At 70.9% G+C, this 56,588-nt stretch carries 52 protein-coding genes and 1 pseudogene (1 of these 53 running past the window's edge); 31 read left to right on the top strand and 22 right to left on the bottom strand.

Annotated elements, in window-relative coordinates; translation table 11 throughout:
- Together NGF19_RS25745 and hutI are read left to right on the top strand one after the other, a co-directional pair.
- Positions 1-341 carry the final stretch of a formimidoylglutamate deiminase gene (locus NGF19_RS25745; protein WP_252427802.1) on the top strand. It extends 1,018 nt beyond the left edge of the window, so 341 of the gene's 1,359 nt are visible here — the last part of the coding sequence; its start codon lies off the left edge, out of view; the stop codon is at positions 339-341.
- Between the two features lie 32 nt (positions 342-373).
- Positions 374-1,546: an imidazolonepropionase gene (gene hutI, locus NGF19_RS25740; RefSeq protein ID WP_252427801.1), complete on the top strand. Its 1,173-nt coding sequence runs from the start codon at positions 374-376 to the stop codon at positions 1,544-1,546.
- Between the two features lie 79 nt (positions 1,547-1,625).
- On the opposite strand, the gene NGF19_RS25735 is transcribed toward hutI, so the two are convergent.
- Positions 1,626-2,543, bottom strand: coding sequence for an RNA polymerase sigma factor SigF (locus NGF19_RS25735; RefSeq protein ID WP_252427800.1), 918 nt, complete (start codon positions 2,541-2,543; stop codon positions 1,626-1,628).
- Between the two features lie 239 nt (positions 2,544-2,782).
- Between NGF19_RS25735 and NGF19_RS25730 the strand changes: the two genes are divergently transcribed.
- Positions 2,783-3,151, top strand: a complete 369-nt coding sequence (locus tag NGF19_RS25730; protein ID WP_252427823.1) for an STAS domain-containing protein — start codon at positions 2,783-2,785, stop codon at positions 3,149-3,151.
- A 255-nt stretch (positions 3,152-3,406) separates the two neighbouring features.
- Positions 3,407-3,946, top strand: coding sequence for an ATP-binding protein (locus NGF19_RS25725; RefSeq protein ID WP_252427799.1), 540 nt, complete (start codon positions 3,407-3,409; stop codon positions 3,944-3,946).
- Positions 3,947-4,061: 115 nt separating this feature from the next.
- Here NGF19_RS25725 and NGF19_RS25720 read toward each other — a convergent pair whose 3' ends face one another.
- On the bottom strand, positions 4,062-5,567 hold the full coding sequence (locus tag NGF19_RS25720) for a peptide MFS transporter (protein ID WP_252427797.1): 1,506 nt from the start codon (positions 5,565-5,567) through the stop codon (positions 4,062-4,064).
- Positions 5,568-6,119: 552 nt separating this feature from the next.
- Here NGF19_RS25720 and NGF19_RS25715 point away from each other — a divergent pair.
- Together NGF19_RS25715 and NGF19_RS25710 are read left to right on the top strand one after the other, a co-directional pair.
- Positions 6,120-6,797: a response regulator transcription factor gene (locus tag NGF19_RS25715; protein WP_071368616.1), complete on the top strand. Its 678-nt coding sequence runs from the start codon at positions 6,120-6,122 to the stop codon at positions 6,795-6,797.
- A 96-nt stretch (positions 6,798-6,893) separates the two neighbouring features.
- Positions 6,894-8,171 (top strand): sensor histidine kinase, encoded by a 1,278-nt coding sequence (locus NGF19_RS25710; protein WP_252427796.1) that lies wholly within the window; start codon positions 6,894-6,896, stop codon positions 8,169-8,171.
- 14 nt (positions 8,172-8,185) lie between these two features.
- On the opposite strand, the gene NGF19_RS25705 is transcribed toward NGF19_RS25710, so the two are convergent.
- Positions 8,186-8,746 carry a GtrA family protein gene (locus NGF19_RS25705; RefSeq protein ID WP_252427794.1) on the bottom strand — a complete coding sequence of 187 codons (561 nt, stop codon included), beginning with the start codon at positions 8,744-8,746 and terminating at the stop codon, positions 8,186-8,188.
- 271 nt (positions 8,747-9,017) lie between these two features.
- Between NGF19_RS25705 and NGF19_RS25700 the strand changes: the two genes are divergently transcribed.
- The 3 genes from NGF19_RS25700 (at position 9,018) to NGF19_RS25690 (ending at position 11,940) form a co-directional block, all read left to right on the top strand.
- Entirely contained in the window at positions 9,018-10,175 is a 1,158-nt protein-coding gene (locus NGF19_RS25700; RefSeq protein ID WP_252427792.1) for a 5-(carboxyamino)imidazole ribonucleotide synthase, read from the top strand.
- Positions 10,176-10,252: 77 nt separating this feature from the next.
- Positions 10,253-10,756: a 5-(carboxyamino)imidazole ribonucleotide mutase gene (gene purE / locus NGF19_RS25695; RefSeq protein WP_372505849.1), complete on the top strand. Its 504-nt coding sequence runs from the start codon at positions 10,253-10,255 to the stop codon at positions 10,754-10,756.
- A gap of 5 nt (positions 10,757-10,761) precedes the next feature.
- A complete protein-coding gene (locus tag NGF19_RS25690; RefSeq protein ID WP_252427789.1) occupies positions 10,762-11,940 on the top strand; it encodes a dipeptidase in 1,179 nt (392 codons plus the stop codon).
- A 184-nt stretch (positions 11,941-12,124) separates the two neighbouring features.
- Here NGF19_RS25690 and NGF19_RS25685 read toward each other — a convergent pair whose 3' ends face one another.
- Complete coding sequence (locus NGF19_RS25685; protein ID WP_252427788.1) at positions 12,125-12,412, bottom strand: antibiotic biosynthesis monooxygenase; 288 nt, start codon at positions 12,410-12,412, stop codon at positions 12,125-12,127.
- 97 nt (positions 12,413-12,509) lie between these two features.
- Between NGF19_RS25685 and NGF19_RS25680 the strand changes: the two genes are divergently transcribed.
- Complete coding sequence (locus NGF19_RS25680) at positions 12,510-13,079, top strand: TetR/AcrR family transcriptional regulator (protein WP_252427786.1); 570 nt, start codon at positions 12,510-12,512, stop codon at positions 13,077-13,079.
- A 154-nt stretch (positions 13,080-13,233) separates the two neighbouring features.
- On the opposite strand, the gene NGF19_RS25675 is transcribed toward NGF19_RS25680, so the two are convergent.
- Complete coding sequence (locus NGF19_RS25675; protein WP_289737923.1) at positions 13,234-14,391, bottom strand: acyl-CoA dehydrogenase; 1,158 nt, start codon at positions 14,389-14,391, stop codon at positions 13,234-13,236.
- Positions 14,392-14,579: 188 nt separating this feature from the next.
- Here NGF19_RS25675 and NGF19_RS25670 point away from each other — a divergent pair, with 188 nt between their 5' ends.
- Entirely contained in the window at positions 14,580-15,923 is a 1,344-nt protein-coding gene (locus NGF19_RS25670) for a UDP-glucose dehydrogenase family protein (RefSeq protein ID WP_252427784.1), read from the top strand.
- 97 nt (positions 15,924-16,020) lie between these two features.
- On the opposite strand, the gene NGF19_RS25665 is transcribed toward NGF19_RS25670, so the two are convergent.
- Positions 16,021-16,521 carry a CGNR zinc finger domain-containing protein gene (locus NGF19_RS25665; protein ID WP_252427782.1) on the bottom strand — a complete coding sequence of 167 codons (501 nt, stop codon included), beginning with the start codon at positions 16,519-16,521 and terminating at the stop codon, positions 16,021-16,023.
- Positions 16,522-16,668: 147 nt separating this feature from the next.
- Between NGF19_RS25665 and NGF19_RS25660 the strand changes: the two genes are divergently transcribed.
- On the top strand, positions 16,669-17,028 hold the full coding sequence (locus tag NGF19_RS25660; protein ID WP_252427781.1) for a VOC family protein: 360 nt from the start codon (positions 16,669-16,671) through the stop codon (positions 17,026-17,028).
- Positions 17,029-17,095: 67 nt separating this feature from the next.
- Here NGF19_RS25660 and NGF19_RS25655 read toward each other — a convergent pair whose 3' ends face one another.
- A complete protein-coding gene (locus tag NGF19_RS25655; protein ID WP_252427779.1) occupies positions 17,096-18,355 on the bottom strand; it encodes an LCP family protein in 1,260 nt (419 codons plus the stop codon).
- Between the two features lie 119 nt (positions 18,356-18,474).
- Here NGF19_RS25655 and NGF19_RS25650 point away from each other — a divergent pair, with 119 nt between their 5' ends.
- On the top strand, positions 18,475-19,047 hold the full coding sequence (locus NGF19_RS25650; RefSeq protein WP_252427777.1) for an acyl-CoA thioesterase: 573 nt from the start codon (positions 18,475-18,477) through the stop codon (positions 19,045-19,047).
- A gap of 58 nt (positions 19,048-19,105) precedes the next feature.
- Here NGF19_RS25650 and NGF19_RS25645 read toward each other — a convergent pair whose 3' ends face one another.
- The 4 genes and pseudogenes from NGF19_RS25645 to NGF19_RS25630 form a co-directional block, all read right to left on the bottom strand.
- On the bottom strand, positions 19,106-19,798 hold the full coding sequence (locus NGF19_RS25645; protein ID WP_252427775.1) for a class I SAM-dependent methyltransferase: 693 nt from the start codon (positions 19,796-19,798) through the stop codon (positions 19,106-19,108).
- Positions 19,799-19,823: 25 nt separating this feature from the next.
- Positions 19,824-20,243, bottom strand: a complete 420-nt coding sequence (locus tag NGF19_RS25640; protein WP_372505845.1) for a hypothetical protein — start codon at positions 20,241-20,243, stop codon at positions 19,824-19,826.
- Positions 20,186-20,335 (bottom strand): annotated as a pseudogene (locus NGF19_RS25635) (DUF397 domain-containing protein); the annotation flags it as partial. The gene NGF19_RS25640 and the pseudogene NGF19_RS25635, both read right to left, overlap by 58 nt.
- 239 nt (positions 20,336-20,574) lie before the next feature.
- The gene (locus tag NGF19_RS25630) at positions 20,575-21,021 is read right to left on the bottom strand and encodes an ATP-binding protein (protein ID WP_252427774.1); all 447 of its coding nucleotides are present in this window, start codon (positions 21,019-21,021) and stop codon (positions 20,575-20,577) included.
- A gap of 244 nt (positions 21,022-21,265) precedes the next feature.
- Between NGF19_RS25630 and NGF19_RS25625 the strand changes: the two genes are divergently transcribed.
- The 3 genes from NGF19_RS25625 to NGF19_RS25615 are packed head-to-tail and all read left to right on the top strand — an operon-like array spanning position 21,266 to position 22,594.
- Positions 21,266-22,132 carry a DUF5753 domain-containing protein gene (locus NGF19_RS25625; RefSeq protein WP_308288545.1) on the top strand — a complete coding sequence of 289 codons (867 nt, stop codon included), beginning with the start codon at positions 21,266-21,268 and terminating at the stop codon, positions 22,130-22,132.
- The gene (locus NGF19_RS25620; RefSeq protein ID WP_252427771.1) at positions 22,129-22,350 is read left to right on the top strand and encodes a DUF397 domain-containing protein; all 222 of its coding nucleotides are present in this window, start codon (positions 22,129-22,131) and stop codon (positions 22,348-22,350) included. Before NGF19_RS25625 ends, NGF19_RS25620 begins: the two co-directional genes overlap by 4 nt.
- A 58-nt stretch (positions 22,351-22,408) precedes the next feature.
- Positions 22,409-22,594 (top strand): DUF397 domain-containing protein, encoded by a 186-nt coding sequence (locus tag NGF19_RS25615; RefSeq protein WP_252427770.1) that lies wholly within the window; start codon positions 22,409-22,411, stop codon positions 22,592-22,594.
- 108 nt (positions 22,595-22,702) lie between these two features.
- On the opposite strand, the gene NGF19_RS25610 is transcribed toward NGF19_RS25615, so the two are convergent.
- Complete coding sequence (locus NGF19_RS25610) at positions 22,703-24,163, bottom strand: LCP family protein (protein WP_443735603.1); 1,461 nt, start codon at positions 24,161-24,163, stop codon at positions 22,703-22,705.
- Positions 24,164-24,288: 125 nt separating this feature from the next.
- Here NGF19_RS25610 and NGF19_RS25605 point away from each other — a divergent pair, with 125 nt between their 5' ends.
- The gene (locus NGF19_RS25605; RefSeq protein ID WP_252427768.1) at positions 24,289-25,317 is read left to right on the top strand and encodes a glycosyltransferase family 2 protein; all 1,029 of its coding nucleotides are present in this window, start codon (positions 24,289-24,291) and stop codon (positions 25,315-25,317) included.
- 83 nt (positions 25,318-25,400) lie between these two features.
- On the opposite strand, the gene NGF19_RS25600 is transcribed toward NGF19_RS25605, so the two are convergent.
- The 4 genes from NGF19_RS25600 to NGF19_RS25585 form a co-directional block, all read right to left on the bottom strand.
- Positions 25,401-27,113 (bottom strand): LCP family protein, encoded by a 1,713-nt coding sequence (locus NGF19_RS25600; RefSeq protein ID WP_372505844.1) that lies wholly within the window; start codon positions 27,111-27,113, stop codon positions 25,401-25,403.
- Between the two features lie 201 nt (positions 27,114-27,314).
- Positions 27,315-29,075: an LCP family protein gene (locus tag NGF19_RS25595; RefSeq protein ID WP_252427767.1), complete on the bottom strand. Its 1,761-nt coding sequence runs from the start codon at positions 29,073-29,075 to the stop codon at positions 27,315-27,317.
- Between the two features lie 238 nt (positions 29,076-29,313).
- Complete coding sequence (locus NGF19_RS25590; RefSeq protein ID WP_252427765.1) at positions 29,314-30,669, bottom strand: LCP family protein; 1,356 nt, start codon at positions 30,667-30,669, stop codon at positions 29,314-29,316.
- 136 nt (positions 30,670-30,805) lie between these two features.
- The gene (locus NGF19_RS25585) at positions 30,806-31,561 is read right to left on the bottom strand and encodes a TIGR03089 family protein (RefSeq protein WP_252427764.1); all 756 of its coding nucleotides are present in this window, start codon (positions 31,559-31,561) and stop codon (positions 30,806-30,808) included.
- Positions 31,562-31,802: 241 nt separating this feature from the next.
- Between NGF19_RS25585 and NGF19_RS25580 the strand changes: the two genes are divergently transcribed.
- Together NGF19_RS25580 and manB are read left to right on the top strand one after the other, a co-directional pair.
- Positions 31,803-33,089: a peptidoglycan recognition protein family protein gene (locus NGF19_RS25580; RefSeq protein ID WP_252427763.1), complete on the top strand. Its 1,287-nt coding sequence runs from the start codon at positions 31,803-31,805 to the stop codon at positions 33,087-33,089.
- Between the two features lie 238 nt (positions 33,090-33,327).
- Positions 33,328-34,410, top strand: coding sequence for a mannose-1-phosphate guanylyltransferase (gene manB, locus NGF19_RS25575; RefSeq protein WP_252427761.1), 1,083 nt, complete (start codon positions 33,328-33,330; stop codon positions 34,408-34,410).
- Between the two features lie 55 nt (positions 34,411-34,465).
- On the opposite strand, the gene NGF19_RS25570 is transcribed toward manB, so the two are convergent.
- From NGF19_RS25570 to NGF19_RS25555, 4 genes are all read right to left on the bottom strand, one after another.
- Positions 34,466-35,473: a DNA-3-methyladenine glycosylase family protein gene (locus NGF19_RS25570; RefSeq protein ID WP_252427760.1), complete on the bottom strand. Its 1,008-nt coding sequence runs from the start codon at positions 35,471-35,473 to the stop codon at positions 34,466-34,468.
- A gap of 105 nt (positions 35,474-35,578) precedes the next feature.
- On the bottom strand, positions 35,579-36,880 hold the full coding sequence (locus NGF19_RS25565; RefSeq protein ID WP_252427816.1) for a coenzyme F420-0:L-glutamate ligase: 1,302 nt from the start codon (positions 36,878-36,880) through the stop codon (positions 35,579-35,581).
- Positions 36,881-36,945: 65 nt separating this feature from the next.
- Positions 36,946-37,905 (bottom strand): 2-phospho-L-lactate transferase, encoded by a 960-nt coding sequence (cofD, locus tag NGF19_RS25560; RefSeq protein WP_252427759.1) that lies wholly within the window; start codon positions 37,903-37,905, stop codon positions 36,946-36,948.
- A gap of 58 nt (positions 37,906-37,963) precedes the next feature.
- Positions 37,964-38,494 carry a cysteine dioxygenase gene (locus NGF19_RS25555; protein ID WP_252427757.1) on the bottom strand — a complete coding sequence of 177 codons (531 nt, stop codon included), beginning with the start codon at positions 38,492-38,494 and terminating at the stop codon, positions 37,964-37,966.
- Positions 38,495-39,187: 693 nt separating this feature from the next.
- Here NGF19_RS25555 and NGF19_RS25550 point away from each other — a divergent pair.
- The 3 genes from NGF19_RS25550 to NGF19_RS25540 all read left to right on the top strand — a co-directional run bounded on the left by NGF19_RS25550 (position 39,188) and on the right by NGF19_RS25540 (position 44,881).
- Positions 39,188-39,451 (top strand): WhiB family transcriptional regulator, encoded by a 264-nt coding sequence (locus NGF19_RS25550; RefSeq protein ID WP_010986447.1) that lies wholly within the window; start codon positions 39,188-39,190, stop codon positions 39,449-39,451.
- A 256-nt stretch (positions 39,452-39,707) separates the two neighbouring features.
- Entirely contained in the window at positions 39,708-43,370 is a 3,663-nt protein-coding gene (locus NGF19_RS25545) for a glycosyltransferase family 2 protein (protein WP_252427756.1), read from the top strand.
- Positions 43,367-44,881: a DUF5719 family protein gene (locus tag NGF19_RS25540; RefSeq protein ID WP_252427754.1), complete on the top strand. Its 1,515-nt coding sequence runs from the start codon at positions 43,367-43,369 to the stop codon at positions 44,879-44,881. Before NGF19_RS25545 ends, NGF19_RS25540 begins: the two co-directional genes overlap by 4 nt.
- 73 nt (positions 44,882-44,954) lie before the next feature.
- On the opposite strand, the gene NGF19_RS25535 is transcribed toward NGF19_RS25540, so the two are convergent.
- Complete coding sequence (locus NGF19_RS25535; protein ID WP_252427814.1) at positions 44,955-45,401, bottom strand: metallopeptidase family protein; 447 nt, start codon at positions 45,399-45,401, stop codon at positions 44,955-44,957.
- Between the two features lie 377 nt (positions 45,402-45,778).
- Here NGF19_RS25535 and NGF19_RS25530 point away from each other — a divergent pair, with 377 nt between their 5' ends.
- From NGF19_RS25530 to NGF19_RS25495, 8 genes are all read left to right on the top strand, one after another.
- Positions 45,779-46,153, top strand: coding sequence for a DUF3499 domain-containing protein (locus tag NGF19_RS25530; protein WP_252427753.1), 375 nt, complete (start codon positions 45,779-45,781; stop codon positions 46,151-46,153).
- Between the two features lie 243 nt (positions 46,154-46,396).
- On the top strand, positions 46,397-47,761 hold the full coding sequence (locus NGF19_RS25525) for a phosphomannomutase/phosphoglucomutase (protein ID WP_252427751.1): 1,365 nt from the start codon (positions 46,397-46,399) through the stop codon (positions 47,759-47,761).
- Between the two features lie 133 nt (positions 47,762-47,894).
- Positions 47,895-48,065 (top strand): Trm112 family protein, encoded by a 171-nt coding sequence (locus NGF19_RS25520; protein WP_252427750.1) that lies wholly within the window; start codon positions 47,895-47,897, stop codon positions 48,063-48,065.
- Positions 48,066-48,093: 28 nt separating this feature from the next.
- Positions 48,094-49,221, top strand: coding sequence for an SIS domain-containing protein (locus NGF19_RS25515; RefSeq protein WP_252427749.1), 1,128 nt, complete (start codon positions 48,094-48,096; stop codon positions 49,219-49,221).
- A gap of 103 nt (positions 49,222-49,324) precedes the next feature.
- Positions 49,325-50,476 (top strand): mannose-6-phosphate isomerase, class I, encoded by a 1,152-nt coding sequence (manA, locus tag NGF19_RS25510; RefSeq protein ID WP_252427747.1) that lies wholly within the window; start codon positions 49,325-49,327, stop codon positions 50,474-50,476.
- 156 nt (positions 50,477-50,632) lie between these two features.
- Positions 50,633-51,607, top strand: a complete 975-nt coding sequence (locus tag NGF19_RS25505; protein WP_252427745.1) for a cation diffusion facilitator family transporter — start codon at positions 50,633-50,635, stop codon at positions 51,605-51,607.
- A 348-nt stretch (positions 51,608-51,955) separates the two neighbouring features.
- A complete protein-coding gene (ahcY, locus tag NGF19_RS25500; RefSeq protein WP_252427744.1) occupies positions 51,956-53,413 on the top strand; it encodes an adenosylhomocysteinase in 1,458 nt (485 codons plus the stop codon).
- 204 nt (positions 53,414-53,617) lie between these two features.
- Entirely contained in the window at positions 53,618-54,232 is a 615-nt protein-coding gene (locus NGF19_RS25495; RefSeq protein WP_252427743.1) for a hypothetical protein, read from the top strand.
- 15 nt (positions 54,233-54,247) lie between these two features.
- Here NGF19_RS25495 and NGF19_RS25490 read toward each other — a convergent pair whose 3' ends face one another.
- Positions 54,248-55,228: an RDD family protein gene (locus NGF19_RS25490; RefSeq protein WP_252427742.1), complete on the bottom strand. Its 981-nt coding sequence runs from the start codon at positions 55,226-55,228 to the stop codon at positions 54,248-54,250.
- A gap of 121 nt (positions 55,229-55,349) precedes the next feature.
- Here NGF19_RS25490 and NGF19_RS25485 point away from each other — a divergent pair, with 121 nt between their 5' ends.
- Complete coding sequence (locus NGF19_RS25485; RefSeq protein WP_252427741.1) at positions 55,350-56,357, top strand: stage II sporulation protein M; 1,008 nt, start codon at positions 55,350-55,352, stop codon at positions 56,355-56,357.
- The last annotated feature ends 231 nt before the right edge of the window (positions 56,358-56,588 follow it).

The raw sequence follows: 56,588 nt of genomic DNA, 5'->3' as shown, positions 1-56,588 counted from the left end.
AGCTGAACGAGCGGCTGCGCACCCGCACCCGCGGCCACTGGACGGCAGCGGCCCTGCTGCGGGCCGCCACGGCCACCGGGCACGCCGCGCTCGGCTGGCAGGACGCGGGCACCCTGAAGCCCGGAGCGCTCGCCGACTTCACGACGATCGCGCTGGACTCGGTCAGAACCGCGGGCCCACCGCCGCGGCTGGGCGCCGAGACGGCCGTATTCGCCGCGACGGCAGCGGACGTACGGCATACGGTCGTGGGTGGCCGACAGGTCGTCCGCGACGGGGCGCACGCCCTCGTACCGGATGCGGCGCGGGCGCTTGCGGACGCCGTAGCAGCCCTGCGCACCTGACACCCGCTCCCCGTCCCACCCACGAGGAACCCATGAGCAGCACGGTCATCACCAACATCGCCAGCCTGGTCACCAACGATCCCTCCCTCGGTGACGCTTCTCCGCTCGGGCTGATCCAGGACGCGGCCGTCGTCATCGACGGCGACCGCATCGCGTGGACCGGTGAATCAAGCAAAGCACCCGCCACTGACAATCGGGTCGACGCCGGTGGCCGGGCGGTGATCCCGGGCTTCGTGGACTCCCACTCCCACCTCGTCTTCGCGGGCGACCGCACACAGGAGTTCAACGCCCGGATGTCGGGCCGCGGTTACTCGGCGGGCGGCATCCGTACGACCGTGGCGGCGACACGGGCCGCGACGGACGCGGAGCTGGAGGAGGGCCTCGTCCGCTACCTCGCCGAGGCTCTCCGCCAGGGCACCACCACGCTGGAGACGAAGTCCGGCTACGGCCTCACGGTCGAGGACGAGGCACGCGCCCTGCGCATCGCCGCCGCGCACACCGACGAAGTCACCTACCTCGGCGCGCACATCGTCTCCCCGGACTACGCCGACGACCCGGCCGCATACGTGGCCCTGGTCACCGGCGAGATGCTCGACGCCTGCGCGCCGCACGCCCGGTGGATCGACGTCTTCTGCGAGAAGGGCGCCTTCGACGGCGACCAGGCGCGCGCGATCCTCACCGCGGGCCGCGCGAAGGGCCTCCAGCCGCGCATCCACGCCAACCAACTGTCGTACGGCCCCGGCGTACAGCTCGCCGTCGAACTCGACGCGGCCAGCGCCGACCACTGCACCCACCTGACGGACGCGGACGTGGACGCGCTTGCGCACAGCCGTACGGTCGCCACGCTCCTGCCCGGCGCCGAGTTCTCCACCCGCGCCGAGTGGCCCGACGCCCGCCGCCTGCTGGACGCGGGCGTGACGGTGGCCCTGTCGACGGACTGCAACCCCGGCTCGTCCTTCACGTCCTCGGTGCCGTTCTGCATCGCGCTCGCCGTACGGGACATGCGGATGACCCCGGACGAGGCGCTCTGGTCGGCCACGGCGGGCGGAGCGAAGGCCCTGCGCCGCACGGACATCGGCCGCCTCACCCCCGGCGCGTACGCGGACCTGGCCCTCCTCGACGCACCGAGCCATGTCCACCTGGCCTACCGGCCGGGCGTCCCGCTGGTCAGCGGGGTGTGGCGGCGAGGAGTGCGCGAGATCTGACGTCGCGCGCGCCCCAGCGGTGCGCACACGTCACGGCCCCCGGTATGACGCCGGGGGCCGTGACGTGGTCGGGAAGTCGTCACTCCTCGAGCGTGAGTCCCTTCCGTAGGCGTACCAGCGTCCGGGACAGCAGGCGGGACACATGCATCTGGGAGATGCCCAGTTCGTCGCCGATCTCCGACTGGGTCATGTTCGCCACGAATCGCAGGGAGAGGATCTTGCGGTCGCGGTGCGGGAGTTCGGCGATCAGGGGCTTCAACGACTCGACGTACTCGATGCCTTCGAGGCCGTGGTCCTCGTAGCCGATGCGGTCCGCGAGTGCGCCCTCGGAGTCGTCCTCCTCGGGCTGCGCGTCGAGCGAACTCGCCGTGTAGGCGTTCGACGCCGCCATGCCCTCGATGACCTCGTCGTCCGAGAGGCCGAGGCGATGCGCCAACTCGGCCACGGTGGGGGCCCGATCGAGCTGCTGCGCCAGTTCGTCACCGGCCTTCGCCAGGTCGAGGCGGAGTTCCTGGAGCCTGCGCGGGACGCGTACGGACCACGACGTGTCGCGGAAGAAGCGCTTGATCTCGCCGATGATCGTCGGCATCGCGAAGGTGGGGAACTCGACGCCTCGGCTGAGTTCGAAGCGGTCGATCGCCTTGATCAGGCCGATCGTGCCGACCTGGATGATGTCCTCCATCGGTTCGCTGCGCGAGCGGAAGCGGGAGGCGGCGAACTTCACCAGGGCGAGGTTCAGTTCGACGAGTGTGTTGCGGACGTACGCGTAGTCGTGCGTGCCCTCTTCGAGAGACTCCAGCCGTTCGAAGAGCGTCTTGGACAGGGCCCGTGCGTCCACGGGGCCCACCTCGTCGTACGGGGGGATCTCCGGGAGTCCGGCGAGTGCGCCTTCCGTCGAGCCGTCCACGGGGTCGTGGTCCGGTCGTTGCGGTGAGGGTGCCGACGTCGCCCTCTGGGGCTGCGATGCGTCGAGCCGGGGTGACATGATGTCCTCCATCGTTCTCGGCGTATGGCCGCCGATGCCAATACGTGCAGTGCGGTGTGCGGCGCCTCCGAAGCCGGCCGTGTCGAGTAGGTGTCCCTACTAGCCCTACCCGGTTTCACAGGCCTGTCGCAAGTGAGCTCTGCGGTGAAATGTCCGAATTTGAGGGGTTGTTCGGGTGTCCGGGAGGTGTGAGGAAGGCGTAGTGTTCGATGGCGTCCAGCAACATCGACAACGGTCGGGAGAGAGACGGCATGGACCGCGGGACGGTCGGCAGCGCACAGTCGGGCCGGCTTCTGGTCGAGGTGCGGCAGGAGGGCACGAGCGCTGTTGTGACCCCGGCGGGTGAGCTGGATCACCACACCGCCGATCTGCTGCGCGAACCGCTCGAAGACTGCCTCGCCAAGGGGTTCTCACGGCTGGTCGTGAACTGTTCACGACTGGAGTTCTGTGACTCCACCGGACTCAACGTCCTGCTCGGCGCCCGGCTGAAGGCCGAGGCCGCGGGCGGCGGAGTCCATCTGGCGGGCATGCTGCCGGTGGTGGCCCGGGTGTTCGAGATCACCGGGGCGGAGGCCGTCTTCACCGTCCACGAGACGCTGGACGCGGCCCTGGCCGAGTAGCGCGGGGCCGGGGGGACGTGCCAGGTGTTCCCGAGTGATCGACGCGTTACGCGCGTCACAGTCACCGGTCGAATCCATGGGTGTTCCGGCGGTGCGCTCGGGCAGGAGACATGCTGAACAAGTCGGCAGCCGGGGGCGAAAGCCGCGATGAACAGGGCCCGAGCGAACGGCACGAGCAACAGGCGACGGAAACGTCGTTGATCTCCGTACTGAGTTTTGAATCGTGAACTGGTGAATCGGTGAGGTGAAGCGCTGATGAGCACCACCCGGCCCCACTCGCCGGGCGACCGCGGCCCTGAGCCCAGCGGCGCTTCCGGAACGCCCGCGGGGGACGACGAGGGCGCCTGCTCCGGCGTGCCCGCAGCGGCGGGGGAGCCCCCCTCCGGCCGACAGGTCCGCAGACTGAGCTTCGACGGCCGGAGCGGAGTCGTCCCGCTCGCCCGGGACTTCACCCGTCAGGCGCTGTACGCGTGGGGCTGGCTGCCCGCCGTCGGCGCCGACCGCAGGGCCGCCGCCGAGGACGTCCTGCTCGTCGTCTCCGAACTCGTCACCAACGCCTGTCTGCACGCCGAGGGCCCGGACGAGCTGTGGATCACGTGCGAGCGCAAGGTGCTGCGCCTCGAAGTCTCCGACAGGGGCGCGGGACTGCCCGCACCGCGCACCCCGCACCGCGCCGGACGCCCCGGCGGCCACGGCATGTTCATCGTCCAACGCCTGTGCCTGGACTGGGGAGTCGTACGGACCCCCGGGGTCGCGGGCAAGACGGTCTGGGCGGAACTCGGCGCACCCGCGTAAGCGCACCCGCGAGCACACCGTCGTACGCGTCGGCGGACCGTCGCCGAACGCCCGGAGGGCCACCGCATCCGAAGATGTGGTGGCCCTCCGTCGGTTCGGTCCGGCCGAGGAGACCTCAGCGGACGTCGCCCATGAGCTTCTTGACCTTGTTGCGGTACATCCACACCGCGACACCGGCGACCACGGCAAGCGCGGCCTCCAGGGCGACGAAGCCCCTCTTGTCGAGGTTGACCCCGCCGACGGCCGGGTTCGACAGCAGAGCGGTGATCGAGTCGCCCGCGGTGACCGCGAGGAACCAGACACCCATCATCTGCGAGGCGTACTTCTTCGGCGCCATCTTCGTCGTCACGGACAGACCCACCGGCGACAGCGTCAGCTCACCGACGGTCTGCAGGAAGTAGATACCGACCAGCCACAGCGCCGCGGCCTTGTGACCGCCGTCGGAGATCGCCAGCGGGGCGAGGAACACGAAGAACGACGCACCGACCAGGACCAGGCCCGACGTGAACTTCACGATCGTGCTCGGCTCCTTGCCGCGCCGGTTCAGCGCCAGCCACAGCCAGGCGAAGACCGGGGCCAGCGCCATGATCAGAACCGGGTTGACCGACTGGTACCAGGAGACCGGGAACTCCCAGCCGAAGATCGTGTTCTTGGCCGACGACTTGGCGAACAGCGCCAGCGTCGAACCACCCTGGTCGTAGATCATCCAGAAGACGGCGGCGGCGACGAAGAACCAGATGTACGCCCGCACCTTCGACCGCTCGTCGCCGTCGAGTTCCTTGTCGCGCAGGATCCGGGCGATGACCAGGATCGGCACGACCAGACCGATGACCGTCAGCGGGATGAGCGCCCAGTTCAGGGTGAAGTGGCCGGTGAAGCCGACGATGCCGTAGAAGACCGCGGCGACGACGAGCCACATCAGGCCCTTGCGCATCGTGGCGGACTTCTCCTCGGCCGACATCGGCGTCGGCACGACGCTGCTCCGCTCGTCCAGGTGACGGCCGCCGAGCAGGTACTGGCCGAGGCCGAGCGCCATGCCGAGCGCGGCGAGCGCGAAGCCCAGGTGCCAGTTGACGCTCTCACCGATGGTGCCGATGACCAGCGGCGCGACGAAGGCGCCCAGGTTGATCCCGATGTAGAAGATCGTGAAGCCACCGTCACGGCGCGGGTCGTCCGGGCCCTTGTAGAGGTGACCGACCATCGTCGAGATGTTGGCCTTCAGCAGACCCGAGCCGATGGCGACCAGCGCGAGGCCGGCGAAGAAGACACCCGCGGACGGCAGGGCCAGCGTCAGGTGACCCAGCATGATGATGACGCCCGCCACCGCGACCGTCTTGCGCGGACCGAGGACGCGGTCGGCGAACCAGCCGCCCGGCAGCGCCAGCAGGTACACGAGGGACAGGTACACCGCGTAGATCGCGGACGCGGTGGCCGCGTTCATGTGCAGGCCGCCCGGCGCCACCAAGTACAGCGGGAGCAGGGACCTCATGCCGTAGTAGGAGAACCGCTCCCACATCTCGGTCATGAAGAGAGTGGCCAGTCCGCGGGGGTGGCCGAAGAAGGTCTTCTCGGAACCGGGTGTGCCCGGTCGGACCGAGTCCTTCGTCAGGCTGGACGCCATGGGTCGTTCCTTGCTGGTCGGGACGCGCGGCTGGAGCGTTGCGCGCCCGGTGGGGGGAGGCCGGCACCGGCGGTGTCGGTCGTCCACCCCACGCCCAGGGGTCTGCGCTCCGGATCACGAAGCGACGGACGGCGACCACCGGGATCCACGCTCCGCACGCGTCGTTGCGTGCGGGGCCCGGCCACAGGTCATTCCTTGTCGAGGCTGGTGAGAACCAGCCCGCACGCAAAAGAGACCTTCAGCGTCATGTGCTCGCCAAAGGTCTCCAATGGTGCTACAGGCGTTCTGGTCACCATACGGCATGACAGTAGCGGACATGGAAGAACCTGAGACGTGAATCACAGGTGATGTCGGAACCACGGACATGTATTCGAAGGTCCCTGACGGGATGACACCTCAGAGGCGCAGGCACCGCTTCTCCACCTTGCCAGACTGCGGTCCGGCACCCGTCGCGGTGGGGGCGCCCGAAGAGTCCCGAGTAAGAACCCGCGTGCGCCGATCACACCCGCCATCACCCCCTTGCGCCCCGCGCGGGCGGACTACCATCACCCCATGACCCGTGTACTGCTCGCCGAGGACGACGCGTCCATCTCTGAGCCACTGGCCCGTGCCCTTCGACGCGAGGGCTATGAGGTCGAGGTGCGTGAGGACGGACCCAGCGCGCTCGACGCCGGTATGCAGGGCGGCGTCGACCTGGTCGTGCTGGACCTGGGGCTGCCCGGCATGGACGGCCTGGAGGTGGCCCGCCGGCTGCGCGCCGAGGGCCATACGGTCCCGATCCTCATCCTGACCGCGCGCGCCGACGAGGTGGACACCGTCGTCGGCCTCGACGCGGGCGCCGACGACTACGTCACCAAGCCCTTCCGGCTCGCCGAACTGCTCGCCCGGGTCCGGGCGCTGCTGCGGCGCGGCGCCACCGAGCCCGCGCAGCCGCCCGCCACGCACGGCGTGCGCATCGACGTCGAGTCGCACCGCGCGTGGATGGGCGACGAGGAGCTCCAGCTCACCGCCAAGGAGTTCGACCTGCTGCGGGTCCTCGTCCGGGACGCGGGCCGGGTCGTCACCCGCGACCAGTTGATGCGCGAGGTCTGGGACACGACCTGGTGGTCCTCCACCAAGACCCTGGACATGCACATCTCCTGGCTCCGCAAGAAGCTCGGCGACGACGCGGCGAACCCGCGCTACATCGCGACGGTACGAGGCGTGGGCTTCCGCTTCGAGAAGAGCTGACGCGGGGCATCGGCAGCACGGCACGGGCGTCCCGAAAGGGCGCCTCCCCGTTCGGGGCACACTGGTCCATGTCATGCCATCGCCCGGAGGGCCCCCGTGCGCCGTCGTCTCATCCAGTCCACCCTCGCCGTCGTCCTCGTGGTGATCGCCGTCTTCGGCGTCTCCCTCGTGATCGTCGAGACCCGAACGATCAGCAGCAGCGCCCAGGAGCGCGTCGAGTCCGAGGCGCTGCGGCTCGCCAGCATCGTGGACAGCCGTCTCCTCAGTAACGAGGACGTCAAGAGCGCGCTCTTCAGGGACCAGGTCACCGGCGACAAGTACGCCGAGATCGACATCCCCGGCAAGCCGACCCTCAAGGTCGGCACCAGGCCCGTCGGCGATGTGATCCGGGCCACGGCCCAGGGCGAGGAGGGCGAGACCGTCCGGGTCGAGCAGGCCCGCTCCACCGTCACCCGCGAGGTCGGCCGCACCCTGCTGATCATCGCCCTGGTCGCCCTGCTCGCGATCATCGCCGCAGTGCTGCTCGCCGTACGCCAGGCCAACCGCCTCGCCTCACCGCTCACCGACCTCGCCGAGACCGCGGAACGCCTCGGCTCCGGCGATCCGAGGCCGCGGCACAAGCGCTACGGCGTCCACGAGCTGGACCGGGTGGCCGATGTCCTCGACTCCTCCGCCGAGCGGATCGCGCGCATGCTGACGGCCGAGCGGCGTCTGGCCGCGGACGCCTCGCACCAACTGCGGACGCCTCTGACCGCGCTCTCCATGCGCCTGGAGGAGATCACCCTCACCGACGACCCGGACACGGTGAAGGAGGAGGCGACCATCGCGCTCACGCAGGTGGAGCGGCTCACGGACGTGGTGGAGCGGCTCCTCACCAACGCCCGCGACCCGCGTACCGGCTCCGCCGTCTCCTTCGACCTCGACGAGGTCATCCAGCAGCAGATCGCCGAATGGCGCCCCGCCTACCGCAGCGCGGGCCGGGCGATCGTCAGCTCCGGCAAACGGCATCTGCGGGCCGTGGGCACCCCCGGCGCGGTCGCCCAGGTCCTGGCGGCGCTGATCGAGAACTCGCTCATGCACGGCGGCGGTACGGTCGCGCTGCGCACCCGCGTCACCGGCAACCAGGCGGTCGTGGAGGTCACCGACGAGGGTCCGGGCGTGCCGCCCCAGCTCGGTTCCCGCATCTTCGAGCGCGCCATCAGCGGCCGCAACTCCACCGGCATCGGCCTGGCGGTCGCCCGCGACCTCGCGGAGGCCGACGGCGGCCGTCTGGAGATGCTCCAGACCACGCCCCCGGTCTTCGGCCTGTTCCTGTCCCGTACGCCGCTGAAGGCGCCGCTGGAGGGCGAGGAGCAGGAGCGGACGGTCAGGTAGCCGTCAGCGGGCGCTCAGCGGTGGACGCGCCGCACTTCCTGCTGCACCTGCACCTGCACCTGCACCTGCGCCTGCGCCGCGAGCAGGGACTCCGCGCCCTCCACGGTCTCGCGCACCGGCAGGGCCCTGAAGACCCACGTCCGGTACGACCAGAAGCGGAACAGCGTCCCGAGGCCGATCCCGACGAACTTGAAGATGTTGCTCTGCAGCGGGCTGTCCCAGCCGAAGCCGTACGTCGCCACGAACAGCACGCCGTTCTCGATCACCAGGCCCGCCGCGCTGAACAGCAGGAACAGCGTCATCTCGCGGGTCCGGCCGCCCTTGTCGCGGTCCCGGTAGGCGAAGTAGCGGAACCCGATGTAGTTGAAGACGATCGCGACGACGGTGGCGACGACGCTGGCCCGGACCACCTGGAGCCCGGTGGTGTGCCGCACCAGGTTGAACACGAGCATGTTGACCAGCAGGCCCGCCCCGCCGACCGCGCCGAACTTGGCGATCTCGCGGATCAGTACGTCGAGCCGCCCGCGCACCCCGCTGTGGGGCTCGCCGTTCAGGCCCGTGGAACCACTGCCCATCGTGTTGCCAGCCCCCGTCGGATCGGTCGTGCCGTTCGGTCGTGTCGGTCGTGTCGTCGGTCGTATCGGCCGTCGGCTTCCTGGCCGAAGGAATACGTCAACTCCGCCATGCTAACCAGCGGCTGTGGGCGCCGCCCGCGGCCGTGTGCATGAGGACGGAAAGAATGCGGTCACGGGGGTGAGAAGGGGACGGAACCGGTCACATGTGGCCTCGAATCGTGCCCGAGGAGACAACATCCGGCCATCTCGGCGTGACGGATACCCTGGGGGCGTGACGTTCCCGGTAGTCGGCATGATCGGTGGGGGCCAGCTCGCCCGTATGACCCACGAGGCAGGCATCCCGCTCGGCATCAAGTTCAAGCTTCTCAGTGACACTCCACAGGACTCCGCGGCACAGGTCGTAGGCGACGTCGTCATCGGCGACTACCGCGACCTGGCGACGCTGCGCGCCTTCGCCCAGGGCTGCGACGTGATCACGTTCGATCACGAGCATGTGCCCACCGAGCACCTACGGGCCCTGGAGGCCGACGGCATCCCCGTCCGCCCCGGCCCGGACGCGCTCGTGCACGCCCAGGACAAGGGCGTGATGCGGGCCAGGCTCGACGCGATCGGGGTGCCGTGTCCGCGCCACCGCATCGTGAGCGACCCGGAGGACGTCGCCGCCTTCGCCGCCGAGCTCGCGGGCGACGGCGCGGCGGACGGCTTCCCGGTCGTCCTCAAGACGGTCCGCGGCGGCTACGACGGCAAGGGCGTGTGGGTCGTACGCTCCGCCGAGGAGGCCGCCGAGCCGTTCCGCGCCGGTGTCCCCGTCCTCGCCGAGGAGAAGGTCGACTTCCTGCGGGAGCTGGCCGCCAACGTCGTACGGTCGCCGCACGGCCAGGCCGTGGCCTACCCCGTCGTGGAGTCGCGGCAGGTGGGCGGGGTCTGTGACACCGTGATCGCACCGGCCCCCGACCTCGATGACGAACTGGCGCTCCAGGCCGAGGAGTTGGCCCTGCGGATCGCCCAGGAACTCGGCGTCGTCGGCCATCTCGCTGTCGAGCTGTTCCAGACCCGCGACGGACGCATCCTCGTCAACGAACTGGCGATGCGCCCGCACAACTCGGGCCACTGGACCCAGGACGGCGCGATCACCTCCCAGTTCGCCAACCACGTCCGCGCCGTCCTCGACCTCCCGCTCGGCGACCCGCGCCCGCGCGCCGACTGGACCGTCATGGTCAACGTCCTCGGCGGCGACTACCCGGACATGTACTCCGCGTATCTGCACTGCATGGCCCGCGATCCGCAGCTCAAGATCCACATGTACGGCAAGGACGTGAAGCCCGGCCGCAAGGTCGGACATGTCAACACCTACGGCGACGACCTTGACGACGTGCTGGAACGCGCCCGTCACGCTGCCGGCTATCTGAGAGGCACCATCACCGAATGAGCCCTGCCCGCCCGTCACCCGACCACCGCCCCTCAACGAGCGCTGACGCGCGCCCCCTTCCGTCGGTGGGCATCGTCATGGGGTCGGACTCCGACTGGCCCGTCATGGAGGCCGCCGCCAAGGCCCTCGCCGAGTTCGAGATCGCGTACGAGGTCGGCGTCGTCTCCGCGCACCGCATGCCGCACGAGATGATCGCGTACGGCGAGAACGCCGCCGAGCGCGGGCTGAAGGCCGTCATCGCGGGCGCGGGCGGCGCCGCCCATCTGCCCGGCATGCTCGCCTCCGTCACCCCGCTGCCGGTCATCGGCGTCCCGGTCCCGCTCAAGCATCTGGACGGCATGGACTCGCTGCTGTCGATCGTGCAGATGCCGGCCGGTGTCCCGGTGGCGACGGTCTCGGTGGGCGGTGCCCGCAACGCGGGCCTGCTGGCGGCCCGCATCCTCGCCGCGCACGACGAGGAACTCCTGCAGAAGATGCGGGACTTCCAGCGGGACCTGAACGACCAGGCCACCGAGAAGGGCAAGCGCCTGCGCACCAAGGTCGAAGGCTCCGGCAACTTCGGCTTCGGAACGGGTAAGTGACCACGATGACCTCACTTGACCAGGCCCGCGCCCTGCTGCGCGAGTTCCCCGTCGTCGACGGCCACAACGACCTGCCCTGGGCGCTGCGCGAGCAGGTCCGCTACGACCTCGACGCCCGCGACATCGCCGGACCGCAGCACGCGCATCTGCACACGGACATCCCCCGGCTGCGCGAAGGCGGCGTCGGCGCGCAGTTCTGGTCGGTGTACGTCCGCAGCGACCTGCCCGACGCGGTGCCCTCGACGCTGGAACAGATCGACTGCGTACGGCAGTTGATCGACCGCTACCCGGCCGACCTGCGCCTGGCCCTGACCGCCGCCGACATGGAGGCGGCGCGCGCGGAGGGCCGTATCGCGTCCCTCATGGGCGCGGAGGGCGGCCACTCGATCGCGGGCTCCCTCGGCACGCTCCGGGGCCTGTACGAGCTGGGTGTGCGCTATATGACCCTCACCCACAACGACAACGTCTCGTGGGCGGACTCGGCGACCGACGAACCGAAGGTCGGCGGACTGTCCGAGTTCGGCCGCGAGGTGGTCCGGGAGATGAACCGCCTCGGCATGCTCGTCGACCTCTCGCATGTCGCGGCGACGACGATGCGGGCCGCGCTGGACACCACGGCCGCGCCGGTGATCTTCTCCCACTCCTCCTCCCGGGCCGTGTGCGACCACCCGCGCAACATCCCGGACGACGTCCTCGAACGCCTCCCCGCCAACGGCGGTGTGGCGATGGTGACGTTCGTACCGAAGTTCGTGCTCCAGGCGGCGGTGGACTGGACGGCCGCGGCCGACGAGAACCTGCGGGCCCACGGCTTCCACCACCTCGACTCGTCCGACGAGGCGATGAAGGTCCACCACGCCTTCGAGGAGACCCACCCGCGCCCGATCGCGACGGTCTCGACGGTCGCCGACCACCTGGACCACATGCGCGAGGTGGCGGGCGTCGACCACCTCGGCATCGGCGGCGACTACGACGGCACGACCTTCACCCCCGACGGCCTCGCCGACGTCTCCGGCTACCCCAACCTGATCGCGGAACTGCTGGACCGCGGCTGGTCCACCACCGACCTGGCCAAGCTGACCTGGCAGAACGCGGTCCGCGTCCTGGGCGCGGCCGAGGACGTGGCCCGCGACCTGCGCACCCGCCGGGGCCCGTCGAACGCGACACCGGAGGACCTGGACGGCTGACGCACACACATGACAGGAGCGGGGCACCCTACGGGGTGCCCCGCTCCTGCGTCCGGAGCCACAACGGGCCGTGGGCTACGGGCAGGTTGTGCGCATGGACGCAGCCCGTCGGCGGGCGATGCCCCACAGTCCCCGGCGCCATGCGATCACGACAACGACCCGCTGGTCGTGGCAGCCTGCCCCGTCACCGCGACAGCAGGGTGTGGATCTGGCGGGGCTTGACTTCGCGCTCGTCGAAGTCGACGGCCGAGCCCAGCTCCTGGGCCACGGCGGCGAACGCCGCCTGGAACGCCTGCTGGGACTCGAACTCTCCGGTGGTGACGACGGCGTCACCCTCGGGGGTGACCCAGGGCTCGGCGCGCAGGAATCCCGGCTGCGAGGCCAGCACCTCGCGGACCTGATGGGTGCGGCCGACGAACTCCTCCAGATGCTCGGGCCTGGGGTAGTGGAAGGCGACGAAGCCAAACGACATGGCGATCCCCCTTTGAGGTATACGCTTACGTATAACAGCAGGTTAGACTTGTTGTACGGTTCCGTACAACAAGCGGAGGAGTGAGGCGGGTCACATCATGGGTTCGTTGCGCACACCGCGCGAGAAGTGGGTCGAGGAGGGCCTGCGGGCGCTGGCGTCAGGCGGCGTGGACGCCGTGCGCGTCGAGGCCCTGGCCAAGTCCCTAGGTGTGACCAAGGGCGGGTTCTACGGCTACTTCGCCGACCGCGACGCGCTGCTGAAGGGAATGCTGGACACCTGGGAGCGGGAGGCCATCGACGACGTCCTCGACCAGATCGAGAGCGAGGGTGGAGACATCCTGGACAAGGCCTTCCTGGCCGGGCAGCTCACCTTCTCCGACCGCCTGTGCCCCATCGATCTGGCCATCCGCGACTGGGCTCGCCGCGACCCGTCCGTCGCCGAGCGCCTGCGCCGCGTGGACAACGCGCGCATGGGCCTGCTGCGCGAGGCGATCGGCACCGTCTGCACCGACCCGGACGAGATCGAGGCCCGCAGCGTGCTGGCGTTCTGTGCGGCCATCGGGAGCCACTTCCTTGCCGCCGACCACCCTGGCCGCACCCGTGCCCAGGTTCTCGCCCGCGTCGGCGACCTCATCCTCAACCGCCCGCCCGCCAGCCCCGCCCAGTGACCTCACGGTCCCGGTTCTGTCAGCCGTGATCGCTTCTTGATGACGCGGCAGGAACTGGCACGGCCCCCGGCGTCATGCCGGGGGCCGTGATGTTCGTGCAGGACCTGCGAAGTAGCTTCTGACCTGCAAAGACCCTGCTAGGGAAGGTTCCCTGCTAGGGAAGGTTCCTGGCCATCACGATCCGCTGAACTTGGTTCGTGCCCTCATAAATCTGCGTGATCTTCGCGTCGCGCATCATGCGCTCCACCGGGTAGTCACGGGTGTAGCCGTAGCCGCCGAGGAGTTGGACCGCGTCCGTGGTGACCTCCATCGCCACGTCCGAGGCGAAGCACTTCGCGGCGGCGCCCTGGAAGGTCAGGTCGGCATCGCCGCGCTCCGACTTGGCCGCCGCGGCGTAGGTGAGCTGGCGGGCGGCCTCGATCTTCATCGCCATGTCGGCGAGCATGAACTGGATGCCCTGGAAGTCGGCGATCGGCTTGCCGAACTGCTTGCGCTCCTTGACGTAGCCCTTGGCGTAGTCGAAGGCGCCCTGGGCGACACCGAGGGCCTGGGCCGCGATGGTGATGCGGGTGTGGTCCAGGGTCTTCATCGCCGTGGCGAAGCCCGTGCCCTCCTCGCCGATCATGCGGTCGGCCGGGATGCGCACGTTGTCGAAGTAGACCTCACGGGTCGGCGAGCCCTTGATGCCGAGCTTCTTCTCCGGGGCGCCGAAGGAGACGCCCGGGTCCGACTTCTCGACGACGAAGGCCGATATGCCCTTGGACCGCTTGGTGGGGTCGGTCACCGCCATGACCGTGTAGTACTCGGAGACGCCCGCGTTGGTGATCCAGCGCTTGACGCCGTTGAGGATCCAGTGGTCGCCGTCGCGGACCGCCTTGGTCTTCATACCGGCCGCGTCGGAGCCCGCGTCCGGCTCGGACAGGCAGTACGAGAACATCGCGTCGCCCTTGGCCAGCGGGCCCAGGTACTTCTTCTTCAGCTCCTCGGAGCCGGAGAGGATCACCGGCAGGGAGCCCAGCTTGTTCACGGCCGGGATCAGGGAGGAGGACACGCAGGCGCGGGCCACCTCCTCGATCACGATGACCGTGGCGAGCGCGTCGGCGCCCGCGCCGCCGTACTCCTCGGGCACGTGCACCGCGTGCAGGTCGTTCGCGACGAGGGCGTCCAGCGCCTCCTGCGGGAAGCGGGCCTCCTCGTCCACCGCGGTGGCGTGCGGCGCGATCTTCGCCTCGGCCAGCGAGCGGATGGCGTCGCGGAGCATGTCGTGCTCCTCGGACGGGCGGTACAGGTCGAAGTCAGCCGATCCGGCCAAGGTCTCTCACGCTCCAGGGACGCTCTGACGAACTGGGTGATGGCGCTAATTACCGTTAAGTAACCCAAATCTTAGGGGCCCGCCCACGTCAGTGATACGTGAGCTTGGCGACAGCGGGAAGCGTGCCCCGTCAGCGGCCCGACTATGCTCGGGCCCGCACTGACGACGGACTCTTCTCTGGAGCACGCATGGCCCTCAAGATCACCGTGATCGGTACTGGTTACCTCGGCGCCACGCACGCCGCGGCCATGGCCGAGCTGGGATTCGAGGTGCTGGCGCTCGATGTGGTCCCGGAGAAGATCGAGCGGCTCCAGCGGGGCGAGGCCCCGATGTACGAGCCCGGTCTCGAGGAGTTGCTGCGCAAGCACGTGGCGGGTCTGGAAGGGGCCACCGGGCGGCTGCGGTTCACCCTGGACTGGGCCGAGCTGGCCGACTTCGGCGATGTCCACTTCGTCTGTGTGAACACCCCGCAGAAGCACGGCGAGTACGCCTGCGACATGTCGTACGTCGACGCCGCGATCGCCTCGCTCGCGCCGCATCTGAAGGCCCCGGCCCTCGTCGTCGGCAAGTCGACCGTGCCCGTGGGCTCCGCGGACCGCCTCGCCGCCTACCTCGCCGAGCACGCGCCCGCGGGCGCGGACGCCGAGCTGGCCTGGAACCCCGAGTTCCTGCGCGAGGGCTTCGCCGTGCAGGACACGCTGCACCCCGACCGCGTCGTCGTCGGGGTGCGCAGCGAGCACGCCGAGAAGCTGCTGCGCGAGGTCTACGCGACCCCGCTCGCCGAGGGCTCGCCCTTCGTCGTCACCGACTTCCCGACCGCCGAGCTGGTGAAGACCTCCGCCAACTCCTTCCTCGCCACGAAGATCTCCTTCATCAACGCGATGGCGGAGGTCTGCGAGGCCGCCGGCGGTGACGTGGCCAAGCTGGCGGAGGCGATCGGGCACGACGACCGGATCGGCAGCAAGTTCCTGCGCGCCGGGATCGGCTTCGGCGGCGGCTGTCTGCCGAAGGACATCCGGGCCTTCATGGCGCGCGCGGGCGAGCTGGGCGCCGACCAGGCGCTGACGTTCCTGCGCGAGATCGACTCCATCAACATGCGCCGCCGCGGCCAGATGGTGGAGATGGCGCGTGAGGCGCTCGGCGGCGGCTCGTTCCTCGGCAAGCGCGTCGCGGTCCTCGGCGCGACGTTCAAGCCCGACTCGGACGACGTACGCGACTCGCCCGCGCTGAACGTCGCCGGGCAGATCCACCTCCAGGGCGGTCAGGTCACGGTCTACGACCCCAAGGGCATGGACAACGCCCGCAAGGTGTTCCCGACGCTCGGATACGCCGCGACGGCCCTGGACGCCGTGCGCGGCGCCGATGTGGTGCTGCACCTCACGGAGTGGCGCGCGTTCCGCGAGCTGGACCCGGCGGAGCTGGGCGAGGTGGCCGCCACCCGCACGATCCTCGACGGCCGCAACGCGCTCGACGCCGAGCTGTGGCGCGGCGCGGGGTGGACGTACCGGGCGATGGGTCGCCCGACCGCGTAGGCGGACTCGAACAGAGGGCGCCGGTCCGGCTGAGAGGACCGGCGCCCCGGCGCACCCTCGCGAGGCGACCGAGCGCCCGACTCCCCGCCGCCCGCGGCTACTTGGCCCGGTAGCGCCGCATCTTCGCCCGCGCCCCGCACGTCGACATCGAGCACCAGCGGCCCCTCCCGGCCGGGCTGCGGTCGTAGTACGCCCAGTGGCACTCGGGCAGTTCGCAGGCCTTCAGACGCAGCCAGGTGCCCGCGGTGAGCGCCTGGGCGACGGCGGCGGCGACGCGGGAGAGCAGGGGGCCCTCGTCGACGGGCGCGAGGCGCGCCGAGCCGTCCCGCTCGTCGACGGCCACGTACAGCGGTGCCCGCGCCAACAGGACGTTGAGAGGCGTCACTTCGCGGTGCGGGGGATGGCCCGCGTGGGCCAGGCAGGCGGCCCGCAGCGACTCCCGCAGGGCCCGTACGTCCGCCAGGTCCTCCTCCGTGACGCCGAACTCGGCGCGTCCCTCGGCGGTGTCCAGGCGGTCCGCGCCCGAGAGCAGGTCCACGGTGTTGACCAGGGCCTCCACCAGGGCGAGACCACCGGGCGCGGCGGCTCTGTCACTCATGTCTGCCACCACTCATGTCTGCGACCTCATGCGCGTGACGTTACCTCTCGAATTCCCCTTGCGACGTTACCCCTCATGCGCCAGCATGGGGTAACCGTTACCGGTTGCCCATCGCTACGGGTAACTCCGACTCGGAGGAGGCACAGCATGGCTCTCGCCACACTGGGCATCGTCGCCCTGGACTGTCCCGACCCCCGCGCGCTCGCGGGGTTCTACGCCGAGGTGCTCGGCGGCACGGTGGAGGGCGACGGTGAGTGGGTCGAGCTGAAGGTGGGCGACCGCCGGACGCTGGCGTTCCAGGCCGCGCCCGGCCACGTACCGCCGAAGTGGCCGGGCAGCGACGGCGCGCAGCAGTTGCATCTGGACCTCGACGTCGACGACCTGGACGAGGCCGAGCGGGGCGTTCTCGCGCTCGGCGCCCGCCCGTTGGACACGGAGGACCGCTCGCGCTCCTGGCGGGTGTACGCGGACCCGGCGGGCCACCCGTTCTGCCTCTGCGCCTGCTGAGAACCCGACAGGGCCCCGCCGAACGCGATCGCTCGGCGGGGCCCTGCGTGACGTACGGACACCGGGGTCAGTTCCCCGACACCGTCACCTTCTCGTCGTTCTTCAACTCATCCACCAGCGTCTTGACCTTGGCCTTGTCCCAGACCAGATTGCCGCCGGTCGAGCCCGAGATGGGCATGTTCATCGAGGTCCCGTCACCGCCGGTGACGCCCTTCATCGACCAGAACATGTCGGCCAGGTCCCACAGGCTCATGTCCTTGTCGACGATCAGCGAGTCCAGGCCCGCGCCCATCGTCGGGTAGAGCTTGAAGGGGTTGAGGACGGTCGACGGGGTGGCGACCTCATGGGCCAGCGCCGACAGGAACTTCTGCTGGTTCTTGGTGCGTTGCAGGTCACTCGCCGCGAAGGCGTGCCGGGTACGGACGAAGGCGAGGGCCTGCTCGCCGTTCAACGTCTGCTTGCCCGCCTCGAAGTCGGCGCCCGACCACTTGTCCTTGAAGCCCTTGTCGATGGTCATCTCGACACCGCCGACCGCGTCCACGATGTTCGCGAAGCCGCCGAAGCCGATCTCCGCGTAGTGGTCGATCCGCAGCCCGGTGTTGAACTCGACGGTGCGGACCAGGAGTTCGGGGCCGTCGGTCGCGTACGCCGCGTTCAGCTTCGTATGGCGGCCGGTGCCCTGGTAGAGCTTGCCCGAGGAGGAGCCCTTGAACGACGGTATCTCCACGTCCGAGTCACGCGGCAGGGATATCAGCGTCGAGCCGTTGTCGCCGGTGTGCAGGATCATCATGGTGTCCGTGCGCTTGCCCTCGGCGGAGCCAGTGTGGAGCTTCTTCTTGTCCTCGCTCGACATGCCGTCGCGGCTGTCGGAGCCGACGATCAGGTAGTTGGTGCCCTCGCCGCCCTCGGGCCGGTCGATCACCTTCGAGAGGTCCACGTCCCGGTGGAGCTTGGAGTCGGCCCAGAAGTACGTGGCCACCGACGTCACCACGAACACGGTGACGACCGTGATCGCGGTCCACTTGATCCGGCGGCGCCAGTTGGGCGCCGGGCGCGTCCCCCCGGAGCCGCCGGGCGGCGGTCCGCCGTAGACCTGCCCGGTGTTGTAGCCGCTGTCGTAGGAGCCGTGTCCCTGGTCGTCGTTCGCATACCTCGGCTGCCGCGGCACCCCGCCGTGCGGCGGCGCCGAACGGGGGCCGCCCGGCCCGCCGGGTGTGCGCCGCACCTGACGCATCACGCGTGCACCCTCGGGGTGCGCGCTGCCGCTGCCGCGTCCGTATCGGTTGCCGCGACTGTCGTCGGACGATCCCTCGGGCCAATCGTTCATGCGCCACAGTGTGCCGGGTCCGACGGTGCACCTTACAAGGGGCCGGGGGAAACCGGACCAGGGCTGTTGCGAAGCCGACACAAACGCCCCGGGTGCGGAAGCGGCATAAGGTGGAGGGCATGACAGACCAGCCCCCCGCCCCAGACTCTGACATTCCGGACGGCATAGCGCGTGACCTGCCCGGGAAGCCGACATCGGCGTCGCGTACGACGCTGTCGCACATCATGACGGCGAACGAGACGAACCTGCTCGGGACCGTCCATGGTGGCGTGATCATGAAGCTTGTCGACGACGCGGCCGGGGCGGTCGCGGGTCGTCATTCGGGCGGACCCGCGGTGACGGCGTCCATGGACGAGATGGCGTTCCTCTCCCCGGTCCGGGTAGGCGACCTCGTCCACGTGCACGCCCAGTGCAACTGGACGGGGCGGACGTCCATGGAGATCGGCGTCCGCGTGATGGCGGAGCGCTGGAACGAGTCGACTCCGGCGCAGCAGGTCGGATCGGCGTACCTGGTGTTCGCCGCGGTCGACGCGGACGGGAAGCCGCGGGCGGTGCCGCAGGTGATCCCGGAGACCGAGCGGGACAAGCGGCGCTACCAGGAAGCGCAGATCCGCCGCACACACCGCCTTGCCCGACGGCGCGCCATCATGGAACTCCGCGAGCAGAGCACGGCCGAGGGCCTCGGCGACTGACGTACGGCGCCCCGGTGCCTCCAGGGGCGTGGCGGGTCGGCCCGGGGTCTCCCATCGATCAGCCACCCCCGGTGCGGTCTCCCCGTACGGCGCGGACCAGGAGCGTGCCTGTGGTGCGCTGGTCCTGTTCAGGGGCCGGGAGCACGGTCGCGGTCGCCTCGGGGAACCCGTACTCCTTGAGGAGCGAACACCAGGTGTCGGGCTGGTAGTCCCACCGCTTCACGACGGCGGGGTCCTCCTCGGGGCCGCGAGGGATGTACGACACCTGGCATCCGTAGCAGCCTTCGACAGGGGGCCGCTGGGAGAAGCCGAACACACCGCCCGGCTTGAGGGCGGCGTGCACGACCGGCAACAGGAGAGCGGGGTCGGTGAACCACACGACGCCGAAGACGCTGAAGACCGAGTCGAAGATCGTGCAGGTCTCGCCGAGGTAGGCCAGGGCTTCGCCCTGGTGCGGCTCCATGCCGTCCACGTCCGGCCACCGCTCGCGGGCCTTGTGGAGCTGCTTCGCGGAGATGTCCACGCCGACGGCCTTCATGCCGAGGGTGGCAAGGTGAGCGAGGTTCCCGCCGGACCCGCAGCCGAGGTCGAGCACGGTGTCACCGGGGGTGAGTGCCAGCAGCTCGGCACCGGGGCCGTGGTCGGCGTACTGAGTCCAGTTGAACCAGGTGGTCTCCCCCTTGGCGTTGGTCCGCCTTCGCTGGGGCTTGCTCTGCGCATAGGTGTCCCATGCACAGCGACTGTCAGTCATCGGTGTCCGTTTCGGGCACAAGCATTTACCCGACTGGGCAAGCCAGTTCAGAGTTCGCCCGGTTCGGGGAACAGGTCACCACTGCCACGGACAGGTACGAGGGACGTTCCAGATAGAAGCCGTACGACACATCAGTACCTGAGTGCAGTTGTTCGGCGGCGATGTTCACCAGCCGGGCCAGTCGCGCGGTGTCTCGGTCCGTCTCTGATGTGAACCGAGGCGCGTACTCGGCCAGTTGCTCACCGAGCCATGACGCGGCCTCCTTCGCCTCCTCCCACGTGCCACGAACCAAGGAGCGCGGCTTGATCAGCCAGTACGCCGTTTCCAGCGGCGGCAGATCGGAGGTGGGGAACTGTGCGGCTACCTCGCGGTACCGCTGCATCAGATCCGGCCTGCTTCCGGCAGGGCCCAGGCGTCGTCGCCGATGCGGGCCAGGGTCACGCACGACTCGCCGTCAGGGTGGGTATTGCCCCCGCACGCCTTCACGAACGAGGCTCCGTTGATATCGAGCTTGTACAGATCACTTCCGTTCAGCATCACTGCACCTTCCTGCTCAGCTGATCGCGGCCATGACTGACCGCCGCCGCCCGTGCCGGGCGGGAGTCAAAGGGGGATGGAGCACACTTCAGGTGCTGGAGCGCTTGCCAGAGCCGGTACAGCGCCAGCACTCGCAGGGAGGCCACGCGTTCGTCATCAGAGGCGGGAGGCCGTCGGTAACGAATACGGCCTGCTCGGAATCCCAGGTCTGAACCCCGGCCCGGGTACCGGCCGGATGGTCAGTCGGTCCATGGGATCTCCGCCCATACGAACTTCCCAAGGGGCCGGTCGCCGCACCCCCACGACTTCGGACACAGCGCGTCGGGGATGACCAGACCGCGCCCACGGTCCCGCTCGGCGGACGCGAGCCGGTGACGGGGCACGCGGCGCACGGGGTCGTGTACCTCGACGCGGGTCCGGTCGGTCTTGGCGGCGAGGACGAGTTGAATCATGTCCCCGGGCTCGGTGCCGTACCGGTAGGCGTTGGTGACCAGTTCGCTCGTCACCAGGACGACAGCGTCAACGTGGGCTTCCGGCAGGCCCGGTGAGTGGTACCCGATGAACTCGCGTACGAACGCACGGGCTTGGCCGACCGACTGGGGTTCGCTCGCCAGTAACAGCATGGGCGGGGGGCCGTCGGGCGGTGGGCAACATGCGGGCAGCAGTGCTCGTAATGGATCGATCATGCATGTCCCCTCACGGGTAAGTGCCGTGTCTCGGAGGCTACTTCGCAATGACTGTCACGGCACGATCACGTCTCGTGACGGAAGATTGCACCCGTGACGCACGCTTCCGCAAGCCATATCACTCGATCGTAGAAATTTGCACGCGTTGCTGGGATGAGGGTTTGGCATGTGGAGTACGCAGGTGACAGTCGATGACGCCGCACGGCAAACTGTCGGGCAGGACACCCAACGGGAGGGACACGACGTGAGTGCGCCTACAGTGCGTCGTCGGCGCCTCGGTGCGAAGCTGCGCGCATTGCGCGGCGACCGCACTCTTGATGAGGTGGCGGAGAAGTCCCGGGGTCGGTTCGTGTCCTCGAAGTTGTCGAGGATCGAGACGGCCAAGTCCGCAGCCAAGGCGAAGGACATCGAGGATCTGCTTGCCCTGTATGCCGAGTTGGGCGAGAACCTGAACGACGAACTGTGCGCTGCCCTGGTTACCTTGACCAAGGAAGGTGCACAGCGCGGTTGGTGGCACTCGTACCGCGGTGTACTCACTCCGGTGTATGAAGACCTGATCAGTCTGGAAGCTGACGCGATATCGGTCTCTACCTGGCAGATAGGCCTGATCCCTGGATTGCTCCAGACTGCGGAGTACGCACAGGAGATCATCCGGGCAACCGCGATGTCCGAAGCGGTCGAGGCGCGCGTCGATGCCCTCGTCGAGGTACGGCTCGCGCGTCAGGCGGTGCTCACCCGAGACAACCCGCTCGCCTTGTGGGCGATCATCGGCGAGGCTGCCCTACGGTCGACCTCGCAGGTTGATGGCTTGATGCATGAGCAGCTTGGTCGGCTCCTCACCATAGGGAAACGACCGAACGTGAACATCCAAGTGCTGCCGGTGAGTGCCCCGTTGCACGTCGGCCTGACGGGGAGCTTCACCATTTTGGGTTTCGGTCCGCATGCTGACTTGGACGTCGTGCACAGCGAGGCGCTTACGGCTGCGTTGTACATCGAGGAACAGGACAAGGTGGCTGCTCACCGGGATTCCTGGCAGCGGATGACCTCCGCAGCACTCTCGGTCGAGGCATCGGCCGAGTTGATCAATGAGATTAGGAAGAAGAGCAAATGAGGCATGTTGACGATGCGTCGTCTCTCCCGGTGAGCTGGTGGAAATCGTCGGCGTCTGCGGCGCAGTCGGACTGCGTCGAGTGCGGGATCGTTGATGCTGACACGGTCGCCGTTCGGGACAGCAAGAACCCGAACGGGCCTGCGCTGCTACTCGACCGTGGGCGACTGGCCGCGTTCGTCGGCGCGGTTGCCGCTGGCGAGTTCGGTAACGTCGCGTAGCGCGTATGAAGCCGCAATGACGGCCTGTTCCCAGGGGCTTCTGAGGTAGCGGGGAGCCATGACAAGCGTTGAGAACGCCGAGTGGTTCAAGTCGGGCCACAGCAACGGCAACTGCGTCGAGGTGGCGTACCTCGATGACGCGGTTGCCACGCGCGACAGCAAGGAGCAGGCGGGGCCGGTTCTGACCAGCAGTTTCGAGGGGTGGCAAGCATTCATCGGAAGCGTGGTCGAGGGCGAGCTGTAGGCACGGCCCGCGGTGATCCGGACGGCAAGTGCCCGGGAGCAACGCGCCCCCGTACAGCCGTAGATGGCCGTACGGGGGGCGTTGTCGGTCAGGTTGGGCGGTGCGGAACTAGGAACACGCCACCTGGTCCCCGGTCAGTACCGGTTGCTGCTCCTGTGGCTGGGTCGGGCGTACCGGTCGTACCTTCGCCCCGTCCGTCCCCACGATCAGTCTCAGCGTCGGGCCCTGGCCGGGCGTCGGGCGGAGTTCGCTGCCCGGCAGGGCCGTTGCCAGGGCCGTCGCCGAGCGGTTCCAGCGTGGGTCGTAGACGATCACCGTGTGCCCGGCGGCGTGGTTCGGCAGGTCGGTCGGCTGACCGACGACCCGGAACCCGGTGGCCGTGAGCGCGTCGGACAGCCGCTTGCCCGCGTCCTTCGCGTCCGTGCCGTTCTCCACCCGTACCCGGATCTGCCGCGGGTCGACGTCCACGGGCACCGCGGCCGGGCCCTGTTCCCGCGGCCGGGGCGGGGCGAGCGGCTTGTCGTCGCGCAGCGCCCGGAAGAGCGCGCCCGCCTTCGCCTCGTCCCACTTCACCGTGGAGCCGAGGCCCTTGACCTCGTAGTCCACCTGCTGGAGCGGTACGGTCGCGAACTCCGACGAGTGCGGGGTGAAGTGCCGCATCGCCCGCCCCAGATCGAGCATGTCGTCCGTCTCGAAGCCCAGGTCGGCGCGGACCGAGCCGAGTACGGCCTGGGTCACGTCCCGGAACTTCATCGGGTTCAGCAGCACACCCGAGGAGGTCGCCCGGTCCAGCAGCGCCGCCACGAACGTCTGCTGCCGCTGCATCCGCCCCACGTCCGAGGCCCCGTCGACGTGCCGGGAGCGTACGTACTGCAACGCCTGTCCACCGCCGAGCAGATGTCTGCCCGCGGGCAGGTCGAGCCCGGTGTAGGCGTCCTTCATCGACTGCGGCGTACAGATCCGTACGCCGCCGAGGACGTCCACGGTCTTCATGAAGCTGACGAAGTCGACCTCCAGATAGTGGTCGATCTTGAGGTGGGTCATCTCCTCGATCGTGCGCACGGTCAGGTTCGGGCCGCCCTCCGCGTACGCCGCGTTCAGCCTGATCGGATGGGGGCCGTGGCGCTGCCCGGTCGTGCGGTCGGTGTGCTCCGGCAGCCGGGTGTAGGAGTCGCGCGGCAGGCTCACGACGGTGGCCCGGTCCCGGTCCGCCGAGAGGTGCACGATCATGATCGTGTCCGTGCAGTTGCAGGGCGTGCCGCCGAGGCGGTACGCGCGCCGGTCCTCCTCCGTGATCCCGTCCCGGCCGTCGGTGCCGACCAGCAGTACGTTCATGCCGTGGCCCGCGGCGGGACGGTTCTTCATGTCCTTGAAGGGGTCGACCCGGGCGATGTCCTGGTCAAGGCCGGTGAGCACCGCGTGCCCGATACCGGCCGCGGCGAGGACCATCATGGAGAACGACGTGACCGTCCGCGCGGCCCAGCGGGACCTCTTCCGGACGGGCGTCCGGCGGGCAGGGGAGCGGCGGTCGGGCACGGTGCGCACGGGCGGGCGGGTCGGCGTAGGCACGGGGGAGACCTCCGCGAGGCTGGGCGTGGATCCGCGAGCACCGTAGGCCCATACGATCGGTGGCCCTCGGCGGCGCCCGGGTGGCGCGCATCGGTGTCCCCCGTTCGCGGTAACGTGAGTTCTCTATGAACGCCAAGTCCGATGCGCAGCTCCCTGCCGTGTCCGTGATCATGCCCGTCCTCGACGAGGAGCGGCATCTGCGCGGAGCGGTCACCGCGATCCTCGCCCAGGAGTACGACGGCGAGATGGAGGTGGTGATCGCCCTCGGCCCCTCCAAGGACCGTACCGACGAGATCGCCGCCGAGCTGGTCCGTGAGGACCCGCGCGTGCACACGGTGCCGAACCCGACCGGCCGCACGCCCGCCGCGCTCAACGCCGCGATCAAGGCCTCCCGCCACCCGATCGTGGTCCGCGTCGACGGCCACGGCATGCTCTCGCCGAACTACATCGCGACCGCCGTACGGCTGCTGGAGGAGACCGGCGCGCAGAACGTCGGCGGCATCATGCACGCCGAGGGCGAGAACGACTGGGAGCACGCGGTCGCCGCCGCGATGACCTCGAAGATCGGTGTCGGCAACGCCGCGTTCCACACGGGCGGCGAGGCCGGTGCGGCGGAGACCGTCTACCTCGGTGTCTTCCGACGCGAGGCGCTGGAGCAACAGGGCGGCTACAACGAGGAGTTCATCCGTGCCCAGGACTGGGAGCTGAACTTCCGCATCCGCGAGGCGGGCGGGCTCATCTGGTTCTCGCCGGAGCTGATGGTGTCGTACCGGCCGCGGCCCTCGGTCAAGGCCCTGGCCAAGCAGTACAAGGACTACGGCCGTTGGCGGCATGTCGTCGCCCGCTTCCACGAGGGCTCCATCAACCTGCGCTATCTCGCCCCGCCGACCGCGGTCTGCGCGATCGCGGCGGGCGCCGTGGTGGGCGCGGTGCTGACCCCCTGGGGCTTCGTGGTCCCCGGCGGCTATCTCGCGGCGATCGCCCTCGGCTCCGTCCCCGCGGGCAAGGGCCTGCCGCTGAAGGCCCGGATGCAGGTACCGGTCGCCCTCGCGACCATGCACATGTCGTGGGGCTGGGGCTTCCTGACCAGCCCGAAGTCGCTGGCGAAGAAGGTCATCGCGTCGCGGCGGCCGGCGGTCGTCCGCGAGAGCTGAGCGCGTTCCGCGTGGACGCGGGTGAACTACGGGGAGGGCCTGCCGCACTCTGCGGCAGGCCCTCCCCGTGTCGTGTCAGCCGGCTACCACTGGTAGGGCTTGTACACGTCCATGCACTGGCTCTCGTCCGAGCCGTTGATGGCGTCGGAGTTGTCGGGCAGATCCCCGGCCTTCGGCGCGGACTGCTTCGGATAGGCCGTGCCCGTGGTCCAGTCGGAGCCCACGACGACCGTGACGCTCGACACCTCCGTCGACCTCTTCACCGAACTCAGGGGAATCCCCAGCGCGTCGGCGACACTCTGGGCGTCGCCCTCCATGTCCGCGCTCGGGTAGCGCACCACCGTCTGCTCCACGGACGGAGCTGTCGTGGTGTCGGCGGCTGCCCTGCCGAAGCCCTTGCGCACCAACTCCTGGCTGACCTCGCTCGCCCGGTTGCGGATCGCGGCCTGGGTGGAGGTCCTGGTGCCGTTCTGCACCAACACGCCTAGCTGGTCGGTCGAGACCGAGGGGGCCTGGGAGGCCTTCTCCCCGCCCGTGTCCCCGCCCGTCCCCTTGCCCGTGGCCGACGTGGTGCCCTCGCCGCCCTTGCCTTCCTTGGTGTTCTTGCCGCCCTTGCCGCCCTTGTCGTCGAAGGGGATGTCGTCGCGGAGCATCTTCCACATCTTCTCGGCGTTGGCTCCGTCCGGCACCACGTGGTTCTTGTCCAGCGGGTCCTGGACGTTGGGCATCGTCGTCATGGTGATGCGGTCGGTCGGTACCTCCTTGAGCAGCATGCTCAGGTCGTACAGCTTCTTGACGCTGCCGATCTCCTCCGAGACCTCCAGGGACTTCACGGCGGCCTCGGCGAGGTCCATGAGCCGCCCGCTGTCCGTGAAGATGTTCTGGCCCTTGAGCGTGCGGATCATCGAGTTCAGGTACATGTGCTGGGCCCTGGCCCGCATCAGGTCACTGCCCCAGGCGTGCCGGGTGCGCAGCCACTGCAGGGCCTGCTCGCCCTTCACCTTGTGCGTGCCCGCCTTCATCTTCAGGCCCGAGCCGCCGGACACGAGGGGCAGCGGACGGTCCCAGACGTTCTGCTTGACGCAGACGTCGACGCCGCCGATGGCGTCCGCCATCTTCACCACGCCCGCGAAGTCGATCGTCATCCAGTGGTCGATATAGACACCGGTGAGGTTCTCCCAGGTGGCGAGGGTGCAGCCGGCGCCGCCTCGGGCCAGCGACTCGTTGATGATGGTGTTGGTCGGGGGGTAGGTCTTGCCCGTCTCGGGGTCGGTGCACTTGGGTATGTCGGTCCGGGTGTCCCGGGGGATGCTCACCACCGCGGCGCTCTCACGGTCCGCGGAGATGTGGACGAGCATCTCGACGTCGGCCAGCGGCGGGTTGCCGCGGTTCTCCCGGCTGCCGCCCAGCCGCACGTTCGCGTCGGAGTTACGGCTGTCGGAGCCGAGCAGCAGGATGTTCACCGGCGTCTGGCCGTCCGCGTTCGGCGTCGCCTTCTTGGCCTTGGAGTCCCCGCTGTTGCGTTCGCCCTTGCGGATGTTGTGGTTGAGGTGCTGGTAGTAGAGGTATCCGGCGCCGGCGGTGCCGAGAGTCAGTACCGCCAGGGTCATCGCGGTCCAGCGCAGGACACGGCGCCCGCGCCGACGACGCGGGCCGCGCCTCCGCCCGTCTCGGCCCGCTCCCGCGTCCCCGCCCGCCTCGGCGTCCTCGTGCGCGCCGCTCTCGTCCGGATCGTCGGCCTGCGGCCGTCTGCCGGCCGGTCGCCTCTCTGCCCGGCGCACACCGCTCTGCGTCATCTACCTGCCTCCCACCCTGTGCCCGACGAACGGGTCCGTCCTGTGCCCGACGTACGGGTCCGTCCGGCGCTTCGGAGGGCGCGTCCGGCGCCTCGCCCGACAACTCCCGTGCTCTGTTGGACGCTTGAAGCGCCCGGCAGGATGCATCTGGACCGGGCGCTTCTGAATCCGCGTCCCTCGGACGCGAGGCAAGGCGTCAACTCACGTGACGCATTCGGCCTTCTCGGCGGTGGCCTTGTTGTCGACCTCAGGCGCCTTGGTCGGCGCCGTCAGCGGCACCCCGGCGCCCTTGAAGTCCTTGCCGAGCGTCAGGATCATCGCGGGCAGCCCCTGGGCGTTCTTCTCGCTCTGGCCCGGCTTCAGCGCGGATCCGGGCAGCCCCATGATGTCCGCCAACTTGCGTGCCTGGTCGGCCTGGTCGGGGGCGTACTCCAGCGTCGTCTTGTCGACGTCTTCCTTCGCGTTGCCGAGCTGGCTGGACTTGAGGACGCCCTCGTTCACCTGGAGCCAGCTCAGCGTCTCCTGGGCACTGCCACCGGTGGCACCGCCGTTGTAGATGTCGACCCGGATGTCGGCGGCGGTCGAGCGGGAGCCCTCGAGCCGGGCAGCCGCGGCGCTCTCCGCCTCCTTCTTCTTCGCCTTCTTCTTCTTCGCCACCTCGGTGAAGGAGACGTCGCCGTTGATCGCGTCGAAGACCGCCGGGGCCTTGGCCTTGTTGACGATGACGGTCTTCTTCACAGGACCGTCCGCCGGGTTGTCGAGCACCGGCACCGTCACGAAGGTGATGTTCTTCGGCGGCACCTTCTTCAGCTCCAGGGCCACGTCCTTGAGCGTGTTCCCGTCGCCGATGCCCTTGTCGACCGTGAGTGCCTTGGTGGCGGCCTCCGCCAGGTCCATCAACTTGACGGGGTTGGTGAGCGTGTCGCTGGAGGTCATCTTGCGGGCCAGCGAGCCGAGGAACTGCTGCTGCGCCTTGATGCGGTCCAGGTCGCCCTGGTTGCCGAAGCTGTGCCGGGTGCGGACGAAGGCGAGGGCCTGTTCGCCCTCGACGGTGTGCGTTCCCTTCGACAGCTTCAGATGCGAGTCCTTGTCGTCGACGTCCTTGCCCACACAGACCTCGACCCCGCCGACCGCCGAGGTCAGCGTCTTCACGGCGTTGAAGTCGACCATCATGAAGTGGTCGGGGGCGATACCGGTGATCTCCTTGACCGTGCGCATCGTGCAGCCCGGGTCGCGGCCCTTCTGGCCGAGGCTCTCGTTGAAGCGGACGTTCGGTGAGCCGGGGATGACCTGGGTGCTGCCGTCGGGCTGGATCGTCGGGCAGGCAGGGACGTCGGCGATCAGGTCACGCGGGATGCTCAGCGCGGTCGCGTTCGTCCGGTCCTCGGCGACGTGCAGCAGGATGTTGGTGTCGGCGTGGCCGGCGCTGCCCTTGTCGCCGTAGCCCTTGTTGCCCTTACCGGTGCGTTTGTCCGTACCGATGATCAGGATGTTGAACGCTTCGTCCTTGCTGAAGCTGTCCTTGGCGGCGTCGCCGACGTCCTTCGTCGTGACGTTCCCCTCGAGGTGCTTGAGGTAGAGGTAACCGGCGCCGACGGTGGCGACCAGGACGAAGGCCAGACTGCCGCTGGTCCACAGCAGTATCTTCTTGGCCTTGCCCTTCTTCTGCTTCGTACGCCCCCGACGCCGCCCCGGCGCGGGCTGCTCGGGCGCACCGCGGCGGCGGCGCGGTCCCGGAACGGTGTCCGGGGCCGGCTGCTCCGGAGCCCTGCGCCGCGGTCCCGGCCGCGTACGGGCGCCTTCCCGGGCGTTCCCGCCGGGCGCCCCCCTGCGCGGCTTCGGCACCCCCGACTGCGGTGCGGAAGGGGGCAGTCGCAGTTCGTATTCACCGGTATCCGGGTTGCGTACCCACTGGTCTGCGGGGTCGATGTCGTCCGCCCGCCCACGGCCTTGCGCGTCCACGGTTGCCTGAGTCCTCCGTCGGGGCACGCGGCGCCTTCCCCTCGAGGCGCCCGGGTCTCTTTCATTCAGTGCGCGCCCCAGAAAGGACATCAAGGGTGTGGCACCGGATCGCTCACACTATCCGCCCAGTTCGGCGTCAAGCGACGGCGGTGACAAACTCCACTCCCCTACAACTGGGCAATCCCCCCTAATTCTCAGAGAGTTCTTAGCTCAGACGTTCCCAGGCTTGGTATGCGCTTTACCCACAGCCGTCCGGAGCGGCCGTTTTCCCGGGGAAAGTGGGCGGAGGCTGAGGGGTCGATCCGCGCACGCCGGGCCGCATGACAAGAGACTCTGCGTCGCCGTACGACTGCTCACTGTTGCGAACTCCGAACGCCGCGCCCGCTTTCGAAGGGGACGCGTTCGGGGGAGTCGCGTTCGAAGGGGACGCGTTCGAGAGAGTCACGTTCGGAGGAGCCGTGTTCGATGGGGCCGTGTTTGCAGCAGACGCGTTCGACGGAGAGGCGCCCGCTTTCGACGGAGGACCGCTCGGGGCATCCCGCGTGACCTTCACGGGCTGATCCCTGCGCAGCCGTTCGAAGAGTTCGCGTGCCGCGGGTTCCACCAACTGGTCGCGATCGGCGTTGTACGAGTACGGCCTGCGCGGCACGGTCAGGAACTGCACGCGCCGCGGGGGGAGGTTCCGCAGTTCGTTCAGCAGTCCGTAGAGTCCGCGCAGGCTCGCCAGTTCCGGGTCCGTGGTGAGGGACGAGGTGGCCGCGTCCAGGACCGGATACAGCTTGAGCGGGTTCAGCAGGACGTTGGTGCTGTTCACCTTGGCGACGAGCGCGCCGAGGAAGCGCTGTTGGCGTTCCATCCGTTCGGTGTCGCTGCCGTCGCCGAGGCTCTTGCGGGCCCGGACGTAGCCCAGTGCCTGCTCTCCGTCGAGCGTCACCTTGCCCGCGGGCAGCTTGACCTTGGCGTCCTTGTCGTCGAGCGGCTCCTTCAGGCACACCGGGACGCCGTCGAGCGCGTCGACCAGCGTCTTGAAGCCGTTGAAGTCGACGACCACGAAGTGATCGACGCGGATGCCCGTCAGCTTCTCGACGGTCCGCACGGAACAGGCCGAACCCCCGGTCGCGAAGGCGCTGTTGAACATCGCGAACACCGGACGGCTGCGACTGCCGTCGCGCATGCGGCAGTCCGGCACGTGGACCATGAGGTCGCGGGGCAGGGAGACGGCGGTGGCGCCGCGTCGGCCGGCCGCCACATGCAGCAGGATCGTGGTGTCGGACCGCTCGGTCCCGGAGTCCCTGCCGTACTGGTCGCCGCCGCCCGCGCGCGAGTCGGACCCGATGAGCAGGACGTTCCGCGCGCCGGGTACGAGCGCCCGCGGCCGTTCCCTCTCGTGCCGGGCGAGTTCGGCGGCGGCGCCTTCGTCCGCGGTGATGTTCGCGTCCAGCCTCTCGTACGCGACCCATCCGGCCCCGGCGGCCCCGACCAGGAGCAGCGCGAGTCCCAGCGTGGCCCAGCGCCCCCAGTGCCGCCGACGGCTGGCCGGGCCGTGACCGGTGGCCGCGGCGCCCGGCGGCCGTGGGGTGCCTTCGGTGGTCACTGCCGGGTCCACCCCCTGCGGCGTACGAGCGTGTCGGGCTCCTACGACCATGGCCCGGGGCGGCGGGTCCGGGCGGCCGGTGCTGGTCCGAACGGAGGCGAAGTGCGCCCGTCAGGGGGCTACCGGGAGGCGGTGCTCAGCGAGCCGTCGCGGTCACGCGCTCGCTCTCGATCCGCTGGGCCACCGCGGCCTCGTCCGACCGGTCCAGATGGCGGCAGAGCACCACGGACCCGCCGGTCGCGAGCGGCGCGTACAGCCCGGCGCTCAGCCCCTCCCAGGTGTCGTACGACAGCCCGGACAGCAGGCGCGAGCCGGGGCCCGTCAGGCCGAGCGCGGGTGCGTCCGCGCGGGCCCGCTCCACGACCTCGGCGCCCGTGAACGCGGCCCCGGCGACGATCAGAGCGGACTCCTCCGGGTCGACCGGCGCGTACGCCTGGAAGCGGTCGCCCTGCCCCGGCACCTCGACCGCGTAGTCCATGAACCCGTCCGGGGCCTTGGGGAACCGGCCGCCGAGCGGGCGCAGCGCGAGTGCGACACGCTCCCCGGAGCAGGCGCGTGCCGCGTCGAGTGTGTCGGGTCCGCTGACGACGACGTCGGCCGCGCCCGCGTCACCGCCGACATCGGCGACGACGCCCACGGACGCGCAGGCGAGCAGCCATACCGCCGTCTGCCAGTGCGCGGGCAGCAGCAGCGCGACCCGGTCGCCGGGCCCGGCGGCGAGATCACCCTGAAGGAGGTTGGCGGTCTTGGCCACCCAGTTGGCGAAGGTGGCGACCGAGAGTTCGACGCGTTCGCCCGTGGCGTCGTCGTAGAAGGTCACCAGGGGGCGTGCGGGGTCCGCGGCGAGCGCGGATCGCAGCAGGTCGGCAGGGGTGCGGTCGGTGGCGTTCATCCGCGCAAGCGTACGCGGGGCGCCTGCGCCGGGTGGACCGGTCGGGGGAGCGGGTGCCACCGGTTCGGGCGCGGTGGCGGGGAGCGATGGGCCACCGGTTCGGCGCAACGGTGAGGAGAGGGGGTCCACCGGTTCGGCGCAACGGCGAGGAGAGGGGGTCCACCGGTTCGGCGTAGCGGACCCGATGGGCCGTCAATTCCTGAATGGACACACATGTCTGACTATGTCCAAGATGAGGGGCATGCGCAGACACCTTGCTTCCTCGATCGGCGTCGCGAGCACGACGGTACTGGCCCTCTCGCTCGCCCTCCCGGCCGCCGCGGCCCGACCGGCCACGGTGGCGGTGCCCACCCCGGCCGACCGGTCGGCCGCCGGCAGCACCCAGTCCCTCCGCCTCGTCCCCCTCAACCGCCCCCGCACCCCCGACACGGTGCCCGAATGGGGGCTGTCCCCCCAGGCCGTACACCCCTTCTCGATGATCGGCATCGTCTGGAAGGACCCGAGCGCCGAGCTACACGGCCGCGCCCAGGTCCGCACGCGGGAGAGCGGCACCTCCCGGTGGTCCGGCTGGCAGGAGCTGGAGGTGCACGGCCAAGGGCACGGCCCCGACCCGCAGAGCGCGGAGGGCCGTTCGAGCCGGCTGCGCGGAGCGACGGCCCCGCTGTGGGTCGGCGACTCGGACGGCGTCGAGGTACGGGTGCGCGCGAACAAGGCCGCCAAGGGCCAGACCCGTACGCCCGCGCTCCCCGAGGGGCTGCAGGCCGAACTGATCGACCCCGGCGCGGACACCCCGCGACAGGCCGGGGACGCCGCCGAGGCAGGCGACTCCGAAGGCTCGGGCTTAGCCGGCTCACGAGCGAACCCCGCCACGTCCGCCGTACCGGAGGCGGCGGACGCGGCGCCCGGCCAACGCGCGGGCCCCTACACCACGTCGCGCCCGAAGATCGTCACGCGGCGCGGCTGGGGCGCGGACGAGAACCTGCGGGAGTCCGGCTTCGGCTACACCGGCAAGGTGAAGGTGGCCTTCGTGCACCACACGGCGACGGGCAACGGCTACAAGTGCTCCCAGGCCCCTTCGGTCATCCGCGGTATCTACCGCTACCACGTCGTGAGCAGCGGCTGGCGGGACATCGGCTACAACTTCCTCGTCGACAAGTGCGGAAACATCTACGAAGGCCGCGCGGGCGGAGTGGACAAGGCCGTCCTGGGCGCCCACACCATGGGGTTCAACAGCGACAGCATGGGGATCGCCGCGATCGGCGCCTTCGAGAGCAGCACACCCCCGGCCGCCATGGTGAACGCCATCGCCAAGCTCGCCGCGTGGAAGCTCGGCCTGTACGGCATGGATCCGCGCGGTACGACGTACCTCAGGTCCGCGGGCGGTAACCGCTTCCCGGCGGGGCAGAACGCACGGTTGAAAGTGGTCTCGGGGCATCGCGACGGGTACAGCACGGAGTGCCCGGGAAAGCTGCTGTACGGCAAGCTCGGCACGATCCGTTCCTCGGCGGCCCGCTACCAGGGCCGCTGAGGGGTGTGTCGGTCGTACGACTGTACGGATGTGGTGCGGCGTGACCGTACGGGCGCGTACGACGTCCGCTCTCATGACCCGCTCTCATGACCCGCATCGATGACCCGCATCTCATGACCCGCGCAAACGCCCTTCTCACGGGCCTCGTAACGCCCTCAGCAGTCCTCGTAACGCGGTTGCATACACTGGCCGGCCGATGGACAGTTCGGCCGGTCCCGGCAGGAAGCAGAGACGACAGGTGACAGAAGCGATCCTCCTGGTCGGCGGCAGGGGTACCCGGCTGCGCCCGCTCACGGTGCACACCCCGAAACCGATGGTTCCGGCGGCCGGGGTCCCCTTCCTCACCCATCAGTTGGCGCGGGCGAGGGCCGCGGGCGTGGAGCACATCGTCCTCGCCACGTCCTATCTGGCCGAGGTCTTCGAACCGTACTTCGGCGACGGCTCGTCCCTCGGCCTGCGGCTGGAGTACGTCACCGAGGAGGAGCCCCTCGGCACCGGCGGCGCTCTGCGCAACGTGGCGAGCCGCCTCCACTCAGGGCCCGAGGACCCGGTCCTCGTCTTCAACGGCGACATCCTGACGGGCCTGGACATCCGCGCCCTGGTCCGCACCCATGAGTCGACGGGCGCGGACGTCTCGCTCCATCTCACCAAGGTGACGGACCCCCGGGCCTACGGGCTGGTCCCCACGGACGCCACGGGCCGGGTGACGGCGTTCCTGGAGAAGCCGCAGACCCCGGAGGAGATCGTCACCGACCAGATCAACGCCGGGGCGTACGTCTTCCGCCGCTCGGTCATCGACACGATCCCGGCGGGCCGTCCGGTCTCGGTGGAACGCGAGACGTTCCCGGACCTGCTGGCGGCCGGGGCGCATCTGCAGGGCATGGTGGACTCGACGTACTGGCTGGACCTCGGCACCCCGGCGGCCTTCGTCCGCGGCTCGGCGGACCTGGTCCTCGGCCGCGCCCCGTCCCCCGCGGTGCCCGGCCGCCGCGGCGACCGTCTGATCCTGCCGACGGCATCGGTCGCCTCGGACGCGAAGCTGACCGGCGGCACGGTCGTCGGCGAGGGCGCGTTCGTGGGGGAGGGCGCCCGGATCTTCGGCAGCACCCTGCTGAGCGGCGCGGTCGTGGAACCGGGCGCGGTCATCACGGACTCCCTGATCGGAGCCCGCTCCCGCATCGGCGAGCGCTCGGTCCTCAGCGGCGCGGTCATCGGCGACGGCGCGGTGGTCGGCGCGGACAACGAACTGCGCGACGGGGTCCGGGTCTGGTGCGACGCGAAGATCCCGGCGGGGGCGGTGCGCTTCTCCTCGGACCAGTAGGTCTCCAGAGGTACTTCAGAGGCGCTTCGGAGGTACTTCGGAGGGTTGCGCTTGTTCACAGCCGTCCGATGTCCCTCGGCTGCATCCGCGGCGCGCGCCGCGGCGGCACGCGACCGCTCAGCAGGATCAGTCGTGCCGCCCGGTGCCGCTGCCCCGTGTACGGCTCCAGCAGCGACAGCATCACGGCGTCGTCCGCGTCGCGGTCTCCGGCCAGCGCATAGCCGACGATCCCCGGCAGATGCAGATCCCCCACGGTCACGGCGTCCGTCGCCCCATGGCTGCGCTGCACGGTCTCCGCGGAGGTCCACGGTCCGATGCCCGGCACGGCCTCCAGGAGCGCCTGCGCTTGCGCGGGCTCCAACTCCGTCGTCCGCTCCAGCCGCGTGGCGACCCGTACCGCCCGTAGGATCGTCGACGCCCGCTTGTCGTCGACCCCTGCCCGGTGCCACTCCCAGGACGGGATCAGCGCCCAGGTGCGCGGCGTAGGCATCACCCGCATCCGCTCCGGCGCGGGTCCTGGCGCCGGTTCGCCGTACGCCCCTACGAGCAGCCGCCATGCCCGGTAGGCCTCGTCCGCGGTGACCTTCTGCTCCAGGACGCTCGGGATCAGCGACTCCAGCACCAGTCCGGTCCGGACCAGCCGCAGCCCCGGCCGCCGGTGCCGGGTCAGCGCGAGCAGTCGATGCCGTGGCTCGAAGGCCTCCGGGTCGTCCGACGCGCCCAGCATCCGCGGGAGTCGATCCAGCAGCCACTCCGCTCCGGGGCCCCACGCCTCGGCCTCGGCGTCCGTGCCCCGCAGCGCGACCCGCAGGGTGCCAGGGCCCGCCGGGGTGCGGCTGGCCCGCCACACGGCCCCGTCCGGGGTCGCGTGGAACGTCGGGTCCCCGGGACCGCGGCGCAGCGGGCCGAGCACCAGCCCGAGGTCCAGGGGGCCGGGCGGGGTCCAGGTCCGCCGCCGTCCCGGTGCCGTGGCCGGTCGCGGCACCGGCACCTGCACGGGCACGGCGGCAGGCCCGCCCCGCACGGTCGTGCGGGGGGTGCGGGGGGCGAAGCGTCCGGCCACGGATGAGGTCCTAGGTGAGGTCCTGGTCGACCTGGATGAGGTCCTGGTTGATACGGGGGCTGCTTACGAGCCTAGAGGCCGCGCGCTCCGATGAACTGAACTCCGTCACCGCACCTCGATGAAGGCGTCCGCGTCCCGCGCGGGACGTGGCCTCGGCTCCTCCGCCGCATGGCCCACCGCCACCGCGCCCATCGGCTCCCAGTTCTCCGGCAGTCCGAGCACCTCGCGCACGACGTCCCGGCAGAACATCGTCGAGGACACCCATGCCGAGCCGAGCCGCTCCCCGGCGAGCGCGACCAGGAGGTTCTGCACGCCCGCCCCGGTGGCGACCACGAACATCTCCCGCTCGGCCGCGTCCCGCCGCGCGTCGCCGTAGGTGTGGGACCCGTCCATGACCATGCAGGGCACGACGAGGTACGGGGCATGGCGCAGCACGTCCCCGCGCCGTACGCGCTTGGCGATCGACTCCTCGGTCTTCCCGTCCCGGCGCAGATCCGCGATCCACGCCTCCCGCATCGCGTCCAGCAGCCGCGTCCGCGACTCCTCGGACTCCAGAAGCACGAACCGCCACGGCGTCGTGTGATGCGGCGCAGGCGCGGTCACGGCGGCGGCCACCGCGCGCCGTACGGCACCGGGGTCGACGGGCTCGTCCGTGAACGCGCGCACCGTGCGCCGCTGGGTCACCGCCTCCCGTACCGCCTCCGAAGTGCCGAGCCGGAACATGTCCTCGTGGGGCGCGCGCACCATCGCCGCGGCGCCCTCGCCGTCGTCCCCGGTCACCGCCCGCGGCAGCCCGCGTACGACGGCCACGGGCAGCCCGGCGACCTTGCCCTTGACCAGGTCACCGGCGGCGGCCAGTTCGTCGGCGGTGGCCACGACGGTCGCGCTCAGCGGGTTGCCGTGCGCGTCCGTGCCGCCGCGCAGGTCGTCGAGGACGCGGACGCCCGCGGCACCGATGGCGACGTCGGTGAGCCCGTTGCGCCAGGGCCGACCGAAGGTGTCGGTGACGATCACACCGATCTCGACCCCGAGGATGTCCCGCAGCCCCGCCCGCAGCGCCCGCGCGGAGGCGTCGGGGTCCTCCGGCAGCAGCAGAACGGTCCCTGCGGGGGTGTTGGAGGCGTCGACACCGGCGGCGGCCATCACCAGGCCCTGGCGGTTCTCCACGATCCTGATCGGACCGCGCCGGGCCACCACGCGCACCGTCTCGGCGTCGATGGCGGCCTCCCGGTCGTCCGCCCGCAGCAGGCGCCCCTCGGCCTTGGACACGATCTTGGAGGTGACGAGCAGCACGTCCCCGTCGACGAGTCCCGGCTCGGCGGCGGCGATGACCTTGGCCAGGTCGTCGCCCTCGCGGATCTCGGGCAGCCCGGGGAGCGCCCACACCCGGTAACCGGGCGCGGGCACCCGCCCGTTGTCGTCGTCGCCGTCGGTGAGCTGCTGCTCGGGACGCTGTTCGGGAAGTCCGCCGCTCACGCGCCGCGCACCTCCTCCGCCAGCGTCAGCGCCTCGCGCGCCATCCGCGCGGTCGCGTCCAGGTCCGTCATCATCAGCGGCACCGCGCGGCAGCGGATGCCCGCCGCCTCGACGCGCTCCACGGCCGCCGCGTCCACCGTGTCCACGAGCCAGCCGTCCAGCAGGCCCGAGCCGTAGTGCTCGGCGACCGCCGCGGCCGTCGTCTCCACGCCGACCGCCGCGAGGACCTTGTCGGCCATCCCGCGCACGGGCGCGTCGCCGACGATGGGGGACAGGCCCACGACGGGCACCCCGGCCTCCGCGACAGCCTCCCGGATGCCGGGCACCGCGAGGATCGTGCCGACGGACACGACCGGGTTGGACGGCGGGAAGAGCACGACGTCCGCCTCGGCGATCGCCTCCAGGACGCCCGGCGCCGGCTTCGCGTGCTCGGCGCCCACCGGCACGATCGCCTCGGCCGGGACCGAGGCCCGCAGCCGTACCCAGTACTCCTGGAAGTGGATCGCCTTGCGCTCGCCCTCCAGCTCGACGGCGACATGGGTCTCGACGCGGTCGTCCGACATGGGGATGAGCCGGACGCCCGGCTTCCAGCGGTCGCACAGGGCCTCGGTGACCGCGCTGAGCGGATAGCCCGCGCCCAGCATCTGCGTCCGCACGATGTGCGTGGCGAAGTCACGGTCGCCGAGGCCGAACCACTCCGGACCGACGCCGTACGCCGCCAGCTCCTCCTTGAGGTGGAAGGTCTCGTCCGCCCGGCCCCAGCCCTGTTCCTCGTTGATGCCGCCGCCGAGCGTGTACATCACCGTGTCGAGGTCCGGGCAGACCTTCAGCCCGAAGAGGTGGATGTCGTCGCCGGTGTTGCCGATGACCGTGATGTCCGCGTCGGGGGCGGCCTGCTTGAGACCGCGAAGAAACCGGGCACCGCCGATGCCGCCTGCCAGAACCACAATGCGCATGGGAGAAGTCTCGCAGGCGGCACCCACACCGGGTGAGCAGGTTGTGGACAACCGCCCCTCAGGCGATGACGAACCCCGCCGCCCTGCGCTCGGCCGCGCAGGCCACCGGGGTGTGCTCGGCCGTGTGCAGGGGGAGCGTCGGCATCTCGGTCAGCCCCGGGTAGTAGATGTGCAGGCTCACGGCCGGCTCCAGCGCGTCGTTCACCACTTCGTGCACGTATCCCGGTGCGAACACCCGCTGCGCCCCCGCGCGCCACACGCGTGTGCCGCGCTCCGTGCGCTCCGTGAGTGCGCCGTGCAGGACGGTCAGTACGCCGGACGAGCGCCCGTGGCCGTGCGGTCCGCTGCCCTGCCCGGGGACCCAGGACAGCAGCCACACCTCGTAGCCGGGGCAGGCGCGCAGCCGGTGGTACCAGCGGGAGGCCGCGTCGTAGCGCACCAGGTGCTCCCACTGGGAGCGGTCGGCGGCGAGGGAGCGGGCGAGCCCGGCGAACTCGGCCACGGTGGCCGGATGGTCGCGCGGCGGCTGGAGCAGGTGCGGTACTTCGAGGATGTCGCCGGCGATCTGGAGGTCGCTGTCGCTGTTCATGGGGTGCGGTGGTTCCTCGGCGGGAGAGTGCGGGGCTGGATGTCGCGGGTCGTCCGCCCGGATCACGGGCGTGGCGGGCGCCCTGGTACGGGCGGAGGGCGAGGCAGCCGAGTCGGGTGGACTCAGAAGCGGCCGGAGCGGGGAAGAAGGCTCAACAGCCGGAACAGCTACAGCGCGCGCGGGCAGCACCGGTGGACCCGGCGGAGCGGGTCGAGGTGATGGCCGAGTTCGCGAGCATGCCCTTCAGGACACCGGCTCACTCCTTCGCTGTCAACTTGATGTCCGGGATGTGCGAGATGTTTCACCTCATCCGGTTCATCTGAGGGATGGATGGTTTGCCCCTGGGGTTCCCGGGACACATGGCGCAGGACCGGGTGCCCGATCGTCGTTGCGATCTCGTGATCCGAATGTGATCCGATTCGCTTCGCGGTGCCTGCCGGAACGGGGCCGAATGTGCGGGCGTCCTTCCCTGTGAGGGGCCGCAGGCTCTCCCGGCCCCCATGGAGTGTCAGGGTTTATGCCGATTTGAACACTTTCCGCATAGCCTTGGTTCCGCAGGGTGAATAAGGGGCCCAATAGCAGATCTCGGCTTGACTGGCCCGGATCGGCACACTTGTAATTTCACTCGTGTCGTTCAGCCGAAATCGGTAACGGCTACATCACGGGGACGTGAAAGACAGACGAGGGGCGCACATGACCGAGCTGGTGCAGCAACTGCTGGTCGACGACGCGGACGAGGAGCTCGGCTGGCAGGAGCGCGCGCTGTGCGCCCAGACCGACCCCGAGTCCTTCTTCCCCGAGAAGGGCGGCTCCACCCGTGAGGCCAAGAAGGTCTGTCTCGCCTGTGAGGTCCGCTCGGAGTGCCTCGAGTACGCCCTCGCCAACGACGAGCGGTTCGGCATCTGGGGCGGTCTGTCCGAGCGTGAGCGCCGCCGTCTGAAGAAGGCCGCCATCTGACGCCCCGTTGGCCGGAAAGCAGTGCTCGGAACGTCGTGAAGCGGTCCCGCGTCCACGTGGTGACCGATCCGCCCGGTGAAGCGATGAAACGGTGTACACCCCTACGTAACGAACGGCCCGGCGCAGGTGGGTTGTCCACAGGCGGCGGGCCGTGATCCTGTCCAGCCGTTAGTGTGGGCCTCCGTCCGAGACGCCCCGCTGCCCCCTTTGGGCACAGGCGTCCACCGCAGTCCAGCGAACCGGGGCCCGCACCTCGATGTCCGTGCACAGTCATACGGCGGTCCAACACGACGCCGCCACGACGCCGTTCGACCCGACCCGCCCTCCAGAGTTTCCGCGTCATGTGGTCACCGCCGTGCTCGTCTCCCACGACGGCGCCCGCTGGCTGCCCGACGCTCTCGCCGGGGTGCTCAACCAGGAGCGCCCGGTGCAGAACGCCGTGGCGGCCGACACCGGCAGCGCGGACGACTCCGCCCGGCTGCTCACCGAAGCGCTCGGCGACGACCGGGTCCTGCATCTCGCCCGGCGCACCGGTTTCGGCCAGGCCGTCGAGGAGGCGAGCCGCATCGCGGCCCCGCTGACCCCGGACGACCTGCCCTACCTCAAGCGCCCCAGCGGCTGGGACCCCGTCACCCGCACCTGGCGGGACGAGGCCTACGACATGCCCGAGATGCCGTACGGCGAGCCGGTGCACTGGCTGTGGCTGCTGCACGACGACTGCGCCCCCGAACCCGACGCACTGGCCCACCTGCTGCGCGTCGTGGAGAGCGAACTCGAGCTGGGACGCGACGACGTGGCCGTCGTCGGCCCCAAGCTCCGCGGCTGGTACGACCGCAGGCAACTGCTGGAGGTCGGCGTCAGCATCGCCAACTCCGGCCGCCGCTGGACCGGTCTGGACCGCCGCGAACAGGACCAGGGTCAGCACGACCACGTCCGCCAGGCGCTGTCCGTGTCCACCGCGGGCATGCTGATCCGGCGTGACGTCTTCGAACAGCTCGGCGGGTTCGACCGGCATCTGCCCCTGATGCGTGACGACGTCGACCTGTGCTGGCGCGCCCAGAGCGCCGGGCACCGCGTCCTCGTCGCCCCCGACGCGGTCGTACGGCACGCCGAGGCGTCCTCCCGCGAGCGCCGCACCGTCGACTGCGTGGGCCGCACCGCCGCCTCCCCGCACAAGGTCGACAAGGCGGGCGCCGTCTACACCCTCCTCGTCAACGCCCGTACGGCACAGCTTCCCTGGATCCTGCTCCGCCTCGTGCTCGGCACCCTGCTGCGCACCGTCGCCTACCTCGTCGGCAAGGTCCCGGGGCAGGCGGTCGACGAGATCCGCGGTCTGCTCGGGACGCTGCTGCGGCCCGAGCGGATCATCGCCGGGCGGCGCAACCGCGGCCGGCCGCAGGTCGACAAGGGCGAGATGCGCCCGCTGTTCCCGCCGCCCGGAGCGACCGTCCGGGCCACCGTCGAACAGATCGCGAGCAACCTCACGGGCCACTCGGACGCCGAGGCCTCCTCGGCCGGGCGGCACGGCGGCGCCATCGAGTCCGGCCCCGGCGGCGACGACGCCGACTTCCTCGAAGTCGAACAGTTCGCCCGGCTCAAGCGCATCGCCCGCAAGCCCGGCCCGGTGCTCTTCGCCGTCCTCCTGCTCGTCTCGCTCGTCGCCTGCCGCGCCCTGCTCGGCGGCGGTGCCCTCGCGGGCGGCGCCCTGCTGCCCGCCCCCGTCCACTCCTCCGAGCTGTGGGCGCGCTATCTCGACGCGTGGCATCCGGTGGGCGCGGGCGGCACCCACTCCGCGCCGCCGTACCTCGCGCTCGTCGCCCTGTTCGCGAGCCTCCTGTTCGGCTCCACCGGGCTCGCGGTCACCGTGCTGCTCGTCTGCTCGGTGCCGCTCGCGGGCGTCACGGCGTACTTCGCCTCGCGCCCCCTGGTCACCTCACGGCTGCTGCGCGCGTGGGCGTCGGTCGCCTACGCCTTCCTGCCCGCCGCCACCGGCGCCCTCGCCGGCGGACACATCGGCACGGCGGTCCTCGCGATCCTGCTGCCGCTCATCGCACGCGCGGGCATCGCCGCGACCGGGCTCGCACAGCCGTCGGGCACGCGCGGCAGCTGGCGCGCGACGTGGGCGTACGCGCTCCTGCTGACGATCGCCACCGCGTTCACTCCCGTCGTGTGGCCGATCGCCCTGGTCCTCGGTCTCGCGCTGCTCGCGGTCCGCCGGAACGACCTCCTCGCCTACGGGCCGCGCGTCCTCGCCCAGCTCGGCACCCCCCTGCTGATCCTCGCCCCTTGGTCGCTCTCGCTGCTGCCCTTCGGCTTCTTCCAGGAGGCCGGCCTCGCATACGGCGCGAGTGCGGCCTCCGCCGTCGACCTGCTCGGCGCGAGCCCAGGAGGCCCCGGCACCGTCAACGGACTGATGCTCATCGGCATCGTCCTCGCCGCGCTGGCCGCCCTCCTGCACGCCCAGCGCCAGGCAGGCATCTGGACCGCGTGGACGGTCGCCCTCGTGGGCTTCGCCCTCGCGGCCCTGTCCAACCGCTCCGTCTGGGCGGGCCCCGCGACCCTCGTCTACGGCATCGCGCTCCTGGCCGCCGCCATGATGGGCGCGGACGGCGCCCGCGCGCGGGTGGCCGAGCAGAACTTCGGCTGGCGCCAGCCGGTCGCCGCGCTCATCGCGTTCGCCTCCGCGGCCGGACCCTTCCTCATCGCCGCGGGCTGGATGATCCGCGGCGCGGACGGCCCCCTGGAGCGCCGCGACCCCGTCCAGGTACCCGCGTTCGTCGCCGAGGAGAGCCGCACCACCGACCAGGCCCGCACCCTCGTCCTGGACGGCGAGACCACCGCGCGCGTGGGCTACAGCCTGGTCCGCGGCTCCGGCGCGCGTCTCGGCGACGGCGAACTGGCCGCGCAGAACGGCGAGAACAAGCAGCTCGACAAGGTCGTCGCCAACCTCGTGGCGGGCTCCGGCGCCGACCAGAGCGACCAACTCGGCGGCTTCGCCGTGCGCTACGTCCTCGTCCGCAAGGGCACGCCCCGCGAGGTGGCCCGCGTCCTGGACACCACGCCCGGCCTCACCCGGCTCAGCCAGCAGAACGGCAACGCGCTGTGGCGCGTGAACCGCGAGGTCTCCCGCGCGGCGATCGTCACCGGTTCCGCCGCACCCGAGGCCGTCGCGGCGGGCCCGGTCGAGATCCACACCAAGATCCCCTCGGGCGCGGCGGACCGCGTCCTGCGGATCGCCGACACCGCCGACGCGGGCTGGACCGCCACCCTGGACGGCAAGCCGCTCACCCGCACCACCGTCGACGGCTGGGCCCAGGGCTTCCGACTCCCCGCTTCCGGCGGCACGTTGGACGTCACCTACGACGCGCCGTTCAGCCACACCATCTGGCTGTGGACGCAGGGCGCGCTCGCCCTCGTCCTCGTGGTGCTCGCCCTGCCCGGCCGCCGCCGCGACGTCGACGACGACCTCCCCGAGGAGCAGCCCGCACCCGCGCAGGAGACCACCGGCGAGGGCCGCCGCGCCCGCCGCCTGCGCGACCGGGCCGAGACCGCCGAGGCCGAGTCCGCCCAGGACACCGGCAGCCTGCCGCCGGTCCCCGAAGAGGCCCCCGCTTCCGCCGCCCCCGCCGCCGTCCCGCAGCAGCGCGCGTACGACGAGTGGGACACCACGGGCTACCCGGCGGACACCGAGTACGGCACCTACGGTGGCCAGCAGTACCCGGACGACCAGCAGCAGTACGCGGCGGGCGGGTACGACCAGCAGCCGTACCAGGCCGACCCCTACCAGGGCGGCCAGTACGACCCGTACGCGTACGGGAACACGGCGCCCTACGACCAGACGTACAGCCAGGGTTACGCCGCGCCGTACGACCCGGCGCCCGGCACCGACCGTGAGCGCCCCGACGGGAGCCAGCAGTGAACCGCACGACCCTGTCCCTGATCGCCGGCACGGCCGCGCTCGGCGCCGTCACCGGATTCGCCGCGCTCAGTGCCCCGGACGCGTCCGGCGACAGCACCGCGAAGACGGCCGCCCGGCTGCCCGTGGAGCGGACCCGGCTGCTGTGCCCCGAGCCGAGCTCCTCCGACCTCGCGGAGACCTCGTACACCTCCTTCACCCCCGAGGCGCAGGGCGCGAGCGCGTCCGGCAAGGCCGAACTGACCGCGGCGACCGAGCAGTCGGCGGACGACGCGGCGACGGGCGGCAAGACGCACAAGAACAAGAAGCAGTCGAGCGCGCCGACCGTGACCCCCAAGGAGCCCGGCACACCGGCCACCGGGGACGGCTCCGGCGCCGACACGCCCGCGCTGATCGGCACCGCCACCGGCAGGTTCGCGCCCGGCTGGACGGTCCAGCAGACCACGCGGGTCACCGCGGGCAGCGGGCGAGGGCTGCTCGGTCTCAACTGCACCGCCGCGGACACCGAGTTCTGGTTCCCCGGCGTCGCCATCGGTGGCTCCCGTACCGACTATGTGCATCTGACCAACCCCGACGACGCCGCCGCGGTCGTCGACATCGAGCTGTACGGCAAGGACGGGAACCTCAAGTCGGAGATGGGGGAGGGCATCAGGGTCAAGGCCCACTCCAGCGAGCCGGTCCTGCTCTCCACGCTCACCGAGGCACGCGAGGACGACCTCACGCTCCATGTGAGCGTGCGCAGCGGCCGGATCGCCGCCGCCGTGCAGGCCCTTGACGACAAGACGGGGGGCGACTGGCTGGCCGCCGCCACCGACCCCGCCGGTTCCCTCGTGCTGCCCGGTATCCCCAAGGACGCCACGGACGTCCGGCTGATCGCCTTCGCGCCGGGCGATTCGGACGCCGACCTCACGGTGCGCCTCGCCTCGCCCTCCGGGCGGATCACCCCGGCGGGGAACGAGAGCCTGCATGTGAAGTCCCGGATGACCGCCACCGTGGACCTCGGCGACGTCACGCGCGGCGAGGCCGGTTCCCTCCTCCTGACGCCCAGCGGCGGCACGCAGGCCCCCGTGGTCGCGGCGCTGCGGGTGGTGCGCGGCAAGGGCGACCACCAGGAGACGGCGTTCATCCCGGCCACCGCGCCGGTCGGCACGCGCGCGTCGGTCACCGGCAACACCGCCAAGGGCACCACGCTCGCGCTGACCGCCCCGGAGAGCGCGGCCACCGTCAAGGTCACCGCGTCCGCCGGAAGCAAGGGCGGCACGGCGGTGACGAAGCAGTACACGATCAAGGCCGGTACGACGCGGAACGTGGACGACCTGGTGCCCAGCGGCCTCGAAGGCACCTACGCGCTCACCGTCGAGACCGTCTCCGGAGGACCCGTCTACGCGGCCCGCACGCTGGAGGCGACCGACGGGGGCGTCCCGGCGTTCACGGTGCAGACCCTCCCGGACGACCGGGGCACGGTCGCGGTGCCGCACACGGAGCAGGACCTGTCGGTGCTGCTGAAGAAGTGAGTCGCTGCTGAAGAAGTGACGGCCCGGGGCTCGTCCCGCCGCCCGGCGTGCCGCGCCGGGCGGGGCCGCGGCCTCAGTCCTCGCCGTACCGCGGGTCGACCGTCTCCGGAGTGAGCCCCAGCAGCTCCGCCACCTGCTCCACGACCACCTCGTGGATCAGCGCCGCACGCTCGTCGCGGCCCTTCGTGCGCAGCTCGACCGGGCGCCGGTAGACGACCACCTGCGCGCGCCGTCCCTCACGGGCCGGGACAGCGCCGCCGAGGGGCACCGCGTCCTCGTCCCAGCGCTCGCCGGGACCCCCGAGCCGCGGCACCTCGAGGACCAGGAAGTCGATCTCGGCGAGCTGCGGCCAGCGCCGCTCCAGGCGGTCCACGGAGTCCTGCACCAGGTCCGCGAACGCCTCGGCGCGGCTCGCGGCGAGCGGTACCTGGGGCGGGGCGACAGGGCCGCGCATGCCCCGGCCGTGACGGTCACGGCGGCGGGGGCCGGGGGCGGCGGGGTGCGGTACGGGCGTGTCCATCACTGACGAAGCGTAGTCCTCGCCGGGTCCCCACGCCCGGCTCCACGCAGGGCCGTTCCCCGCCGAACCGCTCCGGACGTCCCGGCCTTTCACGGCCCGGTGCCGGGAACGTGGGGCATGTCACCTGATGACCGATCCAGCCATGCTTGGGCTCGATTCCATATCACTCAGAGAGGGCCAACCCCCAGAGAATTGACATGATTTGCACCAAGTGGTGACCGGATTCAGCTCTGTCCAGGGCCCTTTCGAGGGGTGTCCCTGCAGGTCAACGACGCGGAACCACAGGGGCATGTGGGGCGTCTCACAGCACGACACGGTGGAGTGACCTGGGGGAGAGTCGTCGCGGCCCGCTCAAGAGTGCGGTACCGTCCAACGTCGTGAGCCCTGTACGTCGCTGTTCGCGCACCGCCTGCGGCCGACCCGCCGTCGCGACGCTGACGTACGTCTACGCCGACTCGACCGCGGTCCTCGGCCCGCTCGCCACCTACGCCGAACCCCACTGCTACGACCTGTGCGCCGAGCACTCCGAGCGGCTGACCGCCCCGCGCGGCTGGGAAGTCGTCCGCCTGCTGGACGGTTCGGCCCCCGCCCGCCCCAGTGGTGACGACCTGGAGGCACTCGCCAACGCCGTGCGCGAGGCGGCCCGTCCGCATCAGCGCGCCGCCGAGAGCGGCGGCAGCGCCCGCGCCGCGGACCCGATGGAGGTCGCCCGCCGCGGCCATCTGCGAGTCCTGCGCTCACCCGACAACTGAGAGTCGGCGCCCGGCGGTTGAGCCGACACCGGGAGCGGGCCCGCCCCAACGATCCGGACACACCGCCCCGTTGCGCACCCTCCGGCCAACTCACCGCTCTTGTAGGCGCCCTTGGCAAGCGCATGGCCCGGCCGACGGGTCGATTCCGGTAAGAACCGCTTCCCTCACGCCGAGGAGCAGCCGTCGGGCGCCGCTTCCAGAAGGTAGTTTGGGGTCATCGTTGAGACTTCAGGAGGGTTGTCCGTGGCTGCTGATCTGTCGCAGATCGTGAAGGCGTACGACGTGCGCGGAGTGGTCCCGGACCAGTGGGACGAGCCACTCGCCGAACTCTTCGGGGCGGCCTTCACCGAGGTGACCGGCGCGCAGGCGATCGTGATCGGTCACGACATGCGGCCCTCGTCCCCCGGTCTGTCGCGCGCCTTCGCCCGCGGCGCGGCGGCGCGCGGCGTCGACGTCACCGAGATCGGCCTGTGCTCGACCGACCAGCTCTACTACGCGTCGGGCGCCTTCGACCTCCCGGGCGCGATGTTCACCGCCTCGCACAACCCGGCCCGGTACAACGGCATCAAGATGTGCCGCGCGGGCGCCGCCCCGGTCGGCCAGGACACGGGGCTCGCCGAGATCCGCGCCCTGGCCGAGCGCTGGCTGGAGACCGGCGCGCCCGAACCGGCGCGGACTCCTGGGACGATCACCCAGCGCGACACGCTCCAGGACTACGCGGCACACCTGCGCTCCCTGGTGGACCTGACCGCCCTGCGCCGACTGAAGGTCGTCGTCGACGCGGGCAACGGCATGGGCGGGCACACCGTGCCGACCGTCCTCGCCGGGCTGCCCATCGACCTCGTCCCGATGTACTTCGAACTGGACGGCACGTTCCCGAACCACGAGGCGAACCCGCTCGACCCGAAGAACATCGTCGACCTCCAGGAGCGGGTGCGGAAGGAGGGCGCCGACCTCGGTATCGCCTTCGACGGCGACGCCGACCGCTGCTTCGTGGTCGACGAGAACGGCGCTCCGGTCTCGCCCTCCGCGATCACGGCCCTGGTCGCCGCGCGCGAACTGGCCCGGCACGGCGGCAAGGGCGCGATCATCCACAACCTGATCACGTCCTGGTCGGTGCCCGAGGTCGTCCGGGAGCACGGCGGCACCCCGGTCCGTACGCGCGTGGGCCACTCCTTCATCAAGGCCGAGATGGCGCGCACGGGCGCGATCTTCGGCGGCGAACACTCCGCGCACTACTACTTCAAGGACTTCTGGAACGCCGACACGGGCATGCTGGCCGCGCTCCACGTCCTCGCGGCCCTCGGCGGCCAGGACGGCCCGCTGTCACGCCTGGTGGCCGAGTACGACCGCTACACGGGCTCCGGCGAGATCAACTCCACGGTCGCCGACCAGCGGGACCGCCTCGCCGCGATCAAGGCGGCGTTCGAGGGCCGGGCGGGCGTCGAGATCGACGAGCTGGACGGCCTGACCGTCTCCTCCGCCGACTGGTGGTTCAACGTCCGCCCCTCCAACACCGAACCGCTGCTCCGGCTGAACGCGGAGGCCAGGGACGAGGCCACGATGGCGAAGGTCAGGGACGAGGCGCTGGAGATCATCCGGGGCTGACCCGCCACCACCCCCGGCACGCCGACGGCTCCCCTCCCCGCGGAGGGAGAGCCGGACCGCGCCCGACCCCCGCGCCAGGCCCCCACAGCGGTACGCTGACCTGGCCCAAGCGACCAGCCCGAAGGGACCATTCATGCCGCTCGAAGCCGGCCTTCTGGAGATCCTCGCCTGCCCGGCGTGCCACTCCCCCCTCAAGGAGGAGAACGACGAGCTGGTCTGCACCGGCCAGAGCTGCGGCCTCGCCTACCCCGTACGGGACGGCATCCCGGTCCTGCTGGTCGACGAGGCCCGCCGCCCCGCGTAACGGACCCGGCGTTCGGAGGCTGCCACCCATGCTGGACGACTCGCTGCTCGACGACCCCGAGGCCCTCGCGCGCGCCGACCGCCGCCAACTGCTGCGCGGCGCCGCCGAGGCGGGCGCCCGGGTCCGTACCGCCGTACGGCATGCCGCGGAAGCGGGCATCAACGACCTGAAGCCCGATGGCCGCCCCCGCGCCGTCCTCATCGCGGGCCCCGGTACGGCGTCCGCGGGCGTCGCCGAGCTGCTCGGCACCCTCGCGGGCGCCGCCTGTCCGGTCGTCCGGATCCGTCCGACCGGTGTCGCGCCCGCGCCGGGCGCCCTGCGCTGGGAGCTGCCCGGCTGGGCCGGTCCCGTCGACCTCCTGCTGATCGCCACCCCCGACGGCACCGAGCCCGGCCTGTCGATCCTGGTCGACCAGGCCTACCGGCGCGGCTGCACCGTCGTCGCCGTCGCCCCGGCCGGATCGCCGATCACGGACGCGGTCGGCGGCTCCCACGGCCTGTTCGTCCCGATGGCGAGCGCCCCCTACGAGCAGGAGGAACCCCTCGCCGCGTCCGCGCCCGGCGTCCTGTGGGCCCTGCTCACCCCGCTGCTCGCCCTTCTCGACCGCACCGGGCTGCTCTCCGCGCCGCCCGAGGCGCTGGCGAAGGTCGCCGACCGCCTCGACCATGCCGCCGAGCGCTGCGGCCCGGCCATCGCGACCTACGCGAACCCCGCCAAGAACCTCGCCGCCGAGCTGGCCGAGGCCCTTCCGGTGATCTGGACCGAGGGCGTCTCCGCCGCGCCGGCCGGACGCCGCTTCGCCGCCGCGCTCGCGGAACTGGCCGGCCGCCCCGCCCTCACCGCGCAACTGCCCGAGGCCCTGGTCGCGCACAGCGTCCTGCTCTCCGGCGCCCTCGCCGCGGGCGCCGACCCCGACGACTTCTTCCGTGACCGCGTCGAGGAGGCACAGGCCCTCCACGCGCGCGTGGTCCTCCTGCGCGACCGCCCGATCACCGGCCTCAGCGCGGCCCCCGCCGCCCGCGAACTCGCCCTCGGCCACGACACGGCGATCAGCGAACTCGAACCGGAGGAGGGCGACGACCTGGAAACCCTCGCGGAACTGATCGCCATCACGGATTTCGCCGCCGTTTACGTCGCGCTCGCTTCGAGAGCATGATCTGTCCGAGGGCCTGAGAGCCAGGCACACCCCCTGCCACCAGGGGCCCGCTCGAGCAGCGCGTGACGAGAGCTCGAGCAGCGCGTGACGAGAAGAGACACCCATGGACCGCCTCGCCAACACGATCCGCCCCTACGCCTGGGGGTCGACCACCGCCATCCCGCGGCTCCTCGGCGTGGAGCCGACCGGTGAGCCCCAGGCGGAGATGTGGATGGGCGCCCACCCCGGAGCACCCTCGCGCACCGCGCGCGGCCCGCTCGACGAGGTGATCGACGAGGCACCGGAGCGCGAACTGGGGAACCGTACGGCGGCCCGGTTCGGCCCCCGGCTGCCGTTCCTGCTCAAGCTCCTGGCGGCCGGGGCCCCGCTCTCCCTCCAGGTGCACCCCGACCGCGACCAGGCCCGGGAGGGCTACGAGGACGAGGAGTCCCGCGGCGTCCCCCTCGACGCACCCCACCGCACCTACAAGGACGCCCACCACAAGCCCGAACTGATCTGCGCCCTCACCGAGTTCGACGGCCTGTGCGGCTTCCGCAGGCCCGCCGAAGCCGCGGACCTGCTCGCCGGCCTCGGCGTCGACACCCTCGAGCCCTACGTCGACCTGCTGCGCGCGCGGCCCGAGGAAGCCGCCCTGCGCGAGGTCCTCACCGCCGTGCTGAGCGCCGACCCCGAGGACATGGCCGACACGGTCACCGAGGCGGCCGGCGCCTGCGCCCGCCTGGGCGGCGCCTACACCCCGTACGCCGAGATCGCCCGCGCCTGCCCCGGCGACCCCGGAGTGATCGCCGCCCTGCTGCTCAACCACGTCCGACTGCACCCCGGCGAAGCCCTGTTCCTCGGCGCGGGCGTCCCCCACGCCTATCTGAACGGCCTCGGCGTCGAGATCATGGCCAACTCCGACAACGTCCTGCGCTGCGGCCTGACCCCCAAGCACGTCGACGTCCCCGAACTGCTGCGCGTCGTCCGCTTCGACGCGGGCGCCCCCCGCGTGCTGCGCCCGGAGGCCTCGCCTGCGGGCGAGGAGGTCTACGAGACCCCCGCCGAGGAGTTCCGGCTGTCCCGCTACGTCCTGGCGGAGGGCGCGGCCCCGCGCGACCTCACCCGCGCGACCCCGCAGATCCTGCTGTGCACGGCCGGTTCGGTCCACGCGGGGGACCACAAGCTCACCCCCGGCGAGTCCGTCTTCGTACCGGCCGAGGAGAAGGCCGAGGTGTCCGGGGCCGGCACGCTCTTCCGGGCCACGGTCGCCGTCTGACCCTCAAGGCCCCACCGGCCATCACACCGGTCCGGGCACCCCCGTCCGACCCGGCTGCAACAATGACCCACTGACAAAGGGCGGGCAAAGCCCGGGACGGCGTGCGTACGCGCCGCTCTCCCGGGCGGGACGGCAACGAAGGGACAACGCGACCACATGAGCGCGTCAGGCGGCACCAAAGCAATCGTGGCGGCACTGGGTGCCAACCTCGCGATCGCGGCATCGAAGTTCGTGGCGTTCGCCTTCAGCGGCTCCTCCTCGATGCTCGCCGAGGGCGTCCACTCGCTGGCCGACTCCGGCAACCAGTTCCTGCTGCTGATCGGCGGCAAGCGCGCCCAGCGCGAGGCGACCCCGCAGCACCCCTTCGGCTACGGCCGCGAGCGCTACATCTACGCCTTCCTCGTCTCGATCGTCCTGTTCTCGGTCGGCGGCATGTTCGCGATCTACGAGGGCATCGAGAAGATCCAGCATCCGCACGCGGTGGAGCACTGGTACTGGCCCGTGGGCGTCCTCGTCTTCGCGGTGCTCGCCGAGGGCTTCTCGTTCCGCACGGCCATCAAGGAGGCCGACGAACTGCGCGGCACGCTCTCCTGGGCGCAGTACATCCGCCGCGCCAAGGCGCCCGAGCTGCCGGTCGTGCTCCTGGAGGACTTCGGCGCGCTCATCGGTCTGGTCCTCGCGCTCGGCGGTGTGGGCCTCGCGCTGCTCACCGGTGACGGCATCTGGGACGGCATCGGCACCGTCTGCATCGGCGTGCTGCTCGTCCTGATCGCCCTCGTCCTCGCCGCCGAGACCAAGTCCCTGCTGCTCGGCGAGTCCGCGGGCGTCGAGGAGGTCAAGAAGATCGAGGCCGCGCTGGTCGACGGCGACTCGGTGACCCGCGTCATCCACATGCGCACCCTGCACCTCGGCCCCGAGGAGCTGCTGATCGCCGCCAAGATCGCCGTCCGGCACGACGACACCGCCGCCGAGATCGCGCAGGCCATCGACGCCGCCGAGGCCCGTATCCGCGCCTCCGTCCCGATAGCCCGCGTGATCTACCTGGAACCGGACATCTACAGCGAGGCGGAGGCGGCCAAGGGCCCGGACCGTGAGGCGACGCCCGGCGGACCGGCACCGGCCGCCCACTGACCAGGCCGCATCCGCCCGCCGCACCACCGGCGCCCGCGCCGCCCCCGAGGCCGAGCGGGGGTGACCATCGGCCCCGGAACCCGGCCGGAAAGGGCCGGAGGCGCCGGGCGTCCCGACCGCGGACTGGGGAGCGCACGGCCGCCCGGTGTAGCTTGGACGGAGCCAGACGTCGCTGCTGATGGCGGTCGGGCGGCCCCTGTACGGGCCGTCCGAGGGAGAGAGGGCCTCCGACGGACTGCGCTGCGCGCCCGCGCGTCTACCCGCGTGTGCCCTTGCGGGCACCGGGTGTCCGCCGTCGCGCAGACCAGCCCTACCCACCTCGATCCGACCCCCGAGGAGCAGCTCGTCATGACGACTGTCGACAACCGACAGGACTTCAAGGTCGCCGACCTCTCCCTGGCCGAGTTCGGCCGCAAGGAGATCACCCTCGCCGAGCACGAGATGCCCGGCCTGATGGCGATCCGCAAGGAGTACGCGGAGGCACAGCCCCTGGCCGGCGCCCGCGTCACCGGCTCCCTGCACATGACCGTCCAGACCGCGGTACTCATCGAGACCCTGGTGGCCCTGGGCGCGCAGGTCCGCTGGGCCTCCTGCAACATCTTCTCCACCCAGGACCACGCCGCCGCCGCGATCGCCGTCGGCCCGCACGGCACCCCCGACGACCCCCAGGGCGTGCCCGTCTTCGCCTGGAAGGGCGAGACGCTCGAGGAGTACTGGTGGTGCACGGAGCAGGCGCTGACCTGGCCGAACACCCCCACCGGCGGCCCGAACATGATCCTGGACGACGGCGGTGACGCCACCCTCCTCGTCCACAACGGCGTCCAGTACGAGAAGGACGGCAAGGTCCCCGCCGTCGAGACCGCCGAGTCCGACGAGCACCGCGTCATCCTCCAGCTGCTCCACCGCACCCTGGGCGAGAACCCCCAGAAGTGGACCCAGCTCGCGTCCGAGATCCGCGGCGTGACCGAGGAGACCACGACCGGCGTGCACCGCCTGTACGAGATGCAGCGCGAGGGCACCCTCCTGTTCCCGGCGATCAACGTCAACGACGCCGTCACCAAGTCGAAGTTCGACAACAAGTACGGCTGCCGCCACTCGCTGGTCGACGGCATCAACCGCGCCACCGACGTCCTCATCGGCGGTAAGACCGCGGTGGTCTGCGGCTACGGCGACGTGGGCAAGGGCTGCGCTGAGTCGCTGCGCGGCCAGGGTGCCCGCGTGATCGTGACGGAGATCGACCCGATCTGCGCGCTGCAGGCGGCCATGGACGGCTACCAGGTCACGACCCTCGACGAGGTCGTCGACAAGGCCGACATCTTCGTCACCACGACCGGCAACAAGGACATCATCATGGCCGCCGACATGGCCAAGATGAAGCACCAGGCGATCGTGGGCAACATCGGCCACTTCGACAACGAGATCGACATGGCCGGCCTCGCGAAGATCCCCGGCATCGTCAAGGACGAGGTCAAGCCGCAGGTCCACACCTGGACCTTCCCCGACGGCAAGGTGATCATCGTGCTGTCCGAGGGCCGTCTGCTGAACCTGGGCAACGCCACCGGTCACCCGTCGTTCGTCATGTCCAACTCCTTCGCGGACCAGACGCTGGCCCAGATCGAGCTGTTCACCAAGCAGTCCGAGTACCCGACCGGCGTCTACACGCTGCCCAAGCACCTGGACGAGAAGGTCGCCCGCCTCCACCTGGACGCGCTCGGCGTGAAGCTCACCAAGCTCCGCCCCGAGCAGGCGGCGTACATCGGCGTCGACGTCGAGGGCCCGTACAAGTCGGACCACTACCGCTACTGATCACCCCGTGGCGCAGGGGCGCGCGCGAGCACGACAGACTGTCGGCACCGCGCCGCCCGGCCGCCCCTCGGTGAGCACGTCCGTATCCGCGGCCGACGCTCTCAGCAGCAGGTCTCGAGGCAGGCCCCCGCACCCCCGTGGGGGGGGCCTGCCCCTTTGGCGGGTCCGGCCGGACCCGCCCGCCCGTCACGACCCAGGACCCCCATGCCCCGCGGCCGCTATTCGCTTCACGATCCGCATGACCACACCCTCCTCGCCGACGAACACTTCCAGTGCGCCCCCGGCCCCACCGGCTGGCGCTATGTCTCTCAACTGACCACCCCCACCGGCGATCACGCGGGCTCCGTCGACCTCGCCCTCGACGAACTCGGCCGTCCCCTCCGCCTCGAACTCCACGCCGCGGGCTGGCAGGTGAGGGGCGCCGCCCTCGACGGCGTCACCTGGGTCCGCAGCGACCCCACCGGCACCCGGGCCACCGAAGGAACGGTCCGCGCCCACGCCTTCACCGGCACCTCCCCGGCGTTCCTCGTCGCCACCGCCCGCCTGCTGCGCCTCACCCCCTCGTCCTCCCCGACACGCGTACGCCTCGTCTCCTTCACGGAACCGGTCCTCGCCCCCCGCACCGTGGACCAGTCCTGGGCCCTGTTCCAAAGAGAAGCACACGCCACTGACAACGCCCCCCTGATCGTGGACGAATACCAGGTCACAGCCCTGGACACAGGGGAGCGGCACACCGTCCACATCGCCGGGGACGTGGTCCTGGCCGCGCCCGGAGTGGAGCTGGAGCACCTCGAGTCACCGCCGTCGACATTCCCGTGAGGCAGTCCCGGAGGATCAGGCAGGCGGCACGAACCCCGTGATCGGCGCGTCGGAGGGCGGCCCGGCCTGCGGCGCGACGGGCGCCTGCGCGGACGTCCGAGGCCGAACCGGCGCCCCGGACAGGCCCGAGACGTCCGCGCCCGGTGCCGCCCACGCACCGACCTCAGCGGATTCCACCGGGCTCGGCCGGGACGTCGGCGCAGGCCCGTACGCGACACCGCCGCCCCGTACGCCCTCGCCCCGCCCTCGTACGCCGGACGCCTTCCGCGCTTCCCGTACCTGCCGTTCCTGCACCACGGCCGCCAGATACGCGGCGGGTGGCACGCCGTACGGCGCCGACGTCCCCGTACACGCCGCCAGGTCGGCGGCGAGCCGCTCCGCCATGGTCCAGCCCACCTGCGGATCCAGTTGTCGCATCCGGGTCAGGTACTGCCGGATCGCCAGCCACAACCCGTCCGGAACCGCGGAGAGGTCCAGTTCGGAGAACCGCCCGGACAGCCAGGGCGGCGGCGGGGGCACGAAGCCCGTACGCGCTGCGGGCACCCGCTCCCGTACGACCAGCGTTCCGGCGAACACGTCACCGAGCCGCCGCCCCCGCGCCGACACCAGTGAGGCGGTGCACGCGACCACACCGAGGGTCATCAGGATCTCGACCAGACCGACCGAGCCCCGGACCAGCGCGTGCCGGAAGCGGATGGGCCCGCCGTCGTCCCGCACCACACGCAACCCACAGGCCAGCTTGCCCAGCGAACGACCGTGGCTGAGCGTCTCCACCGCGATCGGGCCGCCCACCAGCACCAGGACGGACACCGCGATCGACAGCGCTGCCTGAGCCGCGACGTCCAGCCCGGACGTGGACACCAGCAGGGCCACCGCCACGACGAAGTAGGCGGCGAGGGTCACCAGCAGGTCGAGCATGACGGCCAGCGCCCGGCTCGGCAGCTTCGCGGGGCGCAGTTCCAGCGCCACCGCCTCACCCGTCACCAGCTCACTCATGTCCCCGTCCTTCCCCTGGCCCACCCCGCAGGCCGTCAGTCTGCCAAGCTGTGGGCGCAGCGCGCCGCAGCAGTACGACAAGCCGACACGCAGGGCGAGAGGACGAGGAGCTGCCCATCCCATGGACCTCGACGTGTTCGTGTCCGCCCACCGCCCCGAGTGGGACCGCCTCGAAGCTCTGCTGCGCCGCCGACGCCGCCTCACCGGAGCCGAGGCGGACGAACTGGTCACTCTCTACCAACGCACCGCCACGCACCTCTCCGTGATCCGGTCCAGCTCCCCGGACCCCCAGCTCATGGCTCACCTGAGCCAACTGGTGGCCCGCGCGCGCAGCGCCGTGACAGGCACACGCCGCGCGTCGTGGCGCGATGTCACACAGTTCCTGACGTACGGATTCCCGGCCGCGGTCTACCGCTCGCGCCGCTGGTGGATACCCACCGCGCTGCTCTCCACGCTGGTGGCGGCGCTCCTAGGTTGGTGGATCGGCACGCACTCGGAGGTCCAGGCCTCGATCGCGGCGCCGGGGGAACTGCGCGACCTGACCCGCCCCGGTGGCGAGTACGAGACCTACTACTCCAGCCACCCCGCTGCCGCCTTCGCCGCCCAGGTGTGGACGAACAACGCCAAGGCCGCGGCGCTGTGCCTGGTCTTCGGCGTCTTCCTGGGCCTGCCGGTCCTGCTGGTCCTCTTCCTCAACATGCTCAATCTGGGGACGGGGATCGGCCTGATGTCCTCGGCAGGCCGCCTCGACACGTTCCTGGGCCTGGTCCTCCCCCACGGACTGCTCGAACTGACGGCGGTCTTCGTGGCCGCCGGAACAGGGCTACGACTGGGCTGGAGCCTGATCGACCCGGGTCCCCGCCCCCGCCGCACCGCCCTGGCCGAGGAGGGCCGGGCCGCGGTGGGCATGGCGATCGGCCTCGCCCTGGTCCTGTTCGTCTCGGGCGCCATCGAGGGCTTCGTGACCCCGTCCGGCCTGCCGACCTGGGCCCGGATCAGCATCGGTGTCCTCGCCGAGCTGGCGTTCCTCGTCTACGTCCATGTCCTGGGCGGACGCGCGGCACGGGCCGGCGACACCGGCGACGTGGAGGCGGCGGAGCGCAGCGCCACGCTCCCGACGGCGGCCTGACGCGCGAGTGGCTCAGTCAGATGTGCGCTTCCGGGCGTTGACCTGCTAGTCTCTTCTTCGCCCCACGGGAGCCGTTGACACGGTTCGAGTGGGGAGGTAGATTCGAACAGTTGCCTGGGGGTGGACCCCCGGATCAGCAACGGTGAGTATCTAACCGCTTCCGGAACATCGATTCCAAGGAAGCCCCCCGATGATTCAGAAATGGACGCCGGTCAAACGGCCCCAAGAAAT

Origin of the sequence: Streptomyces macrolidinus (genome assembly GCF_023887685.1) — a bacterium.
Taxonomy (GTDB): Bacteria; Actinomycetota; Actinomycetes; order Streptomycetales; family Streptomycetaceae; genus Streptomyces; species Streptomyces macrolidinus.
The sequence above is the reverse complement of the archived record's forward strand: the minus strand, read 5'-3'. Positions and strand labels throughout refer to the sequence as shown.

Excerpts from the sequence above, each read along its gene's own strand:
- purE (WP_372505849.1), top strand. The coding sequence starts at position 10,253 with ATGGGGTCGGACTCCGACTGGCCCGTCATGGAGGCCGCCGCCAAGGCC.
- NGF19_RS25600 (WP_372505844.1), bottom strand. The coding sequence starts at position 27,113 with ATGACGCAGAGCGGTGTGCGCCGGGCAGAGAGGCGACCGGCCGGCAGA.
- hutI (WP_252427801.1), top strand. The coding sequence starts at position 374 with ATGAGCAGCACGGTCATCACCAACATCGCCAGCCTGGTCACCAACGAT.
- NGF19_RS25555 (WP_252427757.1), bottom strand. The coding sequence starts at position 38,494 with ATGAACAGCGACAGCGACCTCCAGATCGCCGGCGACATCCTCGAAGTA.
- NGF19_RS25490 (WP_252427742.1), bottom strand. The coding sequence starts at position 55,228 with ATGAGTGAGCTGGTGACGGGTGAGGCGGTGGCGCTGGAACTGCGCCCC.
- NGF19_RS25735 (WP_252427800.1), bottom strand. The coding sequence starts at position 2,543 with ATGGAGGACATCATGTCACCCCGGCTCGACGCATCGCAGCCCCAGAGG.
- NGF19_RS25630 (WP_252427774.1), bottom strand. The coding sequence starts at position 21,021 with ATGATCGATCCATTACGAGCACTGCTGCCCGCATGTTGCCCACCGCCC.
- NGF19_RS25495 (WP_252427743.1), top strand. The coding sequence starts at position 53,618 with ATGCCCCGCGGCCGCTATTCGCTTCACGATCCGCATGACCACACCCTC.
- NGF19_RS25680 (WP_252427786.1), top strand. The coding sequence starts at position 12,510 with ATGGGTTCGTTGCGCACACCGCGCGAGAAGTGGGTCGAGGAGGGCCTG.
- NGF19_RS25660 (WP_252427781.1), top strand. The coding sequence starts at position 16,669 with ATGGCTCTCGCCACACTGGGCATCGTCGCCCTGGACTGTCCCGACCCC.
- manA (WP_252427747.1), top strand. The coding sequence starts at position 49,325 with ATGGACCGCCTCGCCAACACGATCCGCCCCTACGCCTGGGGGTCGACC.
- ahcY (WP_252427744.1), top strand. The coding sequence starts at position 51,956 with ATGACGACTGTCGACAACCGACAGGACTTCAAGGTCGCCGACCTCTCC.
- NGF19_RS25580 (WP_252427763.1), top strand. The coding sequence starts at position 31,803 with ATGCGCAGACACCTTGCTTCCTCGATCGGCGTCGCGAGCACGACGGTA.
- NGF19_RS25705 (WP_252427794.1), bottom strand. The coding sequence starts at position 8,746 with ATGGGCAGTGGTTCCACGGGCCTGAACGGCGAGCCCCACAGCGGGGTG.
- NGF19_RS25620 (WP_252427771.1), top strand. The coding sequence starts at position 22,129 with ATGAGGCATGTTGACGATGCGTCGTCTCTCCCGGTGAGCTGGTGGAAA.
- NGF19_RS25670 (WP_252427784.1), top strand. The coding sequence starts at position 14,580 with ATGGCCCTCAAGATCACCGTGATCGGTACTGGTTACCTCGGCGCCACG.
- NGF19_RS25730 (WP_252427823.1), top strand. The coding sequence starts at position 2,783 with ATGGACCGCGGGACGGTCGGCAGCGCACAGTCGGGCCGGCTTCTGGTC.
- NGF19_RS25515 (WP_252427749.1), top strand. The coding sequence starts at position 48,094 with ATGCTGGACGACTCGCTGCTCGACGACCCCGAGGCCCTCGCGCGCGCC.
- NGF19_RS25685 (WP_252427788.1), bottom strand. The coding sequence starts at position 12,412 with ATGTCGTTTGGCTTCGTCGCCTTCCACTACCCCAGGCCCGAGCATCTG.
- NGF19_RS25715 (WP_071368616.1), top strand. The coding sequence starts at position 6,120 with ATGACCCGTGTACTGCTCGCCGAGGACGACGCGTCCATCTCTGAGCCA.
- NGF19_RS25520 (WP_252427750.1), top strand. The coding sequence starts at position 47,895 with ATGCCGCTCGAAGCCGGCCTTCTGGAGATCCTCGCCTGCCCGGCGTGC.
- NGF19_RS25585 (WP_252427764.1), bottom strand. The coding sequence starts at position 31,561 with ATGAACGCCACCGACCGCACCCCTGCCGACCTGCTGCGATCCGCGCTC.
- NGF19_RS25665 (WP_252427782.1), bottom strand. The coding sequence starts at position 16,521 with ATGAGTGACAGAGCCGCCGCGCCCGGTGGTCTCGCCCTGGTGGAGGCC.
- NGF19_RS25725 (WP_252427799.1), top strand. The coding sequence starts at position 3,407 with ATGAGCACCACCCGGCCCCACTCGCCGGGCGACCGCGGCCCTGAGCCC.
- NGF19_RS25505 (WP_252427745.1), top strand. The coding sequence starts at position 50,633 with ATGAGCGCGTCAGGCGGCACCAAAGCAATCGTGGCGGCACTGGGTGCC.
- NGF19_RS25545 (WP_252427756.1), top strand. The coding sequence starts at position 39,708 with ATGTCCGTGCACAGTCATACGGCGGTCCAACACGACGCCGCCACGACG.
- cofD (WP_252427759.1), bottom strand. The coding sequence starts at position 37,905 with ATGCGCATTGTGGTTCTGGCAGGCGGCATCGGCGGTGCCCGGTTTCTT.
- NGF19_RS25605 (WP_252427768.1), top strand. The coding sequence starts at position 24,289 with ATGAACGCCAAGTCCGATGCGCAGCTCCCTGCCGTGTCCGTGATCATG.
- NGF19_RS25485 (WP_252427741.1), top strand. The coding sequence starts at position 55,350 with ATGGACCTCGACGTGTTCGTGTCCGCCCACCGCCCCGAGTGGGACCGC.
- NGF19_RS25655 (WP_252427779.1), bottom strand. The coding sequence starts at position 18,355 with ATGAACGATTGGCCCGAGGGATCGTCCGACGACAGTCGCGGCAACCGA.
- NGF19_RS25650 (WP_252427777.1), top strand. The coding sequence starts at position 18,475 with ATGACAGACCAGCCCCCCGCCCCAGACTCTGACATTCCGGACGGCATA.
- NGF19_RS25720 (WP_252427797.1), bottom strand. The coding sequence starts at position 5,567 with ATGGCGTCCAGCCTGACGAAGGACTCGGTCCGACCGGGCACACCCGGT.
- NGF19_RS25615 (WP_252427770.1), top strand. The coding sequence starts at position 22,409 with ATGACAAGCGTTGAGAACGCCGAGTGGTTCAAGTCGGGCCACAGCAAC.
- NGF19_RS25550 (WP_010986447.1), top strand. The coding sequence starts at position 39,188 with ATGACCGAGCTGGTGCAGCAACTGCTGGTCGACGACGCGGACGAGGAG.
- NGF19_RS25645 (WP_252427775.1), bottom strand. The coding sequence starts at position 19,798 with ATGACTGACAGTCGCTGTGCATGGGACACCTATGCGCAGAGCAAGCCC.
- NGF19_RS25690 (WP_252427789.1), top strand. The coding sequence starts at position 10,762 with ATGACCTCACTTGACCAGGCCCGCGCCCTGCTGCGCGAGTTCCCCGTC.
- NGF19_RS25535 (WP_252427814.1), bottom strand. The coding sequence starts at position 45,401 with ATGGACACGCCCGTACCGCACCCCGCCGCCCCCGGCCCCCGCCGCCGT.